This is a genomic window from Microbulbifer variabilis ATCC 700307 (genome assembly GCF_000380565.1).
Classification (GTDB): Bacteria; Pseudomonadota; Gammaproteobacteria; order Pseudomonadales; family Cellvibrionaceae; genus Microbulbifer; species Microbulbifer variabilis.
Window position 1 is genome coordinate 288,358 of record NZ_AQYJ01000024.1, and the last position, 57,671, is coordinate 346,028.

A 57,671-nucleotide genomic window follows, 5' to 3' on the forward strand; every position below is an offset into this window, starting at 1 on the left:
ACTCACGGCAAAACTACGACAACCAGTTTGATTGCTGCGATTTTTGCCGCAGATAAAAAAGACCCCACCTTCGTTATTGGTGGTTTGGTCAATGCAGCTGGAGCTAACGCGGCGTTGGGTGAAAGCCGATACCTGATTGCTGAGGCGGATGAAAGCGATGCTTCCTTTATTCACCTGCAGCCTATGGTAACCGTAATTACCAATATTGATGCGGATCATATGGAAACTTACGGCGGCGACTTCGAAAAAGTGAAGCAGATCTTTATCGATTTTGTTCACAACCTGCCATTTTATGGTCTTGCCGTGGTCTGTGGTGACGATGCAAACGTGCAGGAAGTGATACCGAAGTTTTCGCGCCCAGTGCTCACGTACGGTTTTTCTGAGGGCAATGACTTCCGTATCGTCGAGGTAAACCAGGAACCCTTAAGAAGCCACTTTACTGTCCAGCGCCCTGGTGGTGACTTGTTGCGGGTATCAGTCAATACACCAGGTATCCATAACGTACTCAATGCTACTGCAGCGATAGCCGTTGCATCTGATGAGGGTGTCAGTGATGAGGCTATCCGCAAAGGGCTGGATGGTTTCCAGGGAGTGGGGCGTCGCTTCCAAATCTACGGAAATTTCTCAGTTAGTGACGACGGTAGCGCAGAAAAAGTGATGCTGGTGGACGATTATGGCCACCACCCTCGAGAGGTTGCTGCGACGGTCAAGACTGTGCGTGATGGTTGGCCTGAACGGCGACTGGTAATGATCTACCAGCCCCATCGCTATACGCGGACCCGGGATCTTTTCGAAGACTTTGTTCAGGTTCTGTCAGAGGTGGACAAACTAATTTTGTTGGATGTATATAGCGCGGGTGAATCGCCAATCCCAGGTGCTGATGGTCGTACCTTAGCACGCAGCCTGCGCAATCGCGGTCAAGTTGATCCAATATTTGCTGAGACCATCGATCAGGTTCCACCAGTGTTGGCGGATTTGTTGGAGCCGGGAGACATCGTTTTGACTCAGGGGGCCGGGAATGTCGGAGCTTTGTCCCAGAAGTTGGCACAGTGGCGCCTGGGCGAGAAGACTTCCGAGGCTTAAGGTACGGTGAGGTCTGCAAAAAAAAAGCTAACGCGAAAGAAAGATAAGCCAATTCGCGGAGCTAGCCCCATGGGGGGCGACGGCAGCACAGGCAGAATTAACTGGCGCCCCTGGTTGCTGTTATTACTGGTGGCAGGCTTGGTTATTGGGCTTGGCAGTGGAGGATTGTGGTTGTGGCAGCGCCTACCAGCAATCCAGCTGAGTGAAGTGGATACACTGGAGCAGGTTGAGGTTCGTGGCACTTTTAATGCGGTGTCTGAGGAGCAATTAAAAGAAATTTTGTTGCCCTATCTCCAGGCTGGTTTTTTTTCCGCAGATATTCGGGCGATGCGCTCTGCGATAATGGCCAATCCCTGGATTACTTCGGTGTCGATTAGCCGTCATTGGCCTAAGGGTGTTGTGGTTGAGGTGACAGAGGCTCAGCCATTAGCAGTTTGGGGTAAAGCGCACTTACTGGTAGCTAGTGGAGCTTTACTACCGCGCCCAGCGCATATGCGTCTCGGTGCATTACCTGAACTTGCTGGGGACGAAGAGCTGGTTGGACAAATTATGTCTCAATACCAGGCTCTCGCGGGTCTTTTAACTACGCGGGATATGGAAGTAAAACGCTTGTCATTTGATGACCTTGGCGGCTGGCACCTGGAGTTAGTGTCGGGAATTGAATTAAAACTCGGGCATGATGCGTTACTGGAGCGGGTTAACCGCTTCCTTTTCCTGAGTCGTGGCTTGCTCGCGCCGCATTTACATAAGATAGCGGGGGTGGATACCCGTTATGGTAACGCGGTTGCGGTTCAGTGGAAGAACGAAGAAAAGTAAACAGGGATGCAGCGAGAGCTGCTGTTGAAAGTAAAGTTTAAAGGCGAGGCTTGTATCCAGGTGGAATGAATAAACAGACCCTGGACGCAGCCGAGCGAGGTTGGAACAAAAATGACACAAGTATCCGATCAGCGCATGATTGTAGGACTGGATATCGGCACATCTAAAGTAGTCGCCATTGTCGGTGAGGTCTCGGCGAATGGTGAACTAAATATTGTCGGTATAGGCTCCCACCGTTCCACCGGAATGAAAAAGGGTGTAGTAGTCAATATTGAGTCAACGGTGCAGTCCATTCAACGCGCAGTAGAAGAAGCAGAGTTAATGGCTGGTTGCGAGATTCACTCAGTTTATGCCGGGATTGCCGGCAGCCATATTCGCAGTCTCAATTCCCACGGTATTGTTGCCATTAAAGACCGGGAAGTAACCCAGCAGGATCTCGATAGGGTAATTGATGCGGCTCGGGCAGTGGCTATTCCTGCTGACCAGAAAATTCTACATACACTGCCTCAGGAGTACCTGATTGATAACCAGGAAGGAGTGAAGGAGCCGCTGGGTATGTCTGGCGTGCGACTGGAAGCGAAAGTACATCTTGTCAGCGGTGCTGTTAATGCGGCTCAAAATATTGAGAAATGTATCCGTCGCTGTGGCCTTGAGGTTGAGGATGTCATTTTGGAGCAATTGGCCTCCAGTTATGCCGTACTGACTGAAGATGAAAAAGAGCTGGGAGTGTGCATGGTGGATATCGGTGGCGGCACCACTGATATTGCAGTCTTTACCGGTGGCTCGATTCGCCATACGGGTGTCATTCCTATTGCGGGAGATCAGGTCACCAATGATATTGCTATGGCCTTACGTACTCCGACACCGCATGCAGAAGATCTGAAAATTAAATATGCCTGCGCCCTGGCAAAGCTTGCGCGGGAAGGTGAGACCATCAAGGTGCCGAGCGTTGGGGATAGAGCGCCCAGGGATTTGTCTCGGCAGGCGTTGGCTGAAGTCGTTGAACCGCGTTACGACGAACTGTTTACTTTGGTTCAAGCAGAATTACGTCGCAGTGGTTTTGAGGACCTGTGCGCAGCAGGTGTAGTTTTGACTGGAGGCTCTTCAAAAATGGAGGGTGCAGTTGAGCTGGCTGAGGAAATTTTTCATATGCCGGTGAGGCTTGCAGTACCTCAGGGAATTTCTGGATTGACTGATATTGTGAGCAATCCAATTTACTCCACTGGAGTTGGATTATTGATGTATGCGATGCAGCAGGAAGAGGCTGCAGAGGGCAGAATGCAGCCTGCGCGTAACGATAATCCGTGGTGGGATAAAGTAAAGCACTGGTTTCGCGGTAATTTGTAATAGCGTGCAACCAGAATTAGCCGTCCCATAAGGGATTTTTTTTAGGCGTGGCTGTAAAATTCGACATGAGCAAGAAAGGGGAACAGCGATGTTCGAGCTAGTTGATAGCGTACAGGATAAACCTGTCATCAAGGTAATAGGGGTCGGAGGCGGTGGCGGCAATGCTGTTAAGCATATGATGGCCAACGACGTGGAGGGTGTGGACTTTATCTGCGCAAACACTGACGCCCAAGCACTGAAAGATATTCAGGCGCAAACAATCCTGCAGCTTGGCAACACCATTACCCGCGGCTTGGGTGCTGGAGCCAATCCCGATATTGGCCGTCAGTCAGCACTGGAAGATCGCGATCGCATCGCTGAGGTTCTGACAGGTGCAGATATGGTATTTATCACCGCAGGTATGGGCGGTGGTACTGGTACTGGTGGTGCCCCAATTGTTGCTGAAATTGCAAAAGAATTAGGTATTCTCACCGTCGCAGTTGTTACCCGCCCCTTTAAAATTGAAGGGCGTAAGCGCACTGTAGTTGCCGAGGAAGGTATTCTTGAACTGCGCGATAAAGTCGACTCACTGATTACCATCCCTAATGATCGCTTGCTGGAAGTATTGGGCAGCAAGATCACTATGAAGTCTGCCTACAAAGAGGCTGACAATGTTTTACTTGGTGCGGTACAGGGTATTGCTGATCTGATGATCCGCCCCGGTATTATGAACGTGGACTTTGCCGATGTGCGCACAGTTATGTCTGAGATGGGCATGGCGATGATGGGCTCCGGTTCCGCTATCGGTGAAAACCGTGCCCGAGAGGCAGCGGAAAAAGCTGTGCGCAGCCCATTACTGGATAACGTGAACCTGTCCGGTGCCCGCGGTATCCTGGTGAATATTATTACCGGCAGCGAAGAAGCCGGCTGTCAGGAGCTGACTCTGGGTGAGTACTCAGAGGTTGGTGAGATTGTTCAGGAAATCGCTTCCGACGAAGCTACTGTTGTGATCGGCACCGCGGTGGATGACAAGCTCGGAGACGAGATGCGAGTAACCGTTGTGGCAGCAGGTTTGGGGGAGGGTACCCCGGCAGTTCGCCCTGCTAAGGTGGTGGACAACGCTCGCCGCGCAGATGCGCGAGAGGTGCGTGAGCCTCGTGAGTCCCGCGATATGCGAGAGAGCCATGGCGCAGCTGGTCTGGTGTCCCGTGAAGCTACTGACCCTCGCCCCCGTGTAGAGGTTGAGCGTCCCAAGCGACCAGCACCTGCACTGAATCCTGCTGATGCGGATATGGAGTACCTGGATATTCCAGCCTTCCTCCGCCGCCAGGCAGATTAAGTGTCGGCACCACAGTGGCAGTACACCGCTCATGTCCGCCCGATCCCCGGATCGGGTGTCGCTTCTGTGGTGCGGCTTACCCTGAGTTGCTCGGATATTAGTGTAAGCAGTTTTTTAAATAAGACTTCCTTGGGAATCTTTTAGACTGACAGGTCGAGAAAAATAAGATAATTAACAATTTTTTACAGTGCTCATGGAGTTTGAGATCTTAGAATGCTGTCTTAGCGACTGAGATGTGGCGTTCCAATCTTTGCTTGGGCTATCCTTTAGGGTAGGTGGCGGATGTTGTAGTGACCACCCCCTCATAATTGGTATTGGCGTCGCAATTATGCTAATATCGGCGGCTTGCTGCGCATTAGGCGTAGACCACCGACTGGGAAAAGATAGTTTCATGATCAAACAGCGCACGCTTAAGAATGCTATTCGCGCCACTGGCGTAGGTCTGCACACTGGTAAAAAGGTTGTCCTAACCCTTAAACCAGCGCCCGTAGACACCGGCATCGTGTTCCGTAGAACCGACTTGGACCCGGTGGTTGAAATAGAGGCCCGTGCAGAGAATGTTGGGGATACCCTCCTTTCCACTACCCTGGTAAAGGGTGATGTACGTATTGCTACCGTTGAGCACCTTCTCTCGGCCATGGCTGGACTCGGCATCGATAATGCGGTTGTTGAGTTGTCTGCCCAGGAAGTGCCGATTATGGATGGTAGTGCAGGCCCGTTTGTATTTCTGATTCAGTCCGCAGGTATTCAGGAGCAGTCCGCGCCGAAGAAATTCCTGCGTATCAAGAAGCCAATTACAGTTGAAGAGGGCGACAAAGTTGCCAGCTTTCTGCCATTTGACGGCTTCAAAGTGTCCTTTACGATCGACTTTGATCACCCGGTATTCCAGGGGCGTAACCTGACGTCTTCTGTAGATTTTTCCAGCACTTCTTTTGTTAAAGAAGTGAGCCGGGCACGCACTTTTGGTTTTATGCACGAAATTGAATACCTGCGTTCCAAAGGATTGGTCCAGGGTGGATCAGTGGATAATGCTATTGTGATCGACCAGTACCGTATTCTGAATGAGGGTGGGTTACGATACGAAGACGAATTTGTGAAACACAAAATTCTCGATGCTATTGGTGATCTGTACCTGTTGGGCACCAGCCTGATTGGTGAGTTCAAGGCATTCAAATCTGGCCACTCATTGAATAATAAGTCCCTACGCCACCTGATGACCCAGAAGGATGCCTGGGAAATGGTGACCTTTGAGGGTGAGCAGGAGGCTCCTATCTCCTACATAAAGCCAATACTGGCAGTATGATCCTCTCGCGAAAAGCCGGCACGACATTGCCGGCTTTTTTACGTGCCTGATTCACAGAGAAGCTATTGGCAATTCTGGTATCCTTGGGTTAATTGAAGTCGCCAGATGATTGGCATGAGGTGTAGCGTACAGATAACGTCTCATATCAGTGGTGATCAAAATTAGAATATGTCGAACTTCTTCCGCTTACTATGAAAGTAATCCTGGTCAATGAGCGCGGTGCAACCCGCAGTTTCAATTTCGGTGGCCTGAGCAAAGCTCTACTGAGCTTGTGCCTGCTCGGCCTTCCGGTAGGTGCTTTTTTTCTCGGTGCAAACCTGCCTGTGGCTAAAACAGACCTGTTTGATGCGCGCACTGCTAAAGCTTGGGAGCGCGCTCTGCGCAAGCAGCAGGAAGAGATTGCGGAGGCTGATCAGGAGGCACGTGAACAGCTGGTGGCCTTAACGGTGAAGCTGGCTGAGCTGCAGGCCCGCCTTACCCGCCTGGATGCCCTCGGTGAGCGACTCACTGCGGCCGCCAATCTCGATGAAGGTGAGTTTGAGTTCAGCGCGGCGCCTGCTATAGGTGGACCTGAAGATCCGGGCATTGCTGGCGCTTCTGAACTTCCCTATCAGCCCCCTGAATTTATCGATGTCATTGGTGATCTGTCGCATCAGGTTGACGATCGCCAGATGCAGCTCAATACCCTTGAGTCCCTGATGGCCAACCTGAAGCTTGAGGACGAGCAGTTTATTGCCGGACGTCCGATCACCAAGGGTTGGATGTCTTCCCGTTATGGGTATCGTACCGACCCATTCACTGGGCGCCGTACTTGGCATAAGGGTGTTGATTTTGCTGGCAAGATGGGCTCCGATGTGGTTTCCGTCGCTGCTGGTGTGGTGACTTGGGCAGATGAGCGCCATGGCTATGGCCAGTTGGTAGAAATAAATCACGGCAATGGTTATTCAACCCGCTATGGCCATAATAGCGAGCTTAAGGTTGGCCTCGGTGATGTGGTAAAAAAAGGGCAGGTTATTGCCCAGATGGGCTCTAGCGGTCGCTCTACCGGCCCACATGTTCACTTCGAAATCTTTAAGAATAATCGCACGGTCGACCCGGCCAGCTACATCCGCCGCACAGGCAGATAACAACTATTCTTCCTTTACGCGTAATTGCCGGCAGCTTGGCATAAGAGTTGCCAGCGGTTGCGCCTTCCTGTTTACTTGCACCCCACGCATAAAGGAGTGTCGGTGCAACAATCTGCCCAGAATTGGCGCCGACAGCGCACATAAGATAAGTGGTTTCTAGATAATGATTGGCAAACTGATTAAATCGGTCTTTGGTTCAAAAAATGACCGCGAGCTGAAGCGTATGCGACGGATCGTGGAAAAGATCAATGCATTGGAAGAGGATTTCCAGAAGCTTGATGACACGGCCCTTCGCGCCAAAACAGATGAATTTAAAAAGCGCATAGCGGATGGGGAAACACTGGACCAGCTGTTACCGGAGGCTTTCGCTGCGGTGCGTGAGGCCGGCCGTCGCACCTTGAGTATGCGTCATTTTGATGTGCAGATGATTGGTGGTATGACTCTCCATGAAGGCCGTATCGCAGAGATGCGTACCGGTGAAGGTAAGACACTGGTAGCGACCCTGCCAGCTTACCTGAATGCACTGGAAGGCAAGGGTGTGCATATTGTTACGGTAAACGACTACCTGGCATCCCGGGATGCCAACTGGATGCGCCCTGTCTTCGAATTCCTGGGCATGAGCGTGGGTGTCATTGTCTCCCAGCAGCACCCGGATGATAAGAAAGCTGCATATCAGGCTGACATTACTTACGGCACCAATAATGAATTCGGATTCGATTACCTGCGTGACAATATGGTGTTGCGTAAAGAGGATCGCACCCAGCGCCCGCAAAACTTTGCGATTGTCGACGAGGTAGACTCGATCCTCATCGACGAGGCGCGTACGCCGCTGATTATCTCCGGTGCCGCGGAGGATTCCTCCCATCTTTATATGGCCATGAACAAGCTGGTTCCTCAGCTTGAGCGTGCGGAAGAGGGGGGGGAAGGTCACTACACGGTAGACGAGAAGACTCGCCAGGTAGAGTTGACTGAACAGGGCCATTTGCTGATCGAAGAGTTACTGTCCCGCAGTGGCCTGATGAAAGAAGATCAGTCCCTCTATGCGCCCGGTAACCTGGGCTTGCTGCATCATGTTCACGCGGCTCTGCGTGCGCATGTACTGTTTAATAAAGATGTGGATTACATCGTGCAGAATGGCCAGGTGGTGCTGATTGATGAGCATACTGGCCGTACCATGCCAGGCCGTCGTTTGTCTGAAGGTTTACACCAGGCGTTGGAAGCGAAGGAAAACGTTCAGATCCAAAGTGAGAGCCAAACTCTGGCCTCTACAACTTTCCAGAATTTATTCCGCTTTTATCCAAAGCTTTCCGGTATGACCGGTACTGCCGATACCGAAGCCTTCGAATTCCAGCAGATTTACGGTCTGGATGTGGTAGTAATCCCTACCAACAAAGATATCCAGCGGGAAGACCTCAACGATTTGGTCTACCTGAGCAAAGAAGAGAAGATGGATGCGATCATTGAGGATGTGAAGTTCTGCCGTGAAAAGCAGGCGCCGATCCTTGTCGGTACAGCGTCTATCGAAACCTCTGAAGAAATGTCGCGCATGCTGCAAAAGGCCGGTATCCAGCACCAGGTCCTGAACGCAAAATACCATGAGCGCGAAGCGCAGATTATTGCCCAGGCTGGCCGCCCTGGTGCAGTTACGATTGCCACAAATATGGCCGGTCGTGGTACTGATATTGTCCTGGGGGGGAACTGGGAAGCCGAAGCTGCGGAACAGGCTAAAGAGAAGGGCCGTGAGCTGGCAGAGAATGAGATTGCTGCAGTAAAAGAAAATTGGCAGAAGCGTCATGACCAGGTAATCGAAGCCGGTGGCCTACATATTATCGGTACCGAGCGCCATGAATCCCGTCGAATCGATAACCAGTTGCGCGGTCGTGCCGGGCGTCAAGGTGACCCGGGTGTAACCCGTTTCTACCTGTCTCTTGAAGATAATCTGATGCGTATTTTCGCCTCTGACCGGGTGAAAAACTTTATGCAGATGCTGGGTATGGAGCGCGGTGAGGCTATTGAGCATCGCATGGTTTCCAACGCTATCGAAAAGGCCCAGCGTCGCGTTGAAGGTCGCAACTTCGATATCCGCAAGCAGTTGCTGGAATACGATGATGTGGCCAATGACCAGCGCCAGGTCATTTACAGTCAGCGTAATGAGTTGCTGGAGGCGGACCAGATTAGTGACACCATTGGTGCGATTCGTGAAGATGTTGTCAATGAAATCATTTCTGCCTCGGTGCCCCCGCAGAGTGTTGAAGAGCAGTGGGATATTCCTGCACTGGAGAAACAGCTGGCGGGGGAGCTGGGTATCGAGTTGCCGGTACAGCAGTGGCTGGATGAAGACCGTACTCTGCATGAGGAGAGCTTGCGCGAGAAAGTGATTGCTTCAGCCCAGGAAGCCTATGCAACCAAGGTCACGCGTATCAGTGAATCCTCTGGTGATGAAAATTTGATGCCGACAGTCGAGCGTCAGATTATGTTACAGGTGCTGGACCAGCTGTGGAAAGAGCACCTCTCCAGCATGGACCACCTGAGGGCTGGCATCGGTCTGCGTGCGTATGCCAACAAGAACCCCAAGCAGGAATTCAAGCGTGAGTCCTTCCACCTGTTCCAGAGCATGCTGGAAAACCTCAAGCACGAAGTGGTGCGAATCCTCGCCCATGTAGAGCCGATGACCCGCGAGCAAATGGATGAATTGGAGCAGCAGCGCCTGGAAGAGCAGCGCAAGCAACAACTGGACTTGCAGCATGCCGCGGCTTCCGCCTTGCCCGAGAGCGAACCACAGCCACAGGCAGCGTCTGTGCCTGAGCGCCGCGGGCCAAAAGTAGGCCGTAACGATCCTTGCCCCTGTGGTTCCGGTAAGAAATACAAGCAGTGCCACGGCAAGCTGGCTTCCTCTCCGCAAAGCTAACGTCTTGGACGAGTTTTAGCGCGTAGATAGAGGCATTTAGACCGCAAAGACCCCGCCATGAGCGGGGTCTTTTTTTATCTCTTTTCAAAATATTCTGCGGCTAGATACTTTGAATCCGCATTAAGCCCTGAATTTATCTTGCCCAATCTTCGTTACGCTTTAATAATGACGCTCTTTTAATCACTACTGGCCTCCGAGAGCGCTTGCTCCCAGTTGGCGCAAAAGTCTTACTGTTATGTCTAGCTCATTACTCCCCCCAGTTAAAGGGGTCCGCCTCGCCAGTGTTCCAGCTCGAATAAAGGACTGGCAGCGTGACGATTTGCTTTTGATCGAAATCCCCAAAGAGGCCTCGGTTTCAGCCACTTTTACCCAGAACTCTTTCTGCGCAGCGCCTGTGGCTGTGGCAAAGGAACATATTTCCAAAGGAAACGTGCGCGCTTTGCTGATCAATGCGGGCAATGCCAATGCGGCTACCGGGAGTCGAGGGCTTAGTGATGCCCAGGCCTGCTGTGAGGCCGTGGCCAGGGCGATCAATATCCGTGCTGAGCAAGTGCTGCCATTTAGTACTGGTGTGATTGGTGAACATCTGCCGCTCCAGCGTTTGCTGGATGCGATTCCCCGTGCTGCCGAGCAGCTGTCAGATAGTGGATGGGACGGTGCTGCGAAGGCCATTATGACCACGGACACTCACCCAAAAACAGCGAGCCGAACCCTGGAGATTGGTGGCGAAGAGATTACTGTCGTCGGTATCGCCAAAGGCTCCGGCATGATCCAGCCAAATATGGCGACTATGTTGGCTTATGTCGCTACAGATGCGCATGTTGCACAGCCACTGCTTGATAAGATGGTTAAGGAAGCGGTGAATGCTTCTTTTAACAGGGTCAGTGTGGATGGGGATACCTCAACTAATGATGCCTGTGTGCTTATTGCTACAGGAGCGACTGGCAGCCAGGTTGAAAACAGCGAAGATCGGGCTTATTCCGCGCTGATGGGGGCCATTACCCAGCTGCACATAGAGCTGGCGAAGGCGGTTGTTAAAGACGGTGAAGGTGCAACCAAGTTTGTCACTGTACAGGTTGAGGGTGCTGGGAGTAGCGCAGAGGCATTGCGTGTTGCTTTTGAAGTTGGCGAATCCCCCCTGGTAAAAACCGCGCTCTATGCCTCAGATCCCAATTGGGGGCGCCTGGTGATGGCGATTGGTAATGCAATCCCGGGAAGTCTGGATACCACCAAGGTCAATATATACCTGGATCAGGTACAGGTGGTAGAGGCTGGAGGGCGCTCAGTAAATTATCTTGAAGAGCAGGGTGAACAGGTATTTTCCAAGCCTGAATTTACTATTCGAATAGAATTGGGCCGTGGCAACTGTAGTGAGCATGTCTGGACCTGTGACTTCTCCCACGAGTATGTCACCATCAACGCCGAGTACCGTACCTGAGGAAGTTGTAGTGACCAGTGTTATTCATGTTGCTGTTGGGGTTGTATCTCGTGATGATGGCAAAATCCTGATTGCCCGCCGCCCGGATCACTTGCATATGGGCGGGCGTTGGGAGTTCCCCGGTGGCAAGGTGGAGGAAGGGGAGAGTGTGCAGCAGGCGCTCTCCCGCGAGCTGCGTGAGGAAGTGGCAATCGAGATAACTGAACTGACTCCTCTGGTGGAAATTCGCCACGAATATCCAGAAAAAACAGTCTTGCTGGATACCTGGCAGGTAACGGCGTTTACCGGGGAGGCTATGGGTCGGGAAGGGCAAGAGACTGCCTGGGTAGCCGTTCAGGAGTTGGATAACTTTCAGTTTCCCGATGCCAACCAGGCGATTATTGAGGCGATTAAAACCGCTGCGCCAGTCTCTTAAAGGTCAGCAAACAAATCAGCTCGGGCCAGTTAGGCCCGAAACTTAGTTGCGGCGCTGCTTGGTCGGGTCCAGGTCGTCACTTAGAACGTCATCATAAATAGATTCACCTGGAATCTTATGTCCTTCGCTGGCCCATTCGCCCAAGTCAATCAGCTTACAGCGTTCACTGCAAAAAGGCTTAAATGGAAACTTATCATTCCACTCCACAGGCTTTTTACAGGTGGGGCAGCTTAAGGTTGGGGTTTCTTTACTTTTGGACATATTAACTTGGAGTATTACTAATTCAGTTGTGTTTAGTGGTGGCCGCCATTTGTAAGTACTTTTGATGCAGTAATTCAATTTGGCCGCGCAGCTCCGCCAGGCCGGCAGAATTGTCCAGCACATCATCGGCTTTATCCAGTCGTTCCTGTCTGCCCAGTTGTGCCGCCATGATTTTGCGAATCTGCTCTTCGTGATTGTTATCCCTTGCAGTGGCCCTTTCTACCTGCAAGTTCTCTGGCAGATCCACCACACAAATCCTGTCCACCAGCTGGTACTGGCCGGATTCAATTAAAAGGGGCGATTCCAGTATCGCATACAGGCTTGGGCTTTGTTCCAGGGAGCTGAGGATCTCCTCCCGTATCAGAGGGTGTAGCAGGCCCTCCAGCCAGGCTCTCTCTTCAGTATCCTCAAAAATCAGGCTGCGCAGCTGCGCTCGGTTCAGTTCGCCATTCTCAAGTAAAATCCCAGCGCCGAAATGCTGGGCAATTTTCTCTAGTGCCGGCTTGCCGGGCTGTACGACAACCCTGGCAGCCCAGTCTGCATCTACCACATGGATGCCCAGCTCACGAAAGCACTCAGCGGCGGCAGATTTTCCACTGCCAATACCACCAGTTAAGCCTACCCGGAACAATATGTTGCCTCCTTGAACTAAAAAACTGGGGTTAAAAACAAGAAACCCGGCCAATGCCGGGCCGGGTTTATGTTAAATCACTTACTCTGCTAGAGCTAACTGAGAAGAGTTTTCAGTTTGCGAGCCCCGAAAAGTTCAAATACCAACCGATGATCTGATCTCCCCATAACATGGCAATCCAGCCCGCTCCAGCCAAATAGGGGCCAAAGGCGATTGGTAGTCTATGGTCTCGCCCTTTGGCCAGGCTCCAAGCAATACCTGCAATAGCGCCTACTGCGGCAGAGAGTACTACCACCAATGGTAATATCTGCCAGCCAAACCATGCCCCGATAGCAGCGAGTATCTTGAAATCCCCAGCTCCCATACCCTCTTTGCCGGTGACCAGCTTAAAGATATGGAATACAAGCCACAGTGACAGGTAGCCGGCAATTGCACCGATCACGGCGTCTTGCAGGGGGGCAAATACCCCCCACAGGTTGATGAACAGTCCCCCCCAGAGTAACGGCAGGGTAAGGTTGTCTGGCAGTAGCTGTTTATCAAAGTCTATGCCGGTGAGAGCGATCAAAACCCAGGTAAACACACAGCCAGCCAGTGCCTGCCAGGTAAAGCCCAGTTGCCACACAATTACTGCGGTGAGAATCCCTGTGATCAGTTCCACCGTGGGGTAGCGTCTGGAAATCGCTGTGCCACAGGAGCCGCATTTACCACGTAGAAATAAGAAACTGATTACCGGTACATTCTGCCAGGGTTTGATTTCGGTTTTGCACTTGGGGCAATGGGAGTGGGGCAACACCAGATTGAACGGTTTATTCAGCTCCTCTTGCTCGGCTTTGTCAGGCTTTGTGTCAAAGTAGCTGTAAAAATCCCGCTTGTATTCGCGCTCCATCATTACTGGCAGGCGCAGAATAACGACATTGAGGAAACTGCCTATAAGTAGGCCCAAAATAAAAGCGCTGCTTAGGAGCAGCGCTGGGTATGAAGCTAACGTTTCGAGCATCGTATTCTTTCTTATACTACTTGACCTAACTGGAAGATAGGAAGATACATGGCAATCATCAAGCCGCCAACCAGAATACCCAAAACTGCCATGATCATTGGTTCCATAAGAGTTGTAAGGTTGTCCACCATATTGTCGACAGCCTCCTCGTAATAGTCGGCAGCCTTTCCCAGCATATCGTCCAGAGCTCCGGACTCCTCACCAATGGCTGCCATTTGTACCAGCATGGTCGGATATAGGCCAGAGGAGCGAAGTGCCGCATTGAGGGGGATACCAGTAGCTACAGAGTCTCTGATCTTAAGCGTTGCCTCCTCATAGAGGCTATTACCCGTAGCACCAGCCACAGACTTTAAGGCATCAATAAGAGGGACACCGGCAGCAAAGGTAGTAGATAGGGTACGCGCAAAACGTGCCGAAATGGAGTTATAGGTGATTGTTCCCAGAATGGGCAATTTCAATATTAGGCGGTCGAAGAACTCAGCCACTTTTCTGTTGCGCTTTTTGGCTTCGATAGTGCCACCGATGCTGATTACTACAGCGAGCAGCGCAAAAAACCAATTGGCTTGCATCCATTCGGACATGCCTACTACCAGCTGGGTAAAGGCGGGAAGATCTGCCCCAAAGCTGGAAAAAGTCTCTGCAAATTGAGGTACAACTTTAATCAATAGAATTGAGGTGACTACAATCGCTACCACCATTACCGCAATGGGGTAAGTCATCGCCTTCTTGATCTTTGCTTTTAGCGATTCCGTCTTCTCTTTGTAAGTAGCAATCCTATCCAGCATAGTTTCCAGTGCACCGGATTGCTCACCAGAGGCTACCAGGTTACAAAAAAGATCGTCAAAGTAGAGTGGGTGTTTACGCAGTGCCTCCGCAAATGCAGTGCCCGAAGCCACATCATCACGGAGTTTGAAAATAAGCTCTTTGACCCCCTGGTTATCCAGGCCATCGGCAACGATTTCAAAGCTTTGCACCAATGGAACCCCGGCCTTCATCATAGTGGCCATCTGCCGGGTGAATAGAGCGATATCTGCAGGCTTTACTTTCTTTTTGCCAGCGCCAAACAGGGGCTTTGGTTTTTTTTGTACCCGGTTCGCTATAATACCTTGTTTGCGTAATTGGGCTTTTACCAGTGCGGGGCTGGTGCCATTTATTTCCCCTTGAACCTTGGCCCCTTTACTATCCACTCCTTTGTAGATGTATGCAACTGCTGTAGCGTTGGCCATATTTGCTTTTCCTGCTTTTTATCTCTTATCTCTTATCTCAGAAAAACCTGAAATTTCTTGTGCTTCTTAACTCTATTTTGAGTGAGTGTAGAGCTTCAACTAGGCGAAGATCCGAAAAGTTGAAGTAGTGTATGTTAATTAACTCGCTCTAATGTCTCTTTCGAAAATAGATGCTAATTCTCGGGTACTGGAACTAATTTTGATCAAAATAAAATTCAGGTTCCAGAGCTGTGCTGTTTAGGACAAATAGGTTTTCACTAGTCGTAAAGGGCTAATCTTTGGTCACCCTGTTTGCCTCTTCCAGGCTGGTGACACCCATCACAACTTTGCGCAGTGCCGATATCCTCAGATTATTAAAGCCCTCTTCGCGGGCCTGGTCCGCAATCTGAATCGAATTGCCGCCCTCCATTATAATTCTGGAGATGCCATCGGTGATGCGAACCACTTCATACACGCCAACGCGTCCTTTGTAGCCCTTGGAGCAATGCTCGCAACCAACGGGCTGGAAAATCGCCCACTCACTTTTAGGAATTGTAACCGTAGCGAAACCTTCCGCCTCCAAGACCTCTGATGGCAATGTCACCGGTTTCTTGCACTCATTACACAGACGTCGTGCTAATCGCTGTGCAATAATTACACTGACAGAAGTGGCGATGTTAAAAGTGGGAACCCCCATGTTCATGAGGCGTGTCAAGGTTTCAGGAGCTGAGTTGGTATGTAGCGTGGAGAGCACCAGGTGACCGGTCTGCGCAGCCTTGATTGCAATTTCCGCGGTTTCCAAGTCCCGAATCTCCCCCACCATAACAATATCTGGATCTTGCCTTAGGAAAGATCGCAATGCCTCGGCAAAGTTAAGCCCTACCTTGGGGTGTACATTGACCTGATTGATGCCCTCCAGATTAATCTCCACCGGGTCTTCCGCTGTGGATATATTGCGCTCTGCGGTATTTAAGATGTTAAGGCCAGTATAAAGGGATACGGTCTTGCCTGAACCTGTGGGGCCGGTTACCAGGATCATTCCCTGAGGTTGGGCCAGGGCGTCCATATAGATTTGCTTTTGCTCATCTTCATAGCCGAGCGCATCAATTCCCAGTTTGGCAGAAGAGGGGTCCAGAATACGCAGAACGATTTTTTCTCCCCAAAGCGTAGGCAAACTGTTAACCCGGAAATCGATCGCCTTGGTTTTGGACAGCTTCATTTTGATACGGCCATCCTGTGGAATACGCCGCTCGGAAATATCCATTTTGGACATTACTTTCAGGCGGGCTGAGAGGCGGGGTGCGAGCTGGATAGGAGGTTTGGCTACCTCGTGGAGTACGCCATCAGTACGGAACCGGACCCGGTAGGATTTTTCATAGGGTTCGAAATGGATATCTGAAGCACCCGATCGTATTGCGTCGAGCAGTACCTTGTTGACAAAACGCACAACAGGGGCCTCATCTCCGCCGGGGTCATTATCATCGGCCTCGCTTTTCTCATCTCCACCAACATCCAGAGCATCCAGCTCTTCATCGTCCATACCCTCCAGGCCGGCACCCATATCACCGCTGTCGGACAGATAGTTTTCAATGGCCTTGGCCAGTTTATCCGCCTCAACCAATACTGCGTCGGTGCTTAGGCCGGTATTGAAGTTTATCTCATCCAGGCCGGCCAGGTTGGTGGGGTCTGCCACGGCGATAAACAGGCGATTGCCGCGTTTGTATAGAGGCAGTGCGAAGTGCTTGCTGATTAATTTCTCATCGACAACATCCTTGGGGATCAGGTCGAAGTTATAGCCACCCAGGTCAAACAAGGGGGTACCAAAGGCCTGGGAGGCGATATTGGCCAGCTCGCGGCTCTTGACCAGCTTGGCCTCCACGGCATGCTGGGCAAAGGTCTGGTTTTCCCTGCGCGCGGCTTTTATGGCAGAGGTTGCCGTCGATTCGTCGAGAACCTGATCTGCGACCAGGCGTTTGGCCAGGCCGCTAAGGGAGGAAGTTGTCATTGATTACGCTGCCGCTAAAATTACCTTGGGCCAAGTATTGAGAATGGGCCTGTTTATAGCCCGCCCTGTGTAAACCCAGGCGTATAAAAAGAAGGAAGGTAAAATATAGCGAATTACCGGGCGCGAGCCAAACATCACTATGAATATCATGCAAGGCCTTGATAAGTACATACACATACAGAAGATGACAAATTTTGTCATAACTGGGCAGCTGCTGTCAGCGGTAATGCTATAGCACTACGCACTTTCTAGTGGGAAGTGATGGGTTACTCACTGACAACTCTTAATTCTCCTTACAGCTTGCCAAACTTGGCACAGTCCTTGTATCTTGTTCCGGGACTTCCTCACGGGATTCACCTTATTTAAAAGTCTGTATGGAGACGGTTACAATGAAAAAGCAACAGGGTTTTACACTGATTGAATTGATGATCGTAGTAGCGATCATTGGTATTTTGGCGGCGGTAGCACTGCCGGCTTACCAGGATTACACTGTGCGTGCACGTGTTTCTGAAGGCCTCGGCTTGGCATCTGCCGCTAAAGCAACAGTTTCTGAGAATATAGCTAATGCTGGAGGTGTAACAACGGGCGGTAACCTTTGCTCGGGTGTGCGTACCTTCACGGGCGGAACAGCTAATGTAGAAAAGTTAGAGTGTGCTGATGCATCAGGCGCAATCACGATAACTATGGGCAGTGCCGCAAACAGTGTTGCCTTAACACTTACCCCCAGTTCCACTGCAGGTTCTAGTAATGTAGCTTGGGCCTGCGGCGGTGTTGCTGCGGATAATCATAAATACGTTCCCTCTGAGTGCCGCAATGCATCTTAATACACAGTAAAGATTGACTGCTTTATTGAAGATGGGCCACTTTGGTGGCCCATTTTTATTTAAAATTACTATTAATGCTAAATTTATTGCTCTTGGCTACTCTGCAATAGCAGATAGCATTAAAAATAATAATGGCACAGCTTTATAAAATATTACCTGCTCGTGATTCAGGTTCTACCTTGCATGGAACTGATTTCTGTCGTGAGAGTAAATATGGTTGGTTTTGTATTGCCATTTGTTCATTATGGTTTTTTCTAACCATTAATCCTCTCCATCTGTTGATACTGGATCTCGGTTCGGGTTATTACAATTTTAAGAGGTTTGTGCAGATAGTATTGATAGGGGTCGTGACTCTATTATTTTTTTTTAGAGAGTACAGGGTTGGAGTCACCAAGACCCTCAATCTTAGAGGGTTGGTTCTGCCCTGGCTGGCTTCCTGCTTTTTTATATTTGGCTCCGCAGTCTTTTCTGATAATAAATACCATTCTATTTTAGAGGGGCTCCACTGGTTGATGTTGCCCTCGGTTTTTTTTGTTGGCATTTATATCGCCAAGGCAGGTCTGACTCAAAGGCTTTTGGGTATTTATTTGCTCATCCATGGAATGGTAGTCTTTAAAGGCCTACTTGATTTTGGGTTTGAAGTTTTTGTAAGTGAGTCTTTGCGTGCGGGAATGATATTCTCTTCTTTTGGTAATATCCGTTTTTTTAATCAGGTGCAGGTTTTTATTATTCCGCTTCTGCTGATATTTGCTTCAAGAACAAAGTTTTATAGTCTGGCGTATTTATTCTTATTTGCTAATTTTTTGTTGGCCTTCGCTAGCGGCGCCAGAGGGTTGCTGTTGTCGATTATTGTAACTGGGTTGCTGTCGTTTGTTTTTCTTAAGCCTTGGCGCCGTCAAATTCTATATGGTTTGATTGTATGCGCTTTTGCTTATATGGCGTACTTCCTGATTTTGGAATGGCTGGGTAGTGTGGGTCATATTTTCCGTACCAGTACCTCCGGACGCCTAGCTATTTGGTGGGAGTTGTTAAGCAAACTTTCAACTTTGAATATCTTTTTCGGTAATGGGGTGGGCGCTTACACATTCCATGACTTTGTTTATTTTTTTGGGCATCCCCATAATAGCATTCTGCAGTTTTTATATGAATGGGGGGCTATTGCTACGCTTTCAGCGGTGGCTGCCATACTTTGGGTGTGTTGGACTTCTTATCAGCAGCTTAAGGGTGATGGCGATAGTACAAAAAAAGATATTCAGGCAGCCTTACTTTATGCCTTGTGTGCGGCATCTTTTTATTCCCTTTTCAGTGGGGTTTTTGTGATGCCTGCACCTCAGGTGCTGTTCTTTTTGTTTGTGGGGCTGCTCTTAGGTGGGGCTAATCTAGAAGGCCATAAAGTTCTGAGAGTAAATCAGTCGGTCAGCGTTGCTCTGCGATTCTTGTGCGCTATTTGCTTAATTGTGTTTGTAGAGCTTGCAGGGAAATACCTTGTTCAGCAGGCGGGACAACAGGAGCAAGTCCGCGGCCCAAGATTTTGGGGGAATGGAGCACCACTGATTTTGTCGGACTACTAGGATCTAACTTTAGTTAGTCTTATTTTATCGGCAGCATGTAATCTTGGTGAATTATTCATTTAAGTGTTGAGTGCTTGCCCAGAACATAATCATACAGACATGAATACTCATGTACACAAGAATGGGGTTTAGTGAAAGTTTCTTGTTTTCTGGCTGGATTTATAGCTGAGACAGGTAAGCCTATAGCCAATCAGATGAGTGGTTTGGTAGTTTAAGTTGTCAGGGTCTTTGACCAATTGTAACCTCCCGCTTACCACTAAAATATTCCCGCGCGTAACCTCTCTTTTATACAGTACCTGTTGCTGTTTGTGGATAATTATATTGGCGCTTCCTGTCTCGTCCTCTAAGGTTAAAAAAATGATACCTGTGGCACTTCCCGGTCGTTGTCGGCAGGTAACCATACCAACGATAGTGATATATTGTTCGTTTTTACAAAGGGTAAGATCTTTTGCGCGAATACAGTGTTCAAATTGCTTCTTCCGACGTAGTTGGGCAATCGGATGTTCATTTAAACTCAGCCCTGTGCTGGTATAGTCGCTATCGGTGGCATCTTTTACTATATAGTGTGTCTGGTAATTGTCCCGGTGAGTATCTTGTACATCTCCCAGGGATAGCCAGCTATCTTGAAAACGATTTTGTGCAAAACTTTGGAAAGCATTGGCTTTTGCCAAAAAGGTGATTTGTTCATTATCCAGTTCGTAACATTGTTTAAGCTGAATTATTGAATGCAGCCTTTGCTTTCCCCTAAGCTTGATAATAGCTTTTGCCGCGGTTTTCTTCAGGCCCTTAATCAAGCGCATCCCCAAACGAAGGGATGGGTGAATAATGTCTGGTTTATTATGAAAAAATTTCGATTGCTCTCGAGATTCCAGGTGATGATCCCAGTAGCTGTAAAGTACATCAATAGGCAGCACCTTTACTCCATGCCTTTGAGCATCGTAAACAAGCTGTGCCGGTGCATAAAACCCCATAGGCTGGCTATTGAGCAGACCGCAATAAAAAGCAGTTGGGTGATGAAACTTAATCCAGGCAGAAAAATAAGCCAAGAGGGCAAAGCTGGCGGAGTGTGACTCGGGGAAACCATAAGATCCGAAACCTTTCATTTGGTTAAACAGCTGTTCGGCAAAGTCTGCCCTATAGCCATTCTTCAGCATACCTTTAACCAACTTGTCTTTAAATTTATAGAGATCTCCATTTTTTCCCCAGCTGGCCATAGCGCGGCGCAATTCATCTGCCTCACCCCCGCTGAAGCCTGCAGCAACCATGGAGAGCTGGATAACCTGTTCCTGGAAGATAGGTACGCCGAGAGTGCGCTCTAATACTGGTCGTAAGCTTTCATGGGGGTAGCTGACGGCTTCCAGACCCTGCTTACGTTTCAGGTAGGGGTGTACCATGCCACCCTGGATTGGTCCTGGGCGAACTATGGCGATTTCAATGGTGAGTTCATAGAAGCTGCAGGGTTGTAGCCTGGGTAACATACTCATTTGCGCGCGGGATTCTATTTGAAAAACCCCGACGGTATCTGCGCGGCATATCATTTCGTACACTTGCGGATCTTCAGCCGGGATATCCTGCAAACGTAGTTTGGGGCCATAGAGGGAAATATAGCTCAGGGATTTGCGCAGGGCGGTCAGCATGCCCAACGCGAGCACATCTACCTTCATCAATTTTAAGTCTTCAATATCCTCTTTATCCCACTGCACCAGGGTGCGGTCTTCCATTGCAGCATTTTCAATAGGAACCAGCTGATAAAGTGGCTGCTCGGTAATAACGAAGCCTCCTACGTGTTGGGAAAGGTGTCTCGGGAATCCATATATCTGCTGCAATAGCAGAGGTAGGTTTCTACCAGTGGTGCTGTTTGGGTCTATGCCGACCTTTTGCATCTGTTTTGGGAATTCATCGAGTGAGTCCCACCAGGCACGCTCCGCAATAAGTTGTTCTATGGTGGCTGAACCTATACCAAGCGCTTTACCAATATCCCTAAGGGCACTTTTAAAACGGTAAGTAATCTTACTGGCGGCAAGACCGGCCCTGTCTCGACCGTATTTTTGGTAAATATACTGGATGACTTCCTCGCGTCTTTCGTGCTCGAAGTCTACATCGATATCTGGCGGCTCATTGCGCTCACGAGAGATAAAACGTTCAAACAAAAGGCCGATTTTATGTGGGTCAATTTCAGTAATAAAAAGGCAGTAGCAAACAACTGAATTAGCGGCAGATCCTCGCCCCTGATAGAGGATATTCTTATCTTTTGCGAACTGGACAATATCGTAAATTGTGAGGAAGTAGTGCTCATACTCCAGTTCGGCGATCATGGATAGCTCTTTTTCGATCAATATATCAATACGTTCTTCCGGTCCTTTAGGCCAGCGAAATTTTCGGCCCAGCTTTACCAGTTCCCGTAAATAGCTGGCTGGAGATTTATCTTTTGGGATAACTTCAGAGGGGTATTGATAGCGGAGTTCACTGAGACAGAAGCTGCACCGCTCTACGATAGCTATAGTTCTATAGATAGCCTCTTCAGGGTAAAGTCTTTCAATATCTTCAAGACTGCGTAAGTAGCGCTCAGCATTCTGTTGGAGTTGGTATCCGAGTTCATTCAGGGTGCAGTTGTGAAAATTGGCATTGAGTACATCCTGTAAGGGCTTTCTGCTGCGACAGTGCATCAAAATGGCATTGGTGGCGACAAGGGGAATGTCCTCTTGCTTTGATAGCTGGGCAAGATCCTGTGCCAGTTTATTACTATCTGCATTTAAAAGGTTGCTGTAAGCAATATATAGCCGGCCATCAAAGTGTTGCTTGATAGGCTCGGGTATGCTGACTTTTTCAGGTTCTGGCAACCAGATTGCAATAGTCTCGCTGCAGATTTTAAGTAAGTCTTCCTGAAAAGTTTTATACTGGCCTTTCTCTGCTCTTAATCGAGAAGTGGAGATAAGTTGGCAGAGTTCACTATAGGCACTTTTGTTTGGGGCAAGTAGAACGGCCTTTCCGCCATCTTGAAGGCGAAAATAACTTCCACAAATAAGTTTGAAGGTCGTTTCCCGTTTTTTTCTGTCTTTTGAATACTCTTGGGAAAGATTGATGTTTTCAAGTTCCTTATAAGCGCGAACTATACCGGAGAGGGAGCACTCATCGGTTATTGCTAGTGCTGAATAACCTAGATTGTAAGCCTCCTGTATCAATTCCCAGGGATGTGATGCACCCTGCAAAAAAGAAAAGTTACTTTGGCAAAAGAGTTCTGCGTACCTCATGCTGATGCTCTTTGATATTTAAACTTGAAGAATGTTCAGCTTCTTTTTTTAAAAAGGTTAAGTTTCTTTTGTGAAAATTTGTTAGATATGAATTGTCAATAATTAAGAGAATATGCCATGTAAAAACCACTCTTCAGTTGTCAGATCCTGGAATATCCAACAAAGACTGCCGTCCTGGTCTTTAGCTATATAGTAGTCTCGTCCATGGCGGCCATGCTGCCACCAGTAGCCATCAATTCGCTCAGGGCCCTGTAGCAGCTGTAATTCACTATGATGAAATAGTTTTTGATTGCGGCTGAGTAATTTGGTGGGGCGGGGGAGCAACCAGGAGGGGCGCGGTGCTTTTATTGGTGTCAATTGGTGAGTTTTTTTCTTTGAGCTGGTTTTTATTAGCAAGCTATCGGCGCTCTGCCAGGCCTGCTCGGGAAGGTAGCTCTCTTTCAGGGCAATACCGGAGATCGCTTGGTGTCCAAGACGGGCTTTGAGTTTGTCCAAAAGTTGAGAGCTGCGCTCGCCTTGGTTGCCTGTATCAAACAAGTCCTCTCCGAACTCTTCTTCCACTAACGGCTGTAGTTGCTTGCTACTCAAGCGCAGTGTTTGTACCGGGCACTCCAGGGATACTCTTTCAAACTGCAGCTTGGTAAGCGCTATTAAGCGCTGTGGGTCTAGCAGTGGGTGTGAGACTTCCACGATGAGTTCCTTGTTTTTTCCCTGCCCATAATCCAGCTGCCAGTGTAATTGCTGGGTATAAAGCTGGCGGCGTTGTAGTTGCTGGCATAGCTCTCTAATCAGGCGGCCGGCGGGGAAGAGCAACTGTTCACTGTTATCCAGTGGATCGGGAAAAAATAATTCGCTATCGAACCGGGCGGGAGGGTTAAAGTTGGGTACGGGGTCCTGACGGCTACCATTTAAACGTGCCAAATAATCTACAAAAGGACGACCAAAACGGGAGCCCACTTCGGATAGGGGAATGGCAAGCAATTGGCTTACTCGCTTAATACCACAGGCATATAGTTTGGTAATGGTTTTATTGTCGCAGTCGAGTAGCTTGCTCGGGGAAAAACTAATCCATTGTTTCCACTGTTGTGGGCTGGGGGCTACACGAGTTTCTGCCAGCCACTGGCGATGTTCACTCAGTTGGCTTAGCATCCGTGCGGCACTGGGGCTGTGTCCGAGTCCCATAACACTGCTAATCCCCATTTGGCCCAGCTCATTCTGTAACTGATCCAGAAAGGCCCTGAGGCCACCATTCGCTTTCAGGCATCCGCTGAGCTCAAGATTCAAGCAGGCTGGGTCACTGCTTCCGTTTTCTACAGTGTTGGCAGCCTTGGGGGAGACGACTGGGGTAAAGCTGTAGCCCCACTGGGCCAGCCGTTCGAGTTGCAGTTGCTCTCTCTGTATATCCCGCTCTAACAGTTGAAGGTCTGCGCTCAGTGCGCAGGCGGTAGCGATACTGAGGCCTGGCTCAATACCGAGATCAGTGGCTGTTTTACTGCACTGAACAACAAGTTGCTTCTCGACCACGGCGAGAATGCCTGGCTGAGTATCTCGACCCTGGGCGCGGATGAGGGCTTCAAGAGGAAGCTTGGGAAATTGGATGCAAAGCCAAAGCATGAGCTGGACCTCGGGGCGATGGTCAATGTATTGGCCTGTCACGACGAATCAAATTGGCGCCTCGGGCCAAGTGCAAAGACTGGCCGCCAGTGCCTCCCCGTTGCTTTAATAAATTCACAGCCAGTTGTTCCCCATCGCTGCCTAGCTGCAGGCGCAGGCTGGCGGGAGAGGGGTTTTGGGATTCAGATATAGGGCGGAAATGAAAGTGCAGGCACTCCCCATTGCGAGCTGCAAGTTGCAGACGCCGCAGTTCCTTATCCTCTAAAGTATGATTCCCTTGCCAGCTCAATAAGGCACTACAGCTTCCGGATTGTAGAGATTGCTCCACCGCCCAGAGGGTATCCTTATGTCCCCGGGGGTGTATAAGCAATAAATTTTCCAGTTGAATGCCACTTTGAACCAGTGCTGGAGCGTAGGGAATAAAAGGCGGACTGACCAGTATTACCATTTGTCCTGCTTGAGTCAGCTGGGCCAGAGTTGGCAGTAATAAGGTCATTTCGCCAATACCGGTTTGATTGAGCAGAAGTTCAGTAGTGGCATTGCGAGGCCAACCGTGGCCTCTGAGAACGGCATCCAGGCTTCTGAAACCAGTGGGGATGCCGCTGAGAGGGCGCCGCTGCTCATTGGCTGCCTGCCAAATATCCGTTCTCGCCAGTATCTGCTCTAGATTTCGGCGCTCAGACTGATGCTTTAACTGCTTGTTTTGAAAGAAGTTTTCTGCGCTATTCACGGATTCCGCCACTCCATTCAGGCCCTCCTACCGGCCTGAAGCTGGCAAAGAGCTGTATGCTTGTACAGTATTACTGTTAATTTATACAGTAAATGATTAAGGGCAACAAGAGAGGGAGGGGTTGATCGGCACTTTTTTGCACAGCCTAAACCGGCTATGATTCCGCCTCTTTTGTTGAGTACTGATTATTCTTTTTAGGGGGACGGAGTGAGTATCAAGTCCGATAAGTGGATTCGCCGGATGGCTGAGCAGCACGGCATGATTGAGCCTTTTGAGCCGGGCCAGGTACGTCATGGCAATGATGGCGACAGACTCATCTCCTATGGCACTTCTAGTTATGGTTATGATGTGCGTTGTGCCCGTGAATTTAAGATCTTCACCAATGTGCACTCTGCTACCGTGGATCCCAAGACATTCGATGAGAACAGCTTTGTCGATGTCGAAGGTGAGTACTGTATTATTCCGCCGAATTCCTTTGCCCTGGCACGTACGGTGGAGTATTTCCGTATTCCCCGCTCGGTGCTGACTATTTGCTTGGGTAAATCCACTTACGCGCGCTGTGGGATTATCGTCAATGTCACTCCGTTGGAACCCGAGTGGGAAGGGCACGTGACCCTTGAGTTCTCAAATACTACTAATCTGCCGGCGAAGATCTATGCCAACGAAGGCGTGGCACAGATGCTGTTTTTCGAATCTGATGAGGTCTGTGATGTGTCTTATGCAGATCGAGGTGGTAAATACCAGGGGCAGCGTGGTGTAACCCTGCCCCGGACCTGATCGCCAAGGGCGATTGAGCTGCATAAGCTATCTTTCCATGTCTGAAATATCCAATAGCCAGTTGCCTGAGTGCGTCGATGTATTGATTATCGGTGCCGGGGCAGCGGGATTAATGTGTGCTGCCACAGCTGGGCAGCGTGGTCGCAGTGTGCTGGTACTGGACCATGCGAATAAGGTCGGTAAAAAAATTCTGATGTCCGGTGGTGGTCGCTGTAATTTCACCAATCTCTATACCAGCGCTGAAAATTTTTACAGTCGTAATCCCCACTTTTGTAAATCCGCCTTGGCACGTTATAGCCAGTGGGAATTTATTGCACTGGTTGAAAAATATGGGATTCCCTATCACGAGAAAACTCTCGGCCAGCTATTCTGCGATAACAAGTCCAAGGATATCGTCGACCTGCTGCTAGCTGAGTGTCGTGCAGCCAAAGCACAGATTCGCACTCGTTGTTCTGTATCCACGATAAAGGCGCAAGCCGCGGGCTATCAGGTGAAAACCAGTTTGGGCACCGTTACCTGTGAGTCCTTGGTAGTGGCTACAGGTGGTCTTTCGATTCCCACTATGGGGGCTACAGGGTTTGGCTATGAAATTGCCAGGCAGTTTGGCCTGGACTTGGTTCCCACTCGTCCAGCGTTGGTACCTTTTACCCAACACAAACGCCAGCTGGAACGGCAAAGCACTCTGCCGGGTAGTGCTCTTGAAGTCTCTGCCTCCTGTGGCGAGGGCAGTTTCCTAGAGCAAATGCTATTTACTCACCGGGGGGTGAGCGGCCCAGCAGTTTTACAGGCTTCCAGTCACTGGAGTGAAGGCAAGGAAGTTGTAATTAATCTTGCCCCTAACCATAGTCTGCCTGACTGGCTACAGCAGCGTCGCCAACAGAATCCGGAAAGCCATTTACATAGCGTATTGGCCGAGATCTGGAGTAAAAAGCTGGTGCAGTATTTCCTGCAACGAGAAAACCTCTCCAGCCGCCCCTTGAAGCAATTTGGGGACGGTGAACTTCGCGATATGGGTAGCAAGCTGCAAATCTGGAAGCTGGTACCCGCGGGCACCGAGGGGTATCGCACTGCCGAAGTTACCTTGGGTGGGGTGAATACTGAACAGATTTCTTCGCGCACAATGGAATGTAAAACCCAGGCGGGGCTCTTCTTTATTGGGGAAGTGCTTGATGTGACCGGATGGTTGGGAGGTTTTAACTTCCAATGGGCTTGGGCTTCAGGTCATGCTGCAGGGGAGGTTGTCTAATGGCGTCTGGGAACAGTAAAGAGTATACACTCCTAGCACTATAATCTTTGAATAAGTGACTGAAATTATTTAGAGGCTGTAACCCGCTGGTTTATAAAAGCTTTTATTGAATTGATGCCGCCGTCACCTATTCAAATTTACAAGTCTCTTGAAGCTTGTCAAATAGATTTCAAAGTATAGCTTCCACGCCCAATGACGTAGTGGTTCAGCTCTGTGTCCTCTGTGCTTCAACAGTCTCTAGGACCGTGTGACGGCTGTTAAGTGAGCTATATCTATCTGACTATGAACTATTTGTGGCAGTTCTCAGGGAAATGAAAACAGCGATCGGCGGAAAGTTTGGAAAAGCCCGACTATCCGATGAACTCACCCGGACGACTAAAGGTTCCCAACTCCCTTCCTTTTCAGTGGAAATAAATACTGTCTTTTTTTGTAGGCATCACTGTTACACGCTGTGAAGTTGGTCGATTAAAATTCGGCATAAGACCAAAATTATTGCCAGGTCAGGCATAAGTTGGCAGCTATTTTTACTTATACGAGCCATTGCACTTCATGAAATTTATTTTTACCAATCACAGTTTTCTATTATTTTTAAACTCTTATAAGAGATCTCTGCACTAGCCAATTGTCACGGATGGTAAATAAAAGCTCGCCGCTGTTTGGTAAGTGGGGATAAAAATTGATTTTTATCAATTCATATCTCTGGTTGGTAAAACAATATGCATTGTAATGTTCGATGAATAAATTACCTCAGGAGCGCTTTAAAAGTATTGCTATCGATATTTTTTGGTCAAATTAAAAATAAGTGACACCATCGTTTTAAGTAGGTAAAGCTTAAGGCAACCTCTAATGATCTATGAGGGATAAAACTCCAACTAAAAATTGGCCGCGTGAAAATTTTAGAAATATGATTCCTGTAAGGGCTTTGTAAACTTAAGTTTAATTTTTTGTAAAAAATAACAAGCATTTAATACTTTAATGCGATGTTGATTGGTTATACCAAATTTGAAATTTAAAATTATATGAGAAAAAATGTGACATGGTCATCTATTTTGGCCGTGAAAGTTTTATTTTTGCATTGGCGGCTTTTATTTTTTTTTCACCTCTGTAATCTCTGTTTTTAAGTTGACTGCTATGTTTGCTTGAAAAAATTCTGAAGTCCAAAGATGTAAAATTGTAGGTGTAAAGAGTTTCCATCACCTTGCAGATGATCGGTTAATAAATTCAATTAAATAAAGCATGAGTGCCGAGAGTTGAGATTTTAACTGTAGAGGGAATGCTATATTTGTTGTTCATCTGAGGGTGTTCAGTGAAGGGGATGGCTGAAAGATCAAGACGTTATTTGCCAGGTGGAGGTATTTGCCATGGTGGAATTTGAAATTCGCACCAATGTTTCGTTATAAGATTTAATTCTATGAATATCTAGAAAGGTGAAGCAGTTGCTCAAAATGATAACCGTTAAGTGAGTTATGTGTGCCTGCTTTTTATAGTTAAGGGTGAAATTTCTCCACAGAAAAAAAGTATATGACGGTGTTTTGTAATGAAACTGTATATTTTGAATGATAATTTCATCTGAGTTAGCTAGAGCATAGTTTCTTTATAAAGTAATAAGGTTATTATCGATTCATTGCAGGATGCTGTGAAATATTAAAGTGTTGCAATTTACCAAGCCTGAGTTGGTATATAGTAATAATGTCAATATGGCTTTAAGTGTCGGCCATATAAAATTATTTTTATAAAACGGAAGAGTGTAATGCATATTCTTATTGTGAAAACTGATAGTTTTCTTATAAAGAAGAACTAGTCGCTTGTCTGTGACTCTCGTGCAGAAAACACTCTAGTTGTGAATTGATTTAAATCAAGAGTACATTATGTAAGATTTAATTTTTTGTACTGACAGGATTCCTTTTTTGTTGATCTGGAATTTTCACTCTGGTAGGGATTCCTTTGTATTTTAAATTTCACATAGTGGTTAAAGGTATTTAATAGATTGTAAAGTTGGTTTCTATTGTTGAATAAGGATTGTTGATATGCTCGATGTTCTTGTGCCAAGTCAAACCAATAACCTGAATTTTGTTTCAGCTAATCGCATCGTAAGCCCGAGAAAACTCTGGTCCGCCTATCCTGTTAGCGTTGATGTGGCTGATTTTATTCAGCGCTCCAGGCAATCAATAACCGAGATTTTACATGGGAAAGACCCGCGATTTTTAGTAATTGTGGGGCCTTGTTCAATTCATGATATCGATGCCGCCAAGGAATATGCGAGTCGCCTCAAGTCCCTGAGTGACAATTACAGTGAAAATCTACTAATTGTTATGCGGGTCTATTTTGAAAAACCAAGGACGACAGTTGGCTGGAAAGGATTTATCAATGATCCTAAGTTAGATAGCTCCTTTGATGTGGAAGCTGGTCTAACCGCCGCCAGAAAACTATTGATCAACCTGGCGGAGCTTGAAATTCCCGTAGCAACGGAAGTATTGGACCCGGTAACACCTCAGTATCTGGGAGATTTAATAAGCTGGGCGGCCATCGGTGCCAGAACCACTGAGTCACAGACCCATCGTGAAATGGTTAGTGGGTTATCTATGCCGGTTGGATTTAAGAATAATACCGATGGAAATATTCAGGTAGCCATGAATGCCATGAAGTCTGCGTCTGGAAAACACAGTTTTCTTGGAATCGACTCAGATGGAAGAATTTCAGTGATCAACAGCCTGGGAAACCTGAATACTCATATTGTTTTAAGAGGTGGGGAGAATCCCAACTACGAGAAACGAGCAGTCGAAGAGGTAGCTCGCACTCTATCCGAAGCAAGGCTGCCCAGTAATTTGGTAATTGACTGCAGCCATGCAAATTCCAATTACGATTTCAGGCAGCAGAGGGTGGTTGTCGATAACCTTATTCAACAACTAAAACACAGTAATAGCTCAATTGTCGGATTAATGTTGGAAAGTAACCTTAATGAAGGTAAGCAAGCCATTCATTTACCAAAGGATATAATGAAATACGGTGTTTCAGTCACCGACGGCTGTATTGGTTGGGATGAGACAATAGATATCATTTCCCAGGTTAATGACGTTTTTATCCAGCGCCAGTAAAAAATATTTCCATTTATCTCAAGTTGAACTCTAGCCGGTATTTGGAGCTAACCTGTTGGGCTGATATCCATTTGGCCTTAAAGTTTGGATCTTCTATACGAGGTTGGTTCGGTTGAAGTTAAATGAATGCCAGGACAGGAATATTTCGATATAGATTAAATATTCTATTCAAAATATATCGGGCCAAATAGAATTTAAGGATATTTTATGAGCGAATATGATCATGCTGATTTCAATGGTGTGTATGAAGGCAAATCATTAATCGGGAGTGCAGAAATAACGAGCGTTCCCTGGGAAATCGGAGTACCGCAACCCGCGGTTTGCGAAATTCTTGATAGAGCTCATCCCGGTCGCCTGTTGGATATCGGCTGTGGTCTTGGTCGAAACGCAAAAGCAGCTGCTGATCGAGGTTATCAAGTGATAGCAATAGATACTTCTTCTACAGCGATTGAGAAATGCCGGGAAGTATATCCTGATTCCGGCATATCGTTTGAGGTACGTGATGCTTGCAATACGGGTTTGCAGTCGGGGTTCAACTTCATTTTGGATTCGGCAGTTTATCATGCGATACCTGCAGATAAGCGCATCGCCTATTTAGAGGAAATGCGCCGACTGGCCACAAAAGAAACGGTTTTTCATTTGATTACTTTCGCACCCTCGAGACTAGGAATGCCCAAGCCCCTGGCTAACGAACTATCTGAGATTGCAGCTAGTGTTGAGGCCAGTGGCTGGAGCATAAAGTGTGTGGACAGAGTTGAATACAAAGGGAATGCTGCCGCTATTGAAGACTTCCAGAGAAAGAAAGGGTTAAGGATTGAAAAGGATAGTCATGGCAGGACAAGACTACCCGCATGGCATTTAACCCTTCAAGCTTCCGTATAGAAATTCACCAACAAGGAAAAAGAAGAGTGAAATATAAGCACATTTCTTTTGTTGGGCTATGCCTTGGTTTTTTTATTGTCATGATGGATATGACCACTGTGCCATTGATGTACACAACTCTGATGGATGAATTCACGGTCAGTCCAGCCAGGGTTGCCTGGATCAATAATATTTATCTTATCACTTATGCTGCATCTCTTCTTTTGGGGGGGCGGCTCGGAGATTCGACAGATAGAAAAATTGTATTAATAGGTGCACTTCTGGTTTTGGGCTTGGGGGCTGCGATTAGTGGGGCAGGACAAACCTTTGTAGAGGTTATTGTTGGGCGTGCATTGATGGGAATTGGCGCTGGCTTTTTGACATCTCAAAGCATGGCCTACATTTCTATCCTCTTTGCTAAAGGGGGACGGGGGACAGCGTTAGGGATTTGGGGTGCAGTTGCAGGAATTGCAACTGCTACCGGTCCGGTGATTACACAATTACTATTAACGACTGCGGATTGGCGTTGGGTAATGTGGATTAATATTCCTTTTGTGCTGGCCGCTTTAGTTATCGCCCTGCGGTGTTTGCCCGGTGATCCCGGTAGTGGTATCCGACTATCGGAAACCTTTGCCAGTGCAGTTTATGGGCTCTGTCTGGCTGGTGTAATTATAGGTATTCACTATATCAGTGTCGCGGGGATATTACGGGGAGTAGGTATAGCTTTGATATTAATCGGAGCTGCAGTCATTGCTATTTTGATTCGCAAAGAAGTGAAGAATAAAAGTGCTTACATTTTATCCCCTGAGTTGTGGTTTGACGGTACTTTTTTCAGGATCTGTTTTATTTCGGGATTACTGGGATTAGGGGTCGCTAGCTTCTATTTACCATTAGCTTTCCTCCTGGATGTATGCATGAACTTTGGTCCAGTGGCTATCAGTGTACTAATGATGACAATCGCCCTGTCCAACGCCCTGGTGGGCCCCTACGCTGGCCATCTATCCGATCGTATAAAACCTGAAGGAATAGTTAGAAGTGGTTTGATGCTATTTGCTCTTGCCAATGGGTTACTGGGTTTTATTGGTGTTCTTATGCCGGGAGGAACAGTCACTTTTATAGCGCTTTTCCTGGTCATGATGATCGGAGGGGCGGGTACCGGCCTGGCCTTTGCACCGCTCGCCAACTTGGCACTTAGCAGGGTTAGCTTTGAGGCTCTGGGGCGGGCCGCAGCATTTTTTAACTCTATACGTCAGGCGTTGAGTGCTATGGGGGCAGTTATAGTGGCAATTCTTTTTGACTGGATTGTACGGCTGAAATTAGGAATTGATCTCGAGATAACTGCTACCAATCTCCGGGAGTCTCCGGGTATCACGGGATTAGCAACGTTGGTGTGCTTCCTATTGATTGCTCTGGGCTTATCAGTTGCGGCCTATCTGTCTCGAAGCAGTAGGCAGGATTCAGTACAAAGGGAGGTTCTAAATACATGAATATTTGGGTGCTAAGTGGATGTTCAAGTGGGCTGGGTCGTTGCTGGACAGATTCGATCATTAGGGATCGTGGTGAACCGGTTATTGGTATTACTCGCTCTGATAATGCTGCTATAGCAATGTTGGAGGAATACAAAGATCTCTTTGTGCCGTGTATTGCAGATGTCAGAGATTCATTCACGCTAAGCGAAAAATTACATCAAGCGGTTAAGGAAGTTGGAAAACCAACGCGGGTAGTCACTGCTGCCGGTTTCGCACAATTTGGAACACTGGAGGACTTGTCCAGCGAGCAAATCAGGGAGCAGTTTAAAACGAATGTTGAGGGTACGCTTAATGTAATTCGGCCACTAATACCAATGATGCGTGAGGGCGAAGCATCACGAATATTACTGGTTTCGAGTATGAGTGGTGTGGCCTGCTGGCCTCTTTTAGGTGCATATCAAATTAGTAAATATGCTATTGAAGCTATAGCCGATACCTTGCGTCTTGAACTACAGGATTTTGGAATTCAAGTGGGTTGTATTGAACCCGGACCCCATAAAACCGGGTGGGCGACGACTTACGCCCGCCGCCAGGAAACCCGGTCCGAATATAATAAACAAGATCTTGTCAGTCGATCCTCATGTGGTTACACCATTAATGATCCGGCAGCGAGTCTGCCCTTCTTTTGGAAAATGTTTGATTCGTCAGTGATGCCTAAACGTATGGCGACATCGCCTGAGTTTGTTGATTTTGCCATAAAAGAGGCACAGGAAAAAATTAGAGATTGGAGATCCGCGCATGTCGATTAAATTGAATGCTTTACCACTGTCAAGTACTGACAACGATATTGAAATTGAGAGAGTAGTTAGTACTTTTTCTGAGGGGGATCGGGAAGAGCTGTCGAGTGGTTTGATAGAAGTGCTTGGTTCCTCTGACATCGTAAAAATCCTGGATGAAAACAGAGATTCTGGCCCGGGGTCATTACGTGAAGTTCTTCGTGTTTGCCGAATTCTCGGGAAGACCGATGCATCTCTAGCATGGATTGCCGGTGTATCCAATTCAGCGTGGACTATGCGTGGTTGTTTTCATTCGCTAGAGGCACAGCCCTACTCCATGGAGCGGAATAAAATTCTGGCCATGGTACTTGGACGACCAGGGTCGCTGAAAAAAAATCCCACATCGAATCAATGGCTTCTAAATGGTGAATGGCGATACGCATCAGGATCTACCTATGCCAGTTATTTTTTCTGTCTGGCGACCGTTGAAGGTGCGGATACCCAAGATATTCAAGTGGTCGCTGTTCCCGCAGAGCAGCTGGATGTAGCTGCAAGTTGGAACTCAGCTGGCTTGCGAGGTACGCAAAGTCTCACAGTGCGGGCTAGGGATATTGAGATCCCCAATAGTAATGTGGAGAACTATTCTCATATTCTCTCCGGTGAGAATCGTAGGTTAAATGCATTAGCTGGCAGGGAAGAACATGCATCCTACGCAGGTCTTTTCACTGGTGTACTGATGAATTGCCTGGTGGGTTCTATGCTCGGCGCGACAGAAGCAGGTTTGGAGTATGTTGCAGCCGCTGCCGGAAAACACCCTGTTCTTGGTAGTACCTATACATCAATGAGCGATTCGGGGGCTATCAGGTCTGAAATAGGGCGACTTTGGAGCAGTTTTGATATCTACCAGCGGGCAGCGGAATTTAATGCTGACACCATTGACCATGCTGCGCGAAAGCCAGAAATAACATTAACGACTGAAGATCGGGTTGCTATTCGTGGACGTGCGACACAGATCATGCGTGGTTGTTTGTCGATTGTTCAAGACCTGCTTTGGATATATGGAGCTTCGGGACTGGATAAAGGTAGCCCTCTGGAACGAATCTGGAGGGACGTTAATGTGGGAGCCCGCCATGGTGGATTTTCCAAATTTGTACCAGAAGAAGCCATTGGTCTATCAAGAGTTGAGCGTGATCCTAAAGAGCTTACGCGAATGTTTTAACCCGTTTATTCATTAACTTTAGTTAAAAATCCGTCCTACGAATATCGCGTATTTAAGTGGGTACTTGGGAATACTGTTTAGGTCAGAGGTCGTCCTGTTCTGTAGAGCCTAGCCGTGACAGTACAACTGTTTAAGCAGAAGAAAGAGTATGGAAGCGTATAGAGAAACGGTGATGAAGCTGGGTTTTGGGCTACAACCTGTAGTTGAGGCATTAAATAAAGCCCTGGAGGAGAACCCGGAGGCTCCTGCTGTAATACATAACGATAAGGTGAGATCATATCGCCAACTCTGTGAGTCCGCACAAAATATTGCTACCCAATTAACAGAGATGGCTATCTTACCGGGTGAGCGCCTGGCTTTGGATATACCTCGATCCATAGCGCTATATGAGTTGATGCTTGGCTGTTTGATCGCGGGCGTATCCTTTATGTCATTACCCCGGGGCTTCGATAAATCCGAACAGATTCAGGAAGCTAAAAGAGCAAATTGTGTGGGTATCCTGACAGATACTGAATTACCACTTAATGGTGGCCTTTCATTAAGAGGAATTGGGACCTTCTGGAAGTTACCCGAATCAAACCGGGGTCTGGTAAGAAGTGATATCGCCGGTGATGAAGTCTATTGCGTGAGAACCTCTGGTACAACAGGTGAACCCAAAATTGTACCTATTATGCGTGGCCAGCTCTCCTCCTTTTTGGAAAATTCCCAAAAAGCATTGAAAATTGACCTGTATGCTAAATGGTTGTGGACTCACGATCTCTCTTTTGACTACGCGATATGGGAAACCTTTGGGTGCTTGGTGCATTGCGGGTGTCTGGTAGTTCTGGATGAAAATAAAAAGCCTGACGCCAGATCTACACAAAGGTTGATGGCTAAAGCGGGAATAAATGTATTGTCGGTGACGCCCTCTGAATTCCGCTACCTGTTCTCCAGTGAAGCAGGATCTGTAAATTGGGAGGACTACCCTTTAACGGAAATCCTATTTGCAGGAGAGAAGCTCTCAACCAGTACTTTTTCACCCTTCTTTAACCAGTTAGACAAAGCGAAGGTGAGGCTAATTAACGCCTACGGACCTTCGGAGACAACGGTGTTTTGCGCAACTCATGTTGTCACCAAAGGTGACCTGGCTCTGGAGTCGATACCTATCGGCAAGCCTTTTCCCGGCATTAAATTTGAATTGCTGAATTCTAATGATCTGGAAGCCGAAAATTTGGAGCTCAATGGAGCTGACGTTCAGGATTTGGAATTCGGCGAGCTTAAAATTTGTGGTACACAAGTATTTGCGGGCTATGAAGGTGGAGAGCCTCTAACCGATGGATATCACTCTGGGGATATATGCCGGCTCGACGAACAGGGCAGATTTGTTTTTATCGGCCGATCCAGTGGTTACCAAAAAATTAACGGTTTTCGTGTAGAGCCATACGAAATTGAGGAGTATTTACAGTCCCATGAGAAAGTAGATGAGGCTGTGGTTTGGGTCGAGAATACCAGCAATCAAGGAGATCTGTTATTGGCCTGTGTTAGGGGATGCAGAGATGTTGAACTATCAACGCGGGAGCTACGACTGGCCTGCTCAAAGCTACCGCCTTACTTAAGGCCCAGTCGATATAGATTGTTTGATGATAAACAATGGCCGATTAACGAAAGAGGAAAAACCGACAGAATGTCGTTAAGGAGGAGTATGTATGAACAGGAAGAGTACTGATCAAAAAGCGCTAATTCGCGAGGTAGAGCAGCTCCTAAATGAAACGGACGTTCGGCCAACTGATAATTTTATTGAACTGGGTGGGAACTCATTCCTGGCACTTCAGCTCGCGATCAATTTGAAGGACAGGGACAATATTGAGGTTGATGTGGCTCGGCTGTTAGGTAATACCCTGGAATGCGTTTTGATAACGACTGATGTAGAACGTGACAAAACTCAATCTATTCAAACGATCTGTGGACAAACTACTGTGGAGGTCGTGGAATGAGAATGATTGGACTTGGCCATGTCCTGGCTAAACCTCATCGATTGGAGGATTTGGACCATCCTAATGAAATGCATCTGAGGGCAATTCGACACGCCGGATATGACAAATATTGGGTGCACAATGGCAGTGTCCGAGAGTTCGGCGCTCAGGCTGTCGTCAAAGCTTTGGATGAGTCAGGATATAGCGTCGATGATATTGGTTTTATAGTTGGTGGCCAATCCAATGTACCAGATTTCATTGGTATCGACTTCGCATGCCAGATTGGTGCTGAGTTGGGAGGCCTACAAGTTAAAACCCTAAACCTGGTGGAAGGCTGTGGCTCCAGTATCAGTACCTGGATTAGTGCTAGCGCCCTGATAGACAGTTTGGAAGTGGGCCAAGTGGGTGTGATTGTGCATGCCCAACGCGTTAGTGAGCCTCACCTTGATCGGTTCGGATTAATGAATGCGATTCTTACAGATGGCGCTGTGGCTGCCATTGTGAGCAAATCTGATTCGCCGACGAAAGGGTGTAGTTTTTACTATAGGGGAGGTCGTGATATCTCTGAAACCCGCTTCGTGGATATGATGCGAATCGAGCGGGGTGGAGGTCTAAATCCGGTACTACTGCCCAATCATGACAGTCGCGAAGACCAACTCGGTCGTGAAAGGGTAATGGATCTCTATCGTTTTTCCGGTAGTGATCTCGAAGGTTTTCTGAAACTACGTGCTGACAATACTCTTCAAATGATTGAATCCTGTATGGCTGAAGCGGGGTGGAGTTTAAAATCTGAATTTACCCTCTTACATACATTAGAAGGTCGGCAAAGTATGGAGAGTCTGGCATCAAGGCTAGGGATACCATTGGATAAAACCAACGCAGATCTAGTGGCGGAAATCGGCCATATGGGCAGCGCTGAGCAATTAATTTCTCTCGATATCAAGCGGAAGCAGGGAAAGATCCACCCAGGTGATCGGATTGTGCTGAGCGCAATTTCAAGTGGCATGAAGTGGGGATGTTTTTTACTGGAATGTGAAAACCCCAACAAATAAAAATCTGACTAGATCAAAATAGGGATGTTGGATGTCTAGTGACTTGATATACCTGAAAGAAGAAGCCTATTTCGAACCTTTAGTTAATCACTGGTTTGCATGGTCTTATTTAATTCCGCCGGTTCAGGCCGCACGTTACATGGCCATTACGCACAAAAGGATTATGTCTTCTTTTGTTGAAAATGCCAGAGTTCACATTATGGCAGCACAAGTGCCTGCTCTTACGGGTGGAGAATTTCTTAATGCCCGAGCTGACCAGGTGGAAGATATTAAATCACTGTTGCTTGAACTGGAAAATCAACTTACCGATGTACTAGAACTTTCTGAAGCGGTTGAAGAACTGGATAAATTAATCCGTGCCCATAGTGACGGAAAATCGATTGAATACCTGTATAAAAAAACTCCAGAGCCTCTAAGGGGGTTCATTGAGATTGTACAGGACATCAATCACAATCCGGGTTATCGTTTAATAGAACCTTTACTCTATCATTCAAAACACTATCGAAAATCACTACAAAGTGTTTACTTTGGTTTGCTTTCCAGGGTGGGGGAAAGACCATTCTGTTTCTCTACCCCCCGTCTGGCCGATGAGAATCATATGCAATGGATGGTCGATTTCTGCACGCCAGAGGTAGACTTAATAGTTAAATCACGTACAGAAGGAATAGTGCGGGAAGTAGCTGAAGCTATATTTTCAAGAACCGAAGTGCGTGGCGGATTACATTACAATGAATTGTTTACCTCGCAACCGCCGACAAGACGTCATAAGCCAATATCTGATGGTGGAGTAAAATTAACTTTTCTCGGTCATGCCTCATTTATGCTGGAAACCCGTTCGATTAATATTTTAATAGATCCGGTAATTCCTGTTAGAGGTGAACATTATGCCGATGATGTTATCAGTTACTCTGAGCTACCTGAGACAATTAACTATATCTGTATTACCCATAATCATCACGATCATTTCAATCTGGAAACTTTACTACAGTTACGTCATAAAGCGGATAAACTGATTCTACCCGTTAATAATGGTGGAACAATAATTGACCCCTCCATGAAACTAATCGCCCAACAGCTGGGCTTTAAAGTGATAGAGGTGGGCGACATTGAGGAAGTTGAAGTTCCTGATGGAAAAATAGAGGCGATACCTTTTTTGGGAGAGCACGGCGATCTTAATATACGTTCAAAAACCGTTTGGTATATTGAGCTTATGGGTAAGAAATTCTTATTTGGCGCCGATGCCACTAATAGCGATCCAGTAATGTATCGCCATGTTCATAAGTTGGTTGGGGATGTTGATGTTCTGGCTATTGGCATGGAATGTGTTGGGGCGCCTTATACATGGATTTATGGTGCGCTTAACACTAAGCCTGTGAGTAAAGATATCAGTCATTCACGCCGTTTAAACGGCTCAAATGCTGAGCAGGCATATCATATGGTTGAAACCTTCAACGCCCGGCAGGTTTTTCTTTATGCCATGGGATTAGAACCCTGGTACAAATATTTTATGGGTCTGGATTATAAAGATAATTCAGAGCAAATTATTGAATCTGACAAGATGATTAAGCTATGCAGCGATAAAGGAGTAGCTTGCCAGCGACTGGTAGGAAAAAACGTTACTTTTTACTGATAGAGCATCAACGGTGTTCCCTTCGTAAATTTGTTCTACTTCATAGGAGATGACTACATGACTCAAGATGAGCAAAGACAACACAATCGTCGTATTGTTGAAAAGTATATGAATACCCAGGGACAAGATCGATTAAAGCGCCATGAACTGTTTACTGAAGATGGCTGCGGAGGTCTTTGGACCACCGATACTGGTGAGCCCATTATGATACGCAGCAAAAAACTTTTAGCGGAGCATGCTGTATGGTCTCTCAAGTGCTTTCCTGACTGGCTTTGGTTCAACATTAAAATATTTGATGGCCAGAACCCGGATTTCTTTTGGGTAGAGTGTGATGGCAAAGGCCGTATCTGTTTTGAAGGGTATCCAGAAGGTTTCTATGAAAATCATTTTATCCATAGCTTTGAATTTGAGAACGGTAAAATAAAAATTCAACGTGAATTTATGAACCCCTGCAAGCAGTTCGAGGCATTGGGTATTGCGGTACCTCAGATTGTTAGGGCAGGCATACCGGCTTGATTTAGATTGTTTCAAGGGCGAGCAGCTTATTTTACTGCTAAGCCAGAATTATTTTCTTCTTGAAAATATATAATTAAGAGGCTACGGCAATGTGGGGCGGGGCATGAGTATTCCAAGAATCGAGAATTACACACTTCAAGCGTCGGATTTAAGTGCAGACAATATTGTTAATTGGAGCAAAGTAAATAGTCGCAGTATTTTGCTGGTTCATGACATGCAGCAATATTTTCTGAAGATGTTTCCGAACCCACTACGTAGAGCACTGATTGAAAATTGTCAGGCGCTGGTTTTGTACGCAAGAAAACATAACATACCAGTGGTTTATACGGCGCAATGCGGAGATATGTCGGAGAAACAGCGGGGGCTTCTTTTTGATATTTGGGGAAAGGGGATGAGCAACAGTCCTGAGCATACCGCTATTACTGAGGAAATTGCACCTAGGGAAGAAGACTCGGTGCTGGCCAAGTGGCGTTATAGTGCGTTCCATGCCACTTCCCTTGATGATATTTTTCATAATACACACCGCGATCAAATTATTATTTGTGGTGTTTTCGCTCATATTGGGGTTCTCGCTAGTGCTGTGGATGCTTATTCAAGAGATATAGAGGTCTTTCTCGTTCAGGATTCTATTGCTGACTTTTCCAAGCAGGACCATTTGCAAGCATTAAATTATGCGGCGGAATGTTGCGCTAAAGTATTGCCAACAGAGGAGGTATGCCAATGACCTTTGATGGCGCCGCCAATGCATCGAATGTTTTACAAAATGTTATTGATGGTCATTATGATGCCTATGCATTGGTTTACCGACCCGAGCGATATAAACAACCGACACTTGAGGTTTTGACGGGAACCGAGCGCATACTGGAAAATCTGGCTGAACTGGAACTCATTCAGGAAGAGCAGAAAAATACATGTCGTTGGGGAACACTTGTTGTTACCCCATATCGTCAGATTGAAGAACGTGGTTTTACAGTTATCGATGATCAAGTGCCTTTTCGGGCACTTGACGTTGATCAATATAGAACAATACCGCTCGAAACAGGCCTGTCTGAATTACCGGATGTCCCCGTCAATCTCAGAGATGCTCACTTTATACCCGATGATGCAAGTTATGAAAATATAGTAAGGGCAGTGATCGAACAGGAAATTGGAACGGGAGAAGGAGCAAATTTTGTAATCAAGCGTACCTTTACTGGTGAGCTAGCTGATTACAAGGATCACGTTGGATTGACGATTTTCCGCAACTTGGTAAAGCAGGAAAAGGGAGCTTACTGGCTATTTTTTATCAGAATGGGCGATCTTACTTTAGTAGGCGCCTCCCCGGAAATGCATATAAAACTTAATTCGAAATCGCTTTCCATGACGCCTATCAGTGGTACCTACCGATTTCCCTCCTTGGGTCCGACCCAGGATGGACTTTTGGAATTTCTGAATAATGGCAAGGAGGAAGATGAGTTATCAATGGTTCTTGATGAAGAACTGAAAATGATGACTCATATATGTTCTTCCGAAGTCATTGCAAAGGGTCCCTATCTTATTCAGATGTCCCAATTAGCTCATGTTGGTTACCGAATTGAAGGTTCCACGGATTTGCCACTTTCTGAAATATTGAAGCGATCGATGTTTGCACCAACGGTAACTGGCAGTCCTCTTGAAAATGCTACCAGGGTGATAGCCCGCTATGAAACCAGTGGGCGTTCCTACTACAGTGGTTTTGCAGCGATGATCGAAAATAATGATTGTGGGACTTTGCTAGACTCGGCAATTCTTATCCGTACCGCTGAGATATTAAAGAGTGGAGATATGAGAGTAGGAGTAGGTGCTACTTTGGTACGCGATTCTGACCCTCACTCGGAAACTAAAGAAACAGCGGCGAAAGCTGCTGCACTTCAAGCTGCCATGGGTGTCAGTGCAATGGATTCCCTGGCAAAGAAGGAGTGTATTGGCCAGTCTCTACTTAATAGAAATAAACGTCTATCCAGTTTTTGGTTGAGTGGGACTTCAGGTATGAACGATCCTACTTTGGAGCAGGATGAGAGGCTTACAGTTGCGATTCTTGATAATGAAGATGCATTCACTTCAATGATGGAGTACCAACTGCGCGCTGCAGGTTTAAAGGTTAAGGTCGTGCCCCACACCTTAATTAATTCAGTTACAGATTCCAAACTTATTATTGTAGGGCCAGGTCCTGGTGATCCATGTAATCACAACGATCCACGGGTTGTTGCCAGTCGACGTGTGATGACTGAAGCTTGGGAAAATAATCAACCTTTTGTTTCTATCTGTTTTGGTCACCAGATTTTATGCTCGCTTCTAGGTTTACCGATAAAGCCACTTGAACAGCCTAATCAGGGGCTGCAGAAGCAGATTTCTATCTTTGGAAAAACAGAGACAGTCGGCTTTTACAACACATTTACTGCGATATCTGACACGGATTATATCGAAAGTCCGGTAGGTAAAGTACGTATTTATCGTGATCCGGGGTCAAACCAGGTTCACGGGTTACAAGGGCCCAACTTTTGCTCGATGCAATTCCATCCTGAATCAGTATTGACAATGGATGGCTTCAGAATTCTGAGGGATGCCGTTTTATCAATGAGGGTTGAATGCGTATTGAACTAGCCTGGTGGGATCTTGATGATAATGATCCCGCGCCCGATGAGCTTAAGGGCTGTTTAACCGATGAAGTTCTCAAGGAATGGGAGCTTGTGCCTAATATGATAACGAAGCTTTGGCTTGTCTCAGAGGACACTCCCCGCTGGGGTGCTTTAATGATCTGGTGTGGAGATAAACCTAATCTCTCTGATATGCCACCTAATATCTCAGCGGAAATTATTAACAGACCGCCTGATCATCGAATAGCCTTTGATGTGTGCTTTGAAAGCAAACCAGCTGGATAGAAATTCATAGGGCATAGCATCAAAGAATGGCATTAGCCCTTTGCAGGAACTGCAACGCAGTAACCGTGACCTTTAAGGCCCACTCTTCGGGGCTTGCGGAGCGATTCACACCCCGCATTGCGACTTCTTGAAAGGTCTAGATATTCCTGCGAAGCCGCGCCTTAATTTTAAACCACTCTGCAAGCCAGAGGCATCACGGAGTTGTTCAGAGGCTCCTTAATTTGGTTAGAGTTTTCAGTATTCGATTAATGGAATAATAAAATGCATAGATACACTGTTGTAAACGCCTTTGGTAGAGAACCATTTACTGGTAATCCCGTAGCCGTTTTCTTTGATTGCGATGACCTGGACAGCAATAGTATGCAGAGAATTGCGGCTGAACTTAACCTTTCAGAAACAACGTTTATTGGAACCCCGAGTAAAGGTGGCGATGTCAATGTCAGGATTTTTACGCCTGTCAATGAACTGGATTTTGCGGGGCACCCGCTGTTGGGCACCGCATTGGCTTTATCGAAAGCAACTGATCTTACGGAATTAAAGATCGAAACCAAAAAAGGCCTTTTTAACTTTGCAGTACAATCCGTTAAAGAAAATTCTTTCTCGGCTTACATACAAATGGAGCAGCCCTGCCCGGTAATTTCATCCTTTGATTATCAAGAGGCATTACTTGAGGCGCTTGGAGTGAGGCGAAGTACATTGCCGGTAGATATGTATGATGTGGGACCCAGACACGTCTTTGTCGGGGTGGATAATAAGGATGAGCTTGCCCAAATCAGTCCAGACCTGAGGAGACTATCAGATTTCCACAATATGGCAGCGCTCTGTTTTAGCCCGGATATAGGAGACAGCTGGCGACTTCGTATGTTTTCTCCAGCCTATGGTGTTGCAGAAGATGCGGCCACAGGTTCTGCAGCGGGGCCTTTGGCACTGCATCTTTCGCGTTATGGATTGGTAAAGTTCGGTGCAGAAATAAAGATCACACAGGGGGTGGAAATGGGGAGACCTTCTCGTATGAATGCTATGGCCAATATAAAAAATGACTCCCCTTTCCTCAAAGTTGGTGGCTATGGGTTTCAGGTAGCTACTGGTCAATATTTTATCTAGGAAGGAATTATGAGCAGTACTTTTGAAAGCATGACAGGGAAAGTGGATCAAAGCTTTTCTGAATACGATACCCCTCCTAGTGACCCCATGTCTCTTGCACGACAATGGCTCCAGGAGGCTATCGATAACAAGGTTCGTGAACCTCGGGCGATGGTAATGGCGACAGCGAATCTCTCAGGTGCTCTGTCATCGCGAGTCATGGCTATATTGGATTTTGCGACCATTGGTATCATCTTCGCCACACACAGCTGTAGCCGTAAAATAAAAGATACCGAAGAGACCCCCTTTGCTTGTGGACATTTTTACTGGCGCGAGCTTGGTCGCCAGCTCTCCGTAAGTGGGAAAATTAGGCAGCTCGATCGAGAGCGGGCAGTTAGAGAGTGGGACGCTCGCCCAATACCTCTGCACGCGATGTCGACGGTTTCTCATCAAAGTGAGCCTTTGGATTCCTATGATCAACTGCTAGCTGCTGCGCAAGAGCTTGATCGTGTAGGCGCATTGCCTTGTCCCGAGAGGTTTTCAGTGTATGTTCTCGAGCCTCAAGCAATCGAGTTTTGGTCGTCGAGTTCTAATCGGCTTCACAAGAGGTTGCGATTCGAACGGGATCAAACGGAGTGGAAGCATATACGACTTCAGCCTTAGTCACCTATTCAACGGAGGAACATTCCTATGGAATCACCTGACTTCCAACGTCATTTGGCTGACATTTTGAACTGGCATTTTTCGCCGGATACCGGCTCTCCATTTTGGTTATCAATGCGCAGTCAATTTGATTTTGATCCAGTTAAGGATGTCCGATCATTGGCCGATCTGTCTTTATTTCCTGATATCAGCCAGTTGCTTCGTGAGATAGCGATTGAAGATCTGCAACCTAAGGGACTGGCCGATTATAGGCTTGCCGGGATATTTGAAAGTGGCGGGACAACGGGGACGGCCAAGCGGGTTGTTGCTTATGAGGAGTGGCTTGAGCAGGTGGTTAGTTGGCGTTTGGAGGGATTTGAAACCTCAACAGATAAGACTCCGAAAAATACGTTGGCAATTATACCGACGGGCCCTCATATCGTAGGAGCCATCAACCGTCGTCGTGCCAGAGCTTTTGGTGGGCAGTGCTTCACTGTAGATTTAGATCCCCGTTGGGTAAAAAAATTAATCCAGGCAGGAAATATGGAAGGTGCCAGAGACTACTCCGATCATCTTATTGACCAGGCGGAACCCATCATTGCTACACAAGCTATTAAATATCTTATTGCAACACCGCCTTTGTTAGAGGCGATAGCGCGTCGCCGCTCCTTAGCTGAAACTCTCAACAGTACCCTTGAGATGATCACTTGGGGAGGAACTCATATGGATGTAGACACATTAGATTATTTGAAAACGATGGTATTCCCTGATGTCCCTATAACAGCGAGTTATGGAAGCACTATGATTCTTTCGGAGACCAAAGCGCGGATTAATCAGGACTATAACGGATCCCCTATCTTTGACAGCTACGCACCTTATGTCATTTTGGAGGTGGTCGACCCAGAAAGTGAAAAACCCGTTGAGTACAATGGGCGAGGACAGGTGGTGATGAATCACCTGAGTCGCTTTGCATTTTTCCCCAATATCTTTGAGCGTGATACGGCAGTGCGACTTCCCACTTTAGGGAATTGTCCCGGTTCTTCTGTCAGTGATGTAAAACCCGTTGCGCGGGTCTCCGGTAAAGCAGTGATTGAAGGAGTGTATTAATGGCAGCGCTCACTAGTGATGTCCGGAAAACTCCTTTTGAGCAACAGGTACTACAGGTGGAAGCACGTTGCCTAGGTGCTTCTCATCATACCAGGCGACGGCAGCCGATAATGGATGTATCTGATCGCATCGTTGGTGAAAGTGCGATCGTCCCTACCGTTTATATACAAGATAAAATCGTACAGATGCGGAAAGGGGAATCACTAACACTTTCGCAACGCTATGAGCGATTAGCAAAGGCTGGCCAGATATATAAGGAAGCAAATTTAGCAGGCCTGGAACCGGACGCCTATATTTCGATGGTTGCTAATGTAACGGGGTTGCAGAAATCCCTGGTGGCCGAGTCTATGACTCACATTTCTCATAGTCTTAATAATATGCTCGGGATTATGCAGGCCGCTACCCCAGCCGGCGCTGTTTGGGATTACCGAGACTCCGCCGCCAGTAACGGTTGTAGCTTGTTGTCACGTCGAGGGGATGTTGTTTCAATTATTGCGGCAGGTAACGGTCCGGGTGTCCATGGCCTTTGGCCCCAGGCTATTGCTATGGGATACCGAACCATGGTCAGACCTTCATCCCGCGAACCCTTCACTGCACAGAGACTTATTTGCGCCCTTGAGTTGGCGGGGTTGGAACAATACGTTGCTTTGATCCCGACTGATCACAGGGGGGTAGATAGCCTGATTGAGCTAAGTGATCTGGCAATAGTTTATGGTGGCCCAGAGGTTACTACGCGGTATGGAAGCAATCCTAAAGTTCTAGTCCAAGGTCCGGGACGATCGAAAATGGTTGTAGGTAGGGATGTTGATCATGAAGAGGCTGTCACTGTTGTTGCTGAGTCTGTTTTATCACGAGGTGGTGCGGCCTGCGTCTGCGCCAGTGCAGTATTGGTGGAGGATGACCCCTATGGCTTTGCTCATCGGCTAAGGCTTGAACTAGAAGTTCGCGCGAAACTGCAACCCCTTACCCTGGGTAGAAGGCGGGAGGTTGATGCATATATGAATCTATTGCAAGCTGAAGAAAATCCATGGCTATATGATCACACTTCCACTAATGGGTACCCCTTAAAACCCCATGTTACCTTAGTAAAGAGTGCTACCGATGCCAAGGTCCAGCGTGAACTGCCATTTCCCTGTATAACTGTTGCACCTTTTAATCGGCAGGAAGATTTTAGTGCATTATCTGGCTCTCTTGTTGTTACGCTTTTATCCCGCGAGAAAGAACTAATTCACCAAGTACTATCGGATGTTTCCATTTCCAATGTTTATATTGGCATTATTCCCACTACCTGGATGGATTATCGGGTACCTCACGATGGCTATTTAGCTGATTTCTTAATGTGTAATCGGGGACTTCGGGTTCACACTCAATGGTTAAAATCCAGTTAGCAGAATAGAAAGCAAATTTAACAGCTTGTATGTGAAGTGGTAATGAAATTTGGGATGATGAAGGAATATTAAAACTTTTTCAGGATGAAAGATATGATAGTAAAATCGAGTACCAATTTATTGATTTGTCGAGTAATTGGAATATCAAGTTTAATCCTAACCATAACCAATAGCGCGACAGCCAACATGAACTCAGTCATGGACGAAGTAGTAGTTACGGCAATGAAGAAAACGACGGCGATTAGTATTCAAGATGTTCCTACAGCTGTCACCGCATTTGACAATGTTCAACTAGAAAATAGGCATGTAACTTCTTTGGGTGACTTGGGATACAGTGTGCCGAATGTATCCCTTGATGATATTGGTACTTTTCCTGGATATGCAAATTTCTCCATACGTGGACTTGGTATCAATAGCTCTATACCTTCTATTGATCCAACAGTTGGTGTTTTTGTCGATGGTATGTATCTGGGCATTAGTGGTGGTGTGCTTTTTGACAACTTTGATCTACAGAGCATAGAAATATTGCGTGGCCCTCAGGGACTTTTGTTCGGTAGAAACGTTACTGGCGGTGCAATTCTATTAAATACAACAGTCCCAGGTGATGAATTACAAGCTAATGGGCGTTTTGCTCTTGAAAGTGGAACAAAAAAGATCACTAGTGGAGTGCTGTCTGGACCGGTAATCAACGATCTTTTAAATGCTAAGATTGCCGCCTATTACTCCGACGATTCTGGGTGGTTTGAAAACACACACACCGGTGACCGGCATGGTCGCTCTGAGACCAAAATTATTCGTCATGCATTAAATGCTTACCCTCTGGATGGACTACAAATGATCCTAAAGTTGGAGTTGGGTCAAATGGAGGGAGATGGTCCTGCCAACCAAAACAGGGACATTGCGGCATTGGGCGAATTCGACATTCAAATTGATGAGCCCGGGTATTCCGATGTTGATTGGAAAAGCGCAGTATCGGAGAGCAATATCAATATTGCACTTGGAGATGGTGTTCTCACCAACGTTTTTGCCTGGCGTCAGTACGAAGCCGGTACCTTATCGGATATTGATTCTTCTCCAATTATAGGTGCTCATGCTGAAACATGGACTGACCAGGAGCAATTCAGTAATGAGCTGCGTTACTCGGGTACTTTTAACTTAGTAGATGTGACCGCGGGTATCTATTACTTTACTCAGAATATTGACTATATCGAAGACCGGTTGGTGAATACTGGAGCGTTACGTTTAACTGGTGGTGGGGATCAGACCTATAAAACTTTGGGCTTTTTTGCTTCAACAGATTGGCACTTATCCGAAAATTGGCTATTAAATGCAGGTATTCGCTTTACCCACGAAGAAAAAGAAGCGGCCCTTGCAGATCTTGTGCCTAGTGGGTGCAGCCTCATGAGACAAAGTTGTAATGTGACGTTCAATGACAATGAAGAGTGGAAAGCCTATACTCCAAAATTTGGGTTTCAATGGGTACCAGATGATGATACTCAGGTTTACGCTTTTTGGACTCGCGGATTTCGCAGTGGTGGCTACAATTTCCGTAATAACGATACCACAATTCCTGGCCCATTCGATCCAGAAAAACAGGATGCCTATGAGGTTGGTGTCAAAAAAGATTTCTCAAATACCACACGAGTTAATTTATCGGCTTTCTATAACAAGATTCACGATCTTCAGAGGGAAATTTCCTTTATAGGACAGGATAATGTTACTTTTCAAACAATAACTAATGCTGCGGATGCACAGATATTGGGTGTTGAGTTAGAAAGTCAAGTATACCTATCGAACAAAATTTCATTTACTGGTCATATTGGATATATGGATGATAAATATACACATATATTTTATGATCTTAATGAAGATGGGGAAATTAATAGTTTTGATAAGAAGCTGAGCCTGCCGCGTTTAGCTCCTTGGAGTTATGGTGCCTCGGTAATCTATTCCCAAGATATTGGCTCTATTGGCACTTTCAGTGGCAGTGTTGCTTTCAATCACCGGGACAGACAATTCTATGACGATAACAATCGTGGTGTGCTGAGCGCGGCAGATATGCTCGAAGTGAACCTTTCGATAGAACCAGCTGATGGTGGCTGGAAGTTTTCGCTTTATGGCCGTAATCTTCTTAATGAAGTAACGGAAGGCCTTAATACCAGTATGCCAATCTATAGCCAGGAATCGACATTTACAATTTTAAATAAGGGACGAATTTTCGGTACGGAGTTTGTTGTTAATATTTAGAGTTGTAATTTTCCAATGCTCGAATTTTTGACTGTGCAATGTGAGCAGCGACCTTGGTGTTTAAAATATATTGATTTTGGTTGATTGTGCGCTATTAAAATTTATTTATCTATTTTCTATAGATATCAGCATCCAGCGATAAAAACTATTCTTGCTGCTGATTTTTAGGCCTTGTATAATTAATTTGGTACAGGATTTTTTAACCTGCTATAGGGAAGTGAAGTTATATGATTAAAGTATCCCCCAAACCTAATCTTCAACTTATCTACGTGTCTGATATTGAACGTTCAACGGGCTTTTACAAAATGCTTTTCAATTCAGATCCGATATTTTCCAGTCCTCGTTATGTGGCATTTGCAGCGGATGGCGAAGCATTATTTGCCCTTTGGACAGGGGGAGCAGAGCCAAATGCTGATACCCCTCGTTTCTCTGAGATTGGTATTATGTTGCCTTCTAGTGAAGATGTAGATTCTCTTTATGAGAATTGGCGAGAGAATACCGAAATCAAGTTTACGAAAGAACCTTACAATGAGGTCTTTGGCCGTACTTTTCTTGTTGAAGATCCAGATGGCCATATAATTCGAGTATGTCCTGTAGATTAAGTACTAGATAATATTCTATGACGAGTTTTGTGTTTTCTTCGTTTAATTGAAGTTTTCACAAAGTGCTTGGTTTTTAGCGATTTCATGTGTATTTAATCAAGTTGCACTGCAGTTGGAGTAATTGATTGTCCATTGCAGTGCAGTTGTAAAATATGATTGGCTGCGTGGGTAGAAACTCCAACCTCCTAGCCAGAAGGATTCTCGTAGGCAAACAATTCCCTTGTGAATACTGGAATTGTCAATTGATAAAAATCAATTTCCGAATAAGATCAAGATCACAAATTTAGAGAAAGTGGTTGGGAGATGTAAAGTAGGAAAATGACTATTTTGAATGCAATTGATTACCGTTAAGCCGATTGATATTAGAGGTAATATTGCGGTTCTTAAGTTAGACTACTCATTTTGTTTGAGAGTTTTTCTGGGTAGTATGGGACCCATACCGAATACCCGGAGTCTAGTTAATTTTATTCGTAACACCACTAAGCAAGTTTTTATTAGCGTTATCCTCAAACAATTATCCAAAATTAAAATCTTAATCCATATTGATAAGGTTGATGAATCTACATATGTAGGGCGTTATAATTTATTAGGTATTTCCAGTAAAAATTCTCGGCTATTACTAAGACATAGAGAGAGTTACATTTATGCACCGGTATTTAAATTTTACATTTAAGAAAGAAGTTGAAAACAGGTATTTTGGTAAAAATTAATATTCAAAATGTCAGTTGATTTTACGGTGGGCTCTATTCATTAAATCGTAAAGCTTCTGACTGCCAATTAGAGTCTTTACTATTGATGCTTCAGTTGATAGGTGGAGTCAAGGTTAACCTCTCTGCCAGCTTCGCTCATAAGCCTCTCATTCAAGAGATTTAACTAGCTTTAGAATATTAAGATTAAGTAGGCTTTGTATGTTTATGGGGCTCTTAGCTTTAAAGAGAGAATAGAAGTTGACTGTTCGGTCAATTGATTCTTAGTCATATGATAAAAGCTTGTATATGCTTGCCAAGATTAACGATGAATAGTTATAGTACGTCTTATTTTAGCGTGGCCTAGGCTCCGCTCCGGAAGCATACATTTGCTAGTTTTTTAACTGGAGTTCAGTTTTTATTATTCCAAATGATAGTTAGAATTCAAAATATGATGTGTGAAAATATATGGGAGATGTAATCCCTTTTAAAAAGAAAACTGCCTGGCAGAAACACAAGGGGAAAACCCTGTGTAGAGAGGGTTTCCATAAATGGAAGGTGATCACCGAGCGTAAGTTTGATGTTAAACAGGGAAAACTGGTCACTGAGTATCGTTGTGAGCGCTGTGGAAAAAATAAGACCCGGTTACTCTAAGGATGTTTCCCACCGGTAATTTCTGTCCAGGTTGAATCAATGTGATTAGACAACTCCTTTAATGGTTGGGGAAGCGTCTTTTCTTAACATTAAGGGTGGGGGCGGCTTTAAGCTGCACCCACCCGTAGACCATTATCTACTGACTGTCTGTTCCTGTCCTGGATCGATAGCAGTAAATTAGTAGCGATAGTAGCGACCGCGATAACGATAGTAGTCTCTACGTTTGCGCTCCCTGTCGTAGAGATAGCCGGCTCCAGCCCCAATAACTGCCCCTGCAGCGGTACCGCCTGGACGTCCGCCGCTAATCAGGGCGCCGGTAACGGCCCCAATGCCAACCCCGGTGCCTATTCGGCGGTCGGTATCACTCATATTGGCACAGCCTTGGCCTCCCAGGCTAGCGCTGAGCACAGCTGCCAGGCTGAGATATTTAATAGCTTTAATACGCATAGGCACCTCTGTTAGTAATTGCCTGAGGTATAGGAACGGCGGATTAGGCCGAACAATTTCTGAGCCAGTGTAAGGTGGGCAGAAAGCAGCAACAAATTTCCAGGGCGAGAGCTTGCTATAGCACAAAAGTGAAGTTTTGTCGGATTTTGATATGTTTGAAAAACAGTACCTAATAGAGGTAGCGCGGACGCCGATGCCTTTTGGCAAATATACGGGGCGAGCGCTTATTGATCTTCCTGAAGAGTATTTGCTCTGGTTCTCCCAAAAAGGATTTCCCGAGGGTAGACTGGGGCAACTGATGGCGTTGACTTTGGAAATCAAAGTTGAAGGGTTGCAGGGGGTTATCACCCCATTAAAGCAAAGTAACACTTGAAAAGCTTTTATAAGTTTTTCCTATTTGTCCAAATTCTTAAGTGCAATATGTATCTTCTTTGATATCCCTCTTTGGGTGACTAATATATTAATGCCTAGGTGTGCTTCGCGGAGCGAAGTGAAACAATAAGCGGTCCGTAATGGAGACTGGACTTACCCGGAAATAGGCCCACAGCGGGTGACCACTGGTCTGAATGATTTCAGCGAGGTTGCAGCGGGAGTAGAGCCAGTCAATTGAAAGAGGGAGCGGTCGAAATGATTTCGGCCGCTAATTAATTGTAAGCAGCTCAAATTTAAGTTGCTGATCTCGGTCCGCGAAAGCGCTCAATTCGCCCAACTCTTATGAGTTAGGTGCTTAGTTTTCCTAAAAAATTTGATTGGTTGGAGATTGTGCGAAAAATCAGAAATAAAGCAGGGCTTGACGGGCCCAAGTACTGATGCGTTGAGCATAGGAAGGCGTAGGGGCCCAATGAAGGCCCCTTTAAGATTGTGCTATTTTTAAGTCAGAGCGGGATACGGATAACTACACCACCCATAGTTTCTCCGAGTTCAAAGTTGTCTCGTGGACTGTCCACATGGTCATTGTGGCAGCTGACGCAAGCGGGGGATACGCCGACATCAGCATAGACTGCAGTAAAGTATTCTGTGTCGCCCAGTTTTTCACGGCCGTAAAAATTCTTACCTGGGTTATCGATTACATACTGTAGCCCTTCTTTTTCCATATCGGTGCGCGGTTTATTCTGCTTGTTAACAGGCCAAAGGGATAGCAGGGCATAGTTAAAACCAGAGTCTTTTTCTGCAACACGCTCGGCTCCCATACGCATCATTTGCGCGGGTAGCGGCAGTAATTTTTTATCCTGCCAGTGTTCGTCAGCGTCCAGAATTTTTTCTTCATTCTGCAAACGGTTAACTACCTTGTTGGTGTAGTTTGCTCGATCCGCCTCAATCACGGCAAAGATGGCATCCGCCATTCGCTCGGGCGCAACTCCCTGATTTTTTTCGCAGCCAGTGAGCAGTGCCAGTCCGGCGATAAAACAAGCGGCAATACGCATAGTGTTCCCCTCCTATTGGGATTGTGTTTGCTTATTTTTGCTGTTGGAAATCTTCGCAATACGGTCACGAATCAAGTCAAATGTCTCGTGTTTATCCGCAGGTTTATACTTGAAATTCTGAGAGATCAATTTTTTGTCTGCCATTGCTGCCAAGGAAAACTCAGCCCCATGGCAATTTAGGCAAACCGGTAACATTTTTTCGTTGGGGCGGAGATTATGGTTCTGGTTGTGATTCACCACGATTTGTTCACTATGGGCTTCCCGTGGGAGATGGCAGCTTGCACAGCTGGCACCCTGCTCGGGGTTAGACTCCCACGCATTAAAATGGGGGGACTCTTTATAGGCCAGGCTGTGCTCATCACTATGACAACTGAGGCATGCCTCTACTGCAGCATATTGCAGGTCTACTTCGTGAGGGCCGTGACAGCTGATACAGTTTAACTCACCTGATGCATTACTCTGCATAGGAGTCCTGGCCAGTTGAGGAGACATGGCGCCGACCTGTTCAGCAAAATTTTCCGGCAGTTTGGAAGAGAGGCGCATGCCATGTTTGCCTTGGGTGAAAGACTCTTTCTGCTCGCTGTGACAGCTGGCACACTGCTCGAGAATTTCCACACTGTTAAATTGCATTTTCCCGTCAGCATGGCAGCTGGTGCAATTCACGTCTGCCTGAGCGTGAGCGCTTTGCGCCCAAGCAGCTGCAATTTCTGTACTCCTACTTTCAACTTTCAGGTCAGCATGAGTCAATTGCAGCGGTTCTTTGTTCGGGTTTTTCCGCAACCAGGCAGCCATTGCGGTGCGTGCTGGCAGTTTTGCCTCATCAAGAAGGTCGGGTTGCCCAACATGGGCAATCAGGAAGTCCTCATAGAGAGTGCCATTGTCATGATAATTATGGCAGCCGGCACTGGCACAGGTTTCGAAGCCCATACCCTGGTGACTACTGCGTTCCTCGGCAATATCGCTATGGCAGTGGAAGCAAAAATCCCCGGCTAGGGTTACACCCATTTCACGAGTAATTTCCTGCTTGTGTTCTGTGTGACAACTGATGCACTGGCGCGCATCAAGAGTCTCTAGTAATTGAGCATTTCTGGGATCGAGAAACTTCTTCCGCGGATGGGAGTCGTCGGCGAGCTCCAGTTCTTCCGCATGGCAGTTCAGGCAGGACTTCTGGATTGCATCTTGCCCAGCAAAACCATCTGCGTGACAGGAAGTACATGCGAGTTCTATTTGATGGTGCCCATGGGTAGGCTCACCGGTTACGAATAATGACTTATCGGCTACGGTTAGGTTGTACGCAGCCAGTGAACCAACAGTGAGCGTCAGCAACAGGCCGTAATGCCAGAATTTAAATTGATAAGATTTCATTTAGAAGTAATAAACAGCGAGAATATGATAAGCAAGGAGTACTGGCAGCGCCCAGAGCAGGGCGTAGTGAATGCGAGACCACCACTTGCGGTGTTCGCGCAGCCTGAGATCCGTCCAGTGATGATTGCGAGCCATAAAGACACCGACCAGTGAGCCGGTTGCAGTTACCCCCAAAAACACCAACATCAGGACCAGATTGAGATTTTTCCCAAGGCGAAACCCTGTATGCACTGCAAGTGTTGCAAGGGCGACAACGCCAATCAAACTGTGTGCGTAACGCCAATGGTCCATATGCCCGAGAGTTATTTTTTTCCAGCGCTTGCGTACACTGAGAGCGGCAGTAAATATACACAGCACTAATATGCTGTAACCGGTAACCTGCTTCCAGAAATTGTCATACCACAATTTGTCCCAGAGTTGTCCCGATTGTACGGTGTCTGAGACTGGGGGGGAGGGCATCAAAAATGCCAGCGCTATGAGGAGTAATGATATGAGCGAGGTAATTAGTATACCTTTGGCATGGCGCATCACCAGGTTGGGAACAGGAGCATCCAATAACTCTGCCATCAGAGGGCGACAACTGCCGCATACAGAACCCGCGGTGGTGGCCTGCTGTAACTCGTTGAGAGTGCGCTTGCCATCAGAAATGGCTTTGCAAAGTTCCCCTTTACTGACTGAATTACATTGGCACACCAGATAGCCATCAGGAAAATCCTTGATGCTATTGGTTTTTTTCTTGCCAAATAGACGCCCCTCACTTTCGAAGTCACTGAAGGCGCGTTGACTAATTTTTTCTTCCTGGGCCACGGCTTGGCGCAGACTACTGGCCTCATCCCAGCTACCAATATAGACGGCGCCGAGGATAAGCCCATCCCTGACAAACAGGCGCCGGTAAATTCCCTTGAAGCGGTTGCGGTAGATGTAGCTCTGTACATCATCCCCTTGCTTGAGATTGTCCGAGGCGACATCCCCAATAATTGCACAGGGAATATGGGCAATTTTAAGCTGGATATCGGTGTAACTTCCGGAGTAGGGGCGCTCTAGCACCTCACCGCCATGATTGCGGCGAATATGTGAGCAGCAACTCTCAGCTTGTTCATAACCGGGGCGCACCAGCTGATAAACCTTACGGTCATGCTCAGCACACTCTCCAATTGCGTAAATGTCGGGATCGGAGGTTTGCATCCACTCGTTAACAACAATTCCCCGCTCGGTTTCCAGACCGCTTTGTTGGGCGAGTGTGACCTCAGGCTGGATACCCGTACATAGAACTATGGCATCTACGTTCAGGTACTCACCATCAGAAAACTGCAGAATGTTTTTTTCTTCGTGCTGCTCAATCGCCTTAAGGGCATCGCCGACTTTAAGTTCAACGCCGAGTGCTGACAAGGAGGACTTCAGAAACTCCTCTCCCTCTTCACCAAGCAGGCCACTGAGTAATTTACCGCGTGATTGTAGGGTGACGGAATTTTTTGGGGTCTTTAGTGCGGTTGCAGCTTCAAGCCCGAGCGCACCGGCGCCGATAACGCAAATGTCCGCGTGGCGCTCACGTAGGGCAATCAGGTCATTCGTGTTACGCAGACTGCGAAATGGATAAACACTGGGTAGGTTCGCTCCGGGGATTTGAGGAATGGTCGGATTGGAGCCTGTAGCAAGGATCAGCTTGGTATAGGGTTGTATATTGCCCTCGGCATCGGTGACCGTTTTGTTTGCGCGATCAATCGCCACAATTTTCCGATCGATATATTCGGCAAGCCTGTGATCAGTCTTTCCGAGGATTGGGTTGTCGAGCTCCTCCCGATCCACATGGCGAGAGAGATATTGTGAGAGCTTTACTCGGTTATAAGGTGATTCTATTTCTGCTCCATAAATAACAATTTGAGCTTCGTCACAGAATTCCAGGAGTTTTTGTGCGCAGCGGACCCCGACGGGCCCGGTACCCACAATCACATAAATCGGATAGCTGCTATCACTGGTGTGGGTGCTATCTGGCGTATATTGTCGAGCAGCTGAACTTTCTAGTTCAGTCATATTTCCCCCAAGTACTCCGGCTTTTACTACTGGCCTTTTTGTCATTCTTGTTTTTAAGCCACAAAGCTATCAGAACTTCTTAGACCAATATCCCATCACGGAAATTTTTTTTAAATTCTAATTCCCCTATGTTTAAACAAAATTAAATAAACGTCTAGTGTTGAATAAGAATGACGATAGAGAATAGGAAGTTAAGGGAGGTCTGGATGGAAAGTTTTATTAAGTTATTGTAATTGCGCACTTTTTTGGGGCTTGCCCAAATTGCAAATAAGTAGAGCAGGTGCTTGTTCGATGAATTTTGACAAATTGCTTTAGTGGTGGGAGCCTGTAAGAAACTATTTTCTAGTGAGTCTTTGATTAAGTGGAGATGCAGTGGTGCTTTATTTTTTGAGGGTTGGGAAATTGCGCCCCGTCCTTGTGGGCCGCAGTGAAATTCCCGTGGATTTTTATTCAATAAGTTGTTGCTTACTCAGCGGCTTACGCTCAATTCCTGTAGAGCTGAAGTAACAGTATATTCCACTGATTGGAGAAGCTTTTGTCAGGAGGGTTGGTAAAGAACGTAGAGTTCTTTTTCTTCCAATGCAGTACGGCGAGTAAGTGCTTCGCCAATCTTTTGGTAGTCCATCTTAAAATCGCGAACCATCTCTGGAGTAAATGCCTCGTGGTTGTAGCGCTTACAGAATTGCACCACAGCATTGGCAATTTCGTTCATGTCAGTACGAAAGTCTTTAACTACCTGCAGCGTGTGGGCATCGCCGGCCAGTGCTTGTTCCAGATAGACATAGAAACGCACGTTTTCCTTGATCAGGTGCGCTTGAAAGCCAGACTTAAACTGGGTTAATAGTTGCGATAGCTGGCGGTAGTTCTGTTTTTCAAAACCCTCAGACCACATACGCTGAAAAATTCCGATCAGGTGACGGTGATCGTCTTCCAGGGCTTTAATTAATGTTGGGTCATAAGAGATTGTGCGGGTGCCCTTGGAGCCGGCATAGGTACTGCGGGTGTATTTTTCTTCCAGGTCGGCAGACTCTTCCGACTTGCTACTTCGGAACATACCGGAGATAAAGCTAAGCATATGCTGTGCCCTTAATTAGTATTGTGGTTTTGTGTTTGTACGAGTAAGGAGTTCCGCGGATGGAAAGTAACTGCCGAGTGGGAACGCAGTGTTATTTCGCTATGGCCGGGGAGCGGCGGATTTTACATTGGATGACAGCTTATTTACTGCCAAATAGGGAAGGGGATTTGAGCAAAATTTAAAAAATGAGGTGCGCGTCACATTTTTTGCGTGAAACCACTATTGCGCTATTAAAATTGTGTTGAATATTTATTTGTTCAAGACGCATAAAAAAGCCCGGTGATACCGGGCTTTTTTTGGGGAGCTAATTAGCGCTGTTCCAGGGGGACATAGTCGCGCTGAGTGTAGCCAGTGTAGAGCTGGCGCGGGCGGCCAATCTTGTACGGGTTGGAAATCATTTCATTCCAGTGGGCGATCCAGCCTGCGGTGCGGCCAGTGGCAAAGATTACGGTGAACATATCGGTGGGAATACCGATCGCTTTCATAATAATGCCAGAGTAGAAGTCTACGTTCGGGTAGAGCTTTTTCTCCACGAAGTAATCGTCCTCAAGGGCGATTTTCTCCAGCTTTTTGGCGATCTTCA

The 57,671-nt window shown here is 46.8% G+C and carries 48 protein-coding genes (2 of these 48 only partly in view); 34 read left to right on the top strand and 14 right to left on the bottom strand.

Annotated features, from left to right (window positions below; translation table 11 throughout):
- The 9 genes from murC to mutT form a co-directional block, all read left to right on the top strand.
- A protein-coding gene (gene murC / locus G367_RS0108155) for a UDP-N-acetylmuramate--L-alanine ligase (protein ID WP_020412626.1) crosses the window boundary here: on the top strand, positions 1-1,083 show its 3' portion. Its footprint begins 381 nt before the window's first position; 1,083 of the gene's 1,464 nt are visible here — the last part of the coding sequence; the start codon falls outside the window, past its left edge; its stop codon occupies positions 1,081-1,083.
- Positions 1,084-1,152: 69 nt separating this feature from the next.
- The gene (locus G367_RS0108160) at positions 1,153-1,899 is read left to right on the top strand and encodes a cell division protein FtsQ/DivIB (protein WP_020412627.1); all 747 of its coding nucleotides are present in this window, start codon (positions 1,153-1,155) and stop codon (positions 1,897-1,899) included.
- 111 nt (positions 1,900-2,010) lie between these two features.
- The gene (ftsA, locus tag G367_RS0108165) at positions 2,011-3,246 is read left to right on the top strand and encodes a cell division protein FtsA (protein WP_020412628.1); all 1,236 of its coding nucleotides are present in this window, start codon (positions 2,011-2,013) and stop codon (positions 3,244-3,246) included.
- 88 nt (positions 3,247-3,334) lie between these two features.
- A complete protein-coding gene (ftsZ, locus tag G367_RS0108170) occupies positions 3,335-4,564 on the top strand; it encodes a cell division protein FtsZ (RefSeq protein WP_020412629.1) in 1,230 nt (409 codons plus the stop codon).
- Between the two features lie 391 nt (positions 4,565-4,955).
- A complete protein-coding gene (gene lpxC, locus G367_RS0108175) occupies positions 4,956-5,867 on the top strand; it encodes a UDP-3-O-acyl-N-acetylglucosamine deacetylase (RefSeq protein ID WP_020412630.1) in 912 nt (303 codons plus the stop codon).
- A gap of 191 nt (positions 5,868-6,058) precedes the next feature.
- Positions 6,059-6,994: a M23 family metallopeptidase gene (locus tag G367_RS0108180; protein WP_020412631.1), complete on the top strand. Its 936-nt coding sequence runs from the start codon at positions 6,059-6,061 to the stop codon at positions 6,992-6,994.
- 163 nt (positions 6,995-7,157) lie between these two features.
- A complete protein-coding gene (gene secA, locus G367_RS0108185) occupies positions 7,158-9,902 on the top strand; it encodes a preprotein translocase subunit SecA (RefSeq protein ID WP_020412632.1) in 2,745 nt (914 codons plus the stop codon).
- A gap of 235 nt (positions 9,903-10,137) precedes the next feature.
- The gene (gene argJ, locus G367_RS0108190; RefSeq protein ID WP_020412633.1) at positions 10,138-11,340 is read left to right on the top strand and encodes a bifunctional glutamate N-acetyltransferase/amino-acid acetyltransferase ArgJ; all 1,203 of its coding nucleotides are present in this window, start codon (positions 10,138-10,140) and stop codon (positions 11,338-11,340) included.
- Positions 11,341-11,350: 10 nt separating this feature from the next.
- Positions 11,351-11,755, top strand: a complete 405-nt coding sequence (gene mutT, locus G367_RS0108195) for an 8-oxo-dGTP diphosphatase MutT (RefSeq protein ID WP_020412634.1) — start codon at positions 11,351-11,353, stop codon at positions 11,753-11,755.
- Positions 11,756-11,797: 42 nt separating this feature from the next.
- On the opposite strand, the gene yacG is transcribed toward mutT, so the two are convergent.
- The 5 genes from yacG to pilB form a co-directional block, all read right to left on the bottom strand.
- Positions 11,798-12,016, bottom strand: a complete 219-nt coding sequence (gene yacG, locus G367_RS0108200) for a DNA gyrase inhibitor YacG (protein WP_020412635.1) — start codon at positions 12,014-12,016, stop codon at positions 11,798-11,800.
- A gap of 22 nt (positions 12,017-12,038) precedes the next feature.
- Entirely contained in the window at positions 12,039-12,647 is a 609-nt protein-coding gene (gene coaE / locus G367_RS0108205; RefSeq protein ID WP_020412636.1) for a dephospho-CoA kinase, read from the bottom strand.
- Between the two features lie 112 nt (positions 12,648-12,759).
- Positions 12,760-13,644: a prepilin peptidase gene (locus G367_RS0108210; protein WP_020412637.1), complete on the bottom strand. Its 885-nt coding sequence runs from the start codon at positions 13,642-13,644 to the stop codon at positions 12,760-12,762.
- Positions 13,645-13,655: 11 nt separating this feature from the next.
- Positions 13,656-14,870 carry a type II secretion system F family protein gene (locus G367_RS0108215; RefSeq protein WP_020412638.1) on the bottom strand — a complete coding sequence of 405 codons (1,215 nt, stop codon included), beginning with the start codon at positions 14,868-14,870 and terminating at the stop codon, positions 13,656-13,658.
- Between the two features lie 271 nt (positions 14,871-15,141).
- Positions 15,142-16,854, bottom strand: a complete 1,713-nt coding sequence (gene pilB / locus G367_RS0108220) for a type IV-A pilus assembly ATPase PilB (RefSeq protein WP_020412639.1) — start codon at positions 16,852-16,854, stop codon at positions 15,142-15,144.
- A gap of 389 nt (positions 16,855-17,243) precedes the next feature.
- Here pilB and G367_RS0108225 point away from each other — a divergent pair, with 389 nt between their 5' ends.
- Together G367_RS0108225 and G367_RS0108235 are read left to right on the top strand one after the other, a co-directional pair.
- Positions 17,244-17,678, top strand: a complete 435-nt coding sequence (locus tag G367_RS0108225; protein WP_020412640.1) for a pilin — start codon at positions 17,244-17,246, stop codon at positions 17,676-17,678.
- 131 nt (positions 17,679-17,809) lie between these two features.
- Positions 17,810-19,249 (top strand): O-antigen ligase family protein, encoded by a 1,440-nt coding sequence (locus G367_RS0108235; protein WP_020412642.1) that lies wholly within the window; start codon positions 17,810-17,812, stop codon positions 19,247-19,249.
- Between the two features lie 128 nt (positions 19,250-19,377).
- Here G367_RS0108235 and G367_RS0108240 read toward each other — a convergent pair whose 3' ends face one another.
- The 3 genes from G367_RS0108240 to imuA all read right to left on the bottom strand — a co-directional run bounded on the left by G367_RS0108240 (position 19,378) and on the right by imuA (position 24,856).
- Positions 19,378-22,500, bottom strand: coding sequence for an error-prone DNA polymerase (locus tag G367_RS0108240; RefSeq protein ID WP_020412643.1), 3,123 nt, complete (start codon positions 22,498-22,500; stop codon positions 19,378-19,380).
- Positions 22,501-22,602: 102 nt separating this feature from the next.
- On the bottom strand, positions 22,603-24,114 hold the full coding sequence (locus tag G367_RS0108245) for a Y-family DNA polymerase (RefSeq protein WP_051089491.1): 1,512 nt from the start codon (positions 24,112-24,114) through the stop codon (positions 22,603-22,605).
- A 22-nt stretch (positions 24,115-24,136) separates the two neighbouring features.
- Positions 24,137-24,856, bottom strand: a complete 720-nt coding sequence (gene imuA, locus G367_RS23370) for a translesion DNA synthesis-associated protein ImuA (RefSeq protein WP_020412645.1) — start codon at positions 24,854-24,856, stop codon at positions 24,137-24,139.
- A 195-nt stretch (positions 24,857-25,051) separates the two neighbouring features.
- Here imuA and dcd point away from each other — a divergent pair, with 195 nt between their 5' ends.
- The 22 genes from dcd to G367_RS0108365 all read left to right on the top strand — a co-directional run bounded on the left by dcd (position 25,052) and on the right by G367_RS0108365 (position 50,746).
- Positions 25,052-25,621 carry a dCTP deaminase gene (dcd, locus tag G367_RS0108255; RefSeq protein ID WP_020412646.1) on the top strand — a complete coding sequence of 190 codons (570 nt, stop codon included), beginning with the start codon at positions 25,052-25,054 and terminating at the stop codon, positions 25,619-25,621.
- Between the two features lie 37 nt (positions 25,622-25,658).
- Positions 25,659-26,867, top strand: a complete 1,209-nt coding sequence (locus G367_RS0108260; RefSeq protein ID WP_020412647.1) for a BaiN/RdsA family NAD(P)/FAD-dependent oxidoreductase — start codon at positions 25,659-25,661, stop codon at positions 26,865-26,867.
- Between the two features lie 2,027 nt (positions 26,868-28,894).
- The gene (locus G367_RS0108265; protein WP_020412648.1) at positions 28,895-29,962 is read left to right on the top strand and encodes a 3-deoxy-7-phosphoheptulonate synthase; all 1,068 of its coding nucleotides are present in this window, start codon (positions 28,895-28,897) and stop codon (positions 29,960-29,962) included.
- A 207-nt stretch (positions 29,963-30,169) separates the two neighbouring features.
- On the top strand, positions 30,170-30,844 hold the full coding sequence (locus G367_RS0108270; protein ID WP_020412649.1) for a class I SAM-dependent methyltransferase: 675 nt from the start codon (positions 30,170-30,172) through the stop codon (positions 30,842-30,844).
- 26 nt (positions 30,845-30,870) lie between these two features.
- A complete protein-coding gene (locus G367_RS0108275) occupies positions 30,871-32,310 on the top strand; it encodes an MFS transporter (RefSeq protein ID WP_020412650.1) in 1,440 nt (479 codons plus the stop codon).
- Positions 32,307-33,101 (top strand): SDR family NAD(P)-dependent oxidoreductase, encoded by a 795-nt coding sequence (locus G367_RS0108280; RefSeq protein ID WP_020412651.1) that lies wholly within the window; start codon positions 32,307-32,309, stop codon positions 33,099-33,101. The genes G367_RS0108275 and G367_RS0108280 overlap by 4 nt, the downstream gene beginning before the upstream one ends.
- Positions 33,091-34,287, top strand: a complete 1,197-nt coding sequence (locus G367_RS0108285) for an acyl-CoA dehydrogenase family protein (protein ID WP_020412652.1) — start codon at positions 33,091-33,093, stop codon at positions 34,285-34,287. Before G367_RS0108280 ends, G367_RS0108285 begins: the two co-directional genes overlap by 11 nt.
- Before the next feature lie 148 nt (positions 34,288-34,435).
- On the top strand, positions 34,436-35,992 hold the full coding sequence (locus G367_RS0108290; RefSeq protein WP_211214913.1) for an AMP-binding protein: 1,557 nt from the start codon (positions 34,436-34,438) through the stop codon (positions 35,990-35,992).
- Positions 35,973-36,260, top strand: coding sequence for a phosphopantetheine-binding protein (locus G367_RS23375; RefSeq protein ID WP_020412654.1), 288 nt, complete (start codon positions 35,973-35,975; stop codon positions 36,258-36,260). Before G367_RS0108290 ends, G367_RS23375 begins: the two co-directional genes overlap by 20 nt.
- Positions 36,257-37,291 (top strand): 3-oxoacyl-[acyl-carrier-protein] synthase III C-terminal domain-containing protein, encoded by a 1,035-nt coding sequence (locus G367_RS0108300; RefSeq protein ID WP_020412655.1) that lies wholly within the window; start codon positions 36,257-36,259, stop codon positions 37,289-37,291. The genes G367_RS23375 and G367_RS0108300 overlap by 4 nt, the downstream gene beginning before the upstream one ends.
- Positions 37,292-37,322: 31 nt before the next feature.
- Positions 37,323-38,921: an MBL fold metallo-hydrolase gene (locus G367_RS0108305; RefSeq protein ID WP_020412656.1), complete on the top strand. Its 1,599-nt coding sequence runs from the start codon at positions 37,323-37,325 to the stop codon at positions 38,919-38,921.
- 57 nt (positions 38,922-38,978) lie between these two features.
- Positions 38,979-39,437, top strand: coding sequence for a PhzA/PhzB family protein (locus tag G367_RS0108310; protein WP_020412657.1), 459 nt, complete (start codon positions 38,979-38,981; stop codon positions 39,435-39,437).
- Between the two features lie 103 nt (positions 39,438-39,540).
- Entirely contained in the window at positions 39,541-40,161 is a 621-nt protein-coding gene (locus tag G367_RS0108315; RefSeq protein WP_020412658.1) for an isochorismatase family protein, read from the top strand.
- Positions 40,158-42,059, top strand: coding sequence for an anthranilate synthase family protein (locus tag G367_RS0108320; RefSeq protein WP_020412659.1), 1,902 nt, complete (start codon positions 40,158-40,160; stop codon positions 42,057-42,059). The genes G367_RS0108315 and G367_RS0108320 overlap by 4 nt, the downstream gene beginning before the upstream one ends.
- Positions 42,044-42,337 carry a hypothetical protein gene (locus tag G367_RS23380; RefSeq protein ID WP_020412660.1) on the top strand — a complete coding sequence of 98 codons (294 nt, stop codon included), beginning with the start codon at positions 42,044-42,046 and terminating at the stop codon, positions 42,335-42,337. The genes G367_RS0108320 and G367_RS23380 overlap by 16 nt, the downstream gene beginning before the upstream one ends.
- Before the next feature lie 261 nt (positions 42,338-42,598).
- Positions 42,599-43,441 carry a PhzF family protein gene (locus tag G367_RS0108330; protein WP_020412661.1) on the top strand — a complete coding sequence of 281 codons (843 nt, stop codon included), beginning with the start codon at positions 42,599-42,601 and terminating at the stop codon, positions 43,439-43,441.
- A 9-nt stretch (positions 43,442-43,450) separates the two neighbouring features.
- Positions 43,451-44,083, top strand: coding sequence for a pyridoxal 5'-phosphate synthase (locus G367_RS0108335; RefSeq protein WP_020412662.1), 633 nt, complete (start codon positions 43,451-43,453; stop codon positions 44,081-44,083).
- 27 nt (positions 44,084-44,110) lie between these two features.
- On the top strand, positions 44,111-45,169 hold the full coding sequence (locus G367_RS0108340; RefSeq protein ID WP_020412663.1) for a phenylacetate--CoA ligase family protein: 1,059 nt from the start codon (positions 44,111-44,113) through the stop codon (positions 45,167-45,169).
- Complete coding sequence (locus G367_RS0108345; protein WP_020412664.1) at positions 45,169-46,557, top strand: aldehyde dehydrogenase family protein; 1,389 nt, start codon at positions 45,169-45,171, stop codon at positions 46,555-46,557. The genes G367_RS0108340 and G367_RS0108345 overlap by 1 nt, the downstream gene beginning before the upstream one ends.
- Positions 46,558-46,755: 198 nt before the next feature.
- Positions 46,756-48,804, top strand: coding sequence for a TonB-dependent receptor (locus tag G367_RS0108350; RefSeq protein ID WP_020412666.1), 2,049 nt, complete (start codon positions 46,756-46,758; stop codon positions 48,802-48,804).
- Positions 48,805-49,031: 227 nt separating this feature from the next.
- On the top strand, positions 49,032-49,406 hold the full coding sequence (locus G367_RS0108355; RefSeq protein ID WP_020412667.1) for a VOC family protein: 375 nt from the start codon (positions 49,032-49,034) through the stop codon (positions 49,404-49,406).
- Between the two features lie 1,154 nt (positions 49,407-50,560).
- Positions 50,561-50,746, top strand: a complete 186-nt coding sequence (locus tag G367_RS0108365; protein ID WP_020412669.1) for a hypothetical protein — start codon at positions 50,561-50,563, stop codon at positions 50,744-50,746.
- Between the two features lie 177 nt (positions 50,747-50,923).
- Here G367_RS0108365 and G367_RS0108370 read toward each other — a convergent pair whose 3' ends face one another.
- Entirely contained in the window at positions 50,924-51,193 is a 270-nt protein-coding gene (locus G367_RS0108370) for a YMGG-like glycine zipper-containing protein (protein ID WP_020412670.1), read from the bottom strand.
- 151 nt (positions 51,194-51,344) lie between these two features.
- Between G367_RS0108370 and G367_RS0108375 the strand changes: the two genes are divergently transcribed.
- Positions 51,345-51,566, top strand: a complete 222-nt coding sequence (locus G367_RS0108375; RefSeq protein ID WP_020412671.1) for a DUF3820 family protein — start codon at positions 51,345-51,347, stop codon at positions 51,564-51,566.
- Between the two features lie 502 nt (positions 51,567-52,068).
- Here the strand turns inward: G367_RS0108375 and G367_RS0108380 are convergent.
- The 5 genes from G367_RS0108380 to gltA form a co-directional block, all read right to left on the bottom strand.
- Positions 52,069-52,617 (bottom strand): Tll0287-like domain-containing protein, encoded by a 549-nt coding sequence (locus tag G367_RS0108380; RefSeq protein WP_020412672.1) that lies wholly within the window; start codon positions 52,615-52,617, stop codon positions 52,069-52,071.
- A 12-nt stretch (positions 52,618-52,629) separates the two neighbouring features.
- Positions 52,630-53,982: a cytochrome c3 family protein gene (locus G367_RS0108385; protein ID WP_020412673.1), complete on the bottom strand. Its 1,353-nt coding sequence runs from the start codon at positions 53,980-53,982 to the stop codon at positions 52,630-52,632.
- Positions 53,983-56,013, bottom strand: coding sequence for an FAD-dependent oxidoreductase (locus tag G367_RS0108390; protein ID WP_026305007.1), 2,031 nt, complete (start codon positions 56,011-56,013; stop codon positions 53,983-53,985).
- A gap of 538 nt (positions 56,014-56,551) precedes the next feature.
- Positions 56,552-57,088 carry a hemerythrin domain-containing protein gene (locus G367_RS23385; protein WP_020412674.1) on the bottom strand — a complete coding sequence of 179 codons (537 nt, stop codon included), beginning with the start codon at positions 57,086-57,088 and terminating at the stop codon, positions 56,552-56,554.
- A gap of 308 nt (positions 57,089-57,396) precedes the next feature.
- Positions 57,397-57,671 carry the final stretch of a citrate synthase gene (gene gltA, locus G367_RS0108400; protein WP_020412675.1) on the bottom strand. It continues 1,015 nt past the right edge of the window, so 275 of the gene's 1,290 nt are visible here — the last part of the coding sequence; the start codon falls outside the window, past its right edge; its stop codon occupies positions 57,397-57,399.

Excerpts from the sequence above, each read along its gene's own strand:
- G367_RS0108340 (WP_020412663.1), top strand. The coding sequence starts at position 44,111 with ATGGAATCACCTGACTTCCAACGTCATTTGGCTGACATTTTGAACTGG.
- yacG (WP_020412635.1), bottom strand. The coding sequence starts at position 12,016 with ATGTCCAAAAGTAAAGAAACCCCAACCTTAAGCTGCCCCACCTGTAAA.
- secA (WP_020412632.1), top strand. The coding sequence starts at position 7,158 with ATGATTGGCAAACTGATTAAATCGGTCTTTGGTTCAAAAAATGACCGC.
- G367_RS0108305 (WP_020412656.1), top strand. The coding sequence starts at position 37,323 with ATGTCTAGTGACTTGATATACCTGAAAGAAGAAGCCTATTTCGAACCT.
- lpxC (WP_020412630.1), top strand. The coding sequence starts at position 4,956 with ATGATCAAACAGCGCACGCTTAAGAATGCTATTCGCGCCACTGGCGTA.
- G367_RS0108380 (WP_020412672.1), bottom strand. The coding sequence starts at position 52,617 with ATGCGTATTGCCGCTTGTTTTATCGCCGGACTGGCACTGCTCACTGGC.
- G367_RS0108240 (WP_020412643.1), bottom strand. The coding sequence starts at position 22,500 with ATGAGGTACGCAGAACTCTTTTGCCAAAGTAACTTTTCTTTTTTGCAG.
- argJ (WP_020412633.1), top strand. The coding sequence starts at position 10,138 with ATGTCTAGCTCATTACTCCCCCCAGTTAAAGGGGTCCGCCTCGCCAGT.
- G367_RS0108300 (WP_020412655.1), top strand. The coding sequence starts at position 36,257 with ATGAGAATGATTGGACTTGGCCATGTCCTGGCTAAACCTCATCGATTG.
- G367_RS0108285 (WP_020412652.1), top strand. The coding sequence starts at position 33,091 with ATGTCGATTAAATTGAATGCTTTACCACTGTCAAGTACTGACAACGAT.
- G367_RS0108280 (WP_020412651.1), top strand. The coding sequence starts at position 32,307 with ATGAATATTTGGGTGCTAAGTGGATGTTCAAGTGGGCTGGGTCGTTGC.
- G367_RS0108375 (WP_020412671.1), top strand. The coding sequence starts at position 51,345 with ATGTTTGAAAAACAGTACCTAATAGAGGTAGCGCGGACGCCGATGCCT.
- G367_RS0108390 (WP_026305007.1), bottom strand. The coding sequence starts at position 56,013 with ATGACTGAACTAGAAAGTTCAGCTGCTCGACAATATACGCCAGATAGC.
- G367_RS0108210 (WP_020412637.1), bottom strand. The coding sequence starts at position 13,644 with ATGCTCGAAACGTTAGCTTCATACCCAGCGCTGCTCCTAAGCAGCGCT.
- G367_RS0108290 (WP_211214913.1), top strand. The coding sequence starts at position 34,436 with ATGGAAGCGTATAGAGAAACGGTGATGAAGCTGGGTTTTGGGCTACAA.
- G367_RS0108215 (WP_020412638.1), bottom strand. The coding sequence starts at position 14,870 with ATGGCCAACGCTACAGCAGTTGCATACATCTACAAAGGAGTGGATAGT.
- G367_RS0108235 (WP_020412642.1), top strand. The coding sequence starts at position 17,810 with ATGGCACAGCTTTATAAAATATTACCTGCTCGTGATTCAGGTTCTACC.
- G367_RS0108385 (WP_020412673.1), bottom strand. The coding sequence starts at position 53,982 with ATGAAATCTTATCAATTTAAATTCTGGCATTACGGCCTGTTGCTGACG.
- ftsZ (WP_020412629.1), top strand. The coding sequence starts at position 3,335 with ATGTTCGAGCTAGTTGATAGCGTACAGGATAAACCTGTCATCAAGGTA.
- G367_RS23385 (WP_020412674.1), bottom strand. The coding sequence starts at position 57,088 with ATGCTTAGCTTTATCTCCGGTATGTTCCGAAGTAGCAAGTCGGAAGAG.
- G367_RS0108335 (WP_020412662.1), top strand. The coding sequence starts at position 43,451 with ATGAGCAGTACTTTTGAAAGCATGACAGGGAAAGTGGATCAAAGCTTT.
- G367_RS0108365 (WP_020412669.1), top strand. The coding sequence starts at position 50,561 with ATGGGAGATGTAATCCCTTTTAAAAAGAAAACTGCCTGGCAGAAACAC.
- G367_RS0108320 (WP_020412659.1), top strand. The coding sequence starts at position 40,158 with ATGACCTTTGATGGCGCCGCCAATGCATCGAATGTTTTACAAAATGTT.
- G367_RS0108345 (WP_020412664.1), top strand. The coding sequence starts at position 45,169 with ATGGCAGCGCTCACTAGTGATGTCCGGAAAACTCCTTTTGAGCAACAG.
- G367_RS0108310 (WP_020412657.1), top strand. The coding sequence starts at position 38,979 with ATGACTCAAGATGAGCAAAGACAACACAATCGTCGTATTGTTGAAAAG.
- G367_RS0108225 (WP_020412640.1), top strand. The coding sequence starts at position 17,244 with ATGAAAAAGCAACAGGGTTTTACACTGATTGAATTGATGATCGTAGTA.
- G367_RS0108315 (WP_020412658.1), top strand. The coding sequence starts at position 39,541 with ATGAGTATTCCAAGAATCGAGAATTACACACTTCAAGCGTCGGATTTA.
- G367_RS0108180 (WP_020412631.1), top strand. The coding sequence starts at position 6,059 with ATGAAAGTAATCCTGGTCAATGAGCGCGGTGCAACCCGCAGTTTCAAT.
- G367_RS0108160 (WP_020412627.1), top strand. The coding sequence starts at position 1,153 with ATGGGGGGCGACGGCAGCACAGGCAGAATTAACTGGCGCCCCTGGTTG.
- G367_RS23380 (WP_020412660.1), top strand. The coding sequence starts at position 42,044 with ATGCGTATTGAACTAGCCTGGTGGGATCTTGATGATAATGATCCCGCG.
- G367_RS0108245 (WP_051089491.1), bottom strand. The coding sequence starts at position 24,114 with ATGCTTTGGCTTTGCATCCAATTTCCCAAGCTTCCTCTTGAAGCCCTC.
- G367_RS0108270 (WP_020412649.1), top strand. The coding sequence starts at position 30,170 with ATGAGCGAATATGATCATGCTGATTTCAATGGTGTGTATGAAGGCAAA.
- G367_RS0108350 (WP_020412666.1), top strand. The coding sequence starts at position 46,756 with ATGGACGAAGTAGTAGTTACGGCAATGAAGAAAACGACGGCGATTAGT.
- G367_RS0108260 (WP_020412647.1), top strand. The coding sequence starts at position 25,659 with ATGTCTGAAATATCCAATAGCCAGTTGCCTGAGTGCGTCGATGTATTG.
- G367_RS0108265 (WP_020412648.1), top strand. The coding sequence starts at position 28,895 with ATGCTCGATGTTCTTGTGCCAAGTCAAACCAATAACCTGAATTTTGTT.
- pilB (WP_020412639.1), bottom strand. The coding sequence starts at position 16,854 with ATGACAACTTCCTCCCTTAGCGGCCTGGCCAAACGCCTGGTCGCAGAT.
- G367_RS0108370 (WP_020412670.1), bottom strand. The coding sequence starts at position 51,193 with ATGCGTATTAAAGCTATTAAATATCTCAGCCTGGCAGCTGTGCTCAGC.
- ftsA (WP_020412628.1), top strand. The coding sequence starts at position 2,011 with ATGACACAAGTATCCGATCAGCGCATGATTGTAGGACTGGATATCGGC.
- G367_RS0108355 (WP_020412667.1), top strand. The coding sequence starts at position 49,032 with ATGATTAAAGTATCCCCCAAACCTAATCTTCAACTTATCTACGTGTCT.
- G367_RS23375 (WP_020412654.1), top strand. The coding sequence starts at position 35,973 with ATGAACAGGAAGAGTACTGATCAAAAAGCGCTAATTCGCGAGGTAGAG.
- G367_RS0108330 (WP_020412661.1), top strand. The coding sequence starts at position 42,599 with ATGCATAGATACACTGTTGTAAACGCCTTTGGTAGAGAACCATTTACT.